The 55,591-nt window shown below is 62.2% G+C and carries 50 protein-coding genes, 1 tRNA gene and 2 pseudogenes; 31 read left to right on the forward strand and 22 right to left on the reverse strand.

The features are described from left to right. A pseudogene (locus tag BLT73_RS17695) lies at positions 1–126 on the forward strand (acyl-CoA dehydrogenase); the annotation flags it as partial. A 42-nt stretch (positions 127–168) separates the two neighbouring features. Here BLT73_RS17695 and BLT73_RS15740 read toward each other — a convergent pair. From BLT73_RS15740 to iscR, 3 genes are all read right to left on the reverse strand, one after another. After that, entirely contained in the window at positions 169–1,224 is a 1,056-nt protein-coding gene (locus BLT73_RS15740) for an acyltransferase family protein (protein WP_090525402.1), read from the reverse strand. A gap of 217 nt (positions 1,225–1,441) precedes the next feature. After that, positions 1,442–2,302 carry a ferredoxin--NADP reductase gene (locus BLT73_RS15745; protein ID WP_090525403.1) on the reverse strand — a complete coding sequence of 287 codons (861 nt, stop codon included), beginning with the start codon at positions 2,300–2,302 and terminating at the stop codon, positions 1,442–1,444. 227 nt (positions 2,303–2,529) lie between these two features. Beyond that, complete coding sequence (gene iscR, locus BLT73_RS15750; RefSeq protein WP_090525405.1) at positions 2,530–2,994, reverse strand: Fe-S cluster assembly transcriptional regulator IscR; 465 nt, start codon at positions 2,992–2,994, stop codon at positions 2,530–2,532. Positions 2,995–3,192: 198 nt separating this feature from the next. On the opposite strand from iscR, the gene BLT73_RS15755 reads away from it, so the two are divergent. From BLT73_RS15755 to BLT73_RS15765, 3 genes are all read left to right on the forward strand, one after another. Continuing rightward, a complete protein-coding gene (locus BLT73_RS15755; protein WP_090525407.1) occupies positions 3,193–3,852 on the forward strand; it encodes an alpha/beta hydrolase in 660 nt (219 codons plus the stop codon). Between the two features lie 189 nt (positions 3,853–4,041). Then, on the forward strand, positions 4,042–4,551 hold the full coding sequence (locus BLT73_RS15760; RefSeq protein ID WP_143025701.1) for a hypothetical protein: 510 nt from the start codon (positions 4,042–4,044) through the stop codon (positions 4,549–4,551). A 248-nt stretch (positions 4,552–4,799) separates the two neighbouring features. Beyond that, entirely contained in the window at positions 4,800–5,927 is a 1,128-nt protein-coding gene (locus BLT73_RS15765) for an HD domain-containing protein (RefSeq protein WP_090525411.1), read from the forward strand. Positions 5,928–5,978: 51 nt separating this feature from the next. Here the strand turns inward: BLT73_RS15765 and BLT73_RS15770 are convergent, their stop codons facing one another. After that, the gene (locus BLT73_RS15770) at positions 5,979–6,803 is read right to left on the reverse strand and encodes an SGNH/GDSL hydrolase family protein (protein WP_090525413.1); all 825 of its coding nucleotides are present in this window, start codon (positions 6,801–6,803) and stop codon (positions 5,979–5,981) included. 200 nt (positions 6,804–7,003) lie between these two features. Here BLT73_RS15770 and BLT73_RS15775 point away from each other — a divergent pair, with 200 nt between their 5' ends. Further along, complete coding sequence (locus BLT73_RS15775; protein ID WP_090525415.1) at positions 7,004–8,215, forward strand: NADP-dependent isocitrate dehydrogenase; 1,212 nt, start codon at positions 7,004–7,006, stop codon at positions 8,213–8,215. Positions 8,216–8,281: 66 nt separating this feature from the next. Here BLT73_RS15775 and BLT73_RS15780 read toward each other — a convergent pair whose 3' ends face one another. Then, positions 8,282–9,388: a hypothetical protein gene (locus BLT73_RS15780; RefSeq protein ID WP_090525417.1), complete on the reverse strand. Its 1,107-nt coding sequence runs from the start codon at positions 9,386–9,388 to the stop codon at positions 8,282–8,284. Positions 9,389–9,862: 474 nt separating this feature from the next. Between BLT73_RS15780 and purQ the strand changes: the two genes are divergently transcribed. The 5 genes from purQ to BLT73_RS15805 all read left to right on the forward strand — a co-directional run bounded on the left by purQ (position 9,863) and on the right by BLT73_RS15805 (position 17,804). Further along, the gene (purQ, locus tag BLT73_RS15785) at positions 9,863–10,531 is read left to right on the forward strand and encodes a phosphoribosylformylglycinamidine synthase subunit PurQ (protein WP_090525419.1); all 669 of its coding nucleotides are present in this window, start codon (positions 9,863–9,865) and stop codon (positions 10,529–10,531) included. Between the two features lie 149 nt (positions 10,532–10,680). Continuing rightward, positions 10,681–12,399 (forward strand): sensor histidine kinase, encoded by a 1,719-nt coding sequence (locus BLT73_RS15790; protein ID WP_090525481.1) that lies wholly within the window; start codon positions 10,681–10,683, stop codon positions 12,397–12,399. 16 nt (positions 12,400–12,415) lie between these two features. After that, on the forward strand, positions 12,416–13,744 hold the full coding sequence (locus BLT73_RS15795) for a sigma-54-dependent transcriptional regulator (RefSeq protein WP_090525422.1): 1,329 nt from the start codon (positions 12,416–12,418) through the stop codon (positions 13,742–13,744). Between the two features lie 466 nt (positions 13,745–14,210). Continuing rightward, the gene (locus BLT73_RS15800; protein WP_090525424.1) at positions 14,211–16,937 is read left to right on the forward strand and encodes an Rne/Rng family ribonuclease; all 2,727 of its coding nucleotides are present in this window, start codon (positions 14,211–14,213) and stop codon (positions 16,935–16,937) included. 123 nt (positions 16,938–17,060) lie between these two features. Further along, positions 17,061–17,804 carry a cytochrome c biogenesis CcdA family protein gene (locus tag BLT73_RS15805; protein WP_090525426.1) on the forward strand — a complete coding sequence of 248 codons (744 nt, stop codon included), beginning with the start codon at positions 17,061–17,063 and terminating at the stop codon, positions 17,802–17,804. Here the strand turns inward: BLT73_RS15805 and murJ are convergent. Genes murJ through BLT73_RS15820 form a run of 3 tightly spaced genes read right to left on the reverse strand, consistent with a single transcriptional unit; the run spans position 17,801 to position 23,316 of the window. Then, positions 17,801–19,327, reverse strand: coding sequence for a murein biosynthesis integral membrane protein MurJ (gene murJ / locus BLT73_RS15810; protein ID WP_090525428.1), 1,527 nt, complete (start codon positions 19,325–19,327; stop codon positions 17,801–17,803). The two genes, BLT73_RS15805 and murJ, sit on opposite strands and share 4 nt — an antisense overlap. A 4-nt stretch (positions 19,328–19,331) precedes the next feature. Continuing rightward, positions 19,332–22,109, reverse strand: coding sequence for a [protein-PII] uridylyltransferase (locus tag BLT73_RS15815; protein WP_176805172.1), 2,778 nt, complete (start codon positions 22,107–22,109; stop codon positions 19,332–19,334). Between the two features lie 19 nt (positions 22,110–22,128). After that, positions 22,129–23,316 carry a penicillin-binding protein activator gene (locus BLT73_RS15820; protein ID WP_090525432.1) on the reverse strand — a complete coding sequence of 396 codons (1,188 nt, stop codon included), beginning with the start codon at positions 23,314–23,316 and terminating at the stop codon, positions 22,129–22,131. 99 nt (positions 23,317–23,415) lie between these two features. Between BLT73_RS15820 and rsmI the strand changes: the two genes are divergently transcribed. The 3 genes from rsmI (at position 23,416) to gshB (ending at position 25,828) form a co-directional block, all read left to right on the forward strand. Next, the gene (rsmI, locus tag BLT73_RS15825) at positions 23,416–24,327 is read left to right on the forward strand and encodes a 16S rRNA (cytidine(1402)-2'-O)-methyltransferase (protein WP_090525483.1); all 912 of its coding nucleotides are present in this window, start codon (positions 23,416–23,418) and stop codon (positions 24,325–24,327) included. After that, on the forward strand, positions 24,324–24,788 hold the full coding sequence (locus tag BLT73_RS15830) for a YraN family protein (RefSeq protein WP_342705181.1): 465 nt from the start codon (positions 24,324–24,326) through the stop codon (positions 24,786–24,788). The genes rsmI and BLT73_RS15830 overlap by 4 nt, the downstream gene beginning before the upstream one ends. A gap of 92 nt (positions 24,789–24,880) precedes the next feature. After that, complete coding sequence (gshB, locus tag BLT73_RS15835; RefSeq protein WP_090525435.1) at positions 24,881–25,828, forward strand: glutathione synthase; 948 nt, start codon at positions 24,881–24,883, stop codon at positions 25,826–25,828. A gap of 93 nt (positions 25,829–25,921) precedes the next feature. Here the strand turns inward: gshB and BLT73_RS15840 are convergent, their stop codons facing one another. After that, positions 25,922–27,439 carry a YifB family Mg chelatase-like AAA ATPase gene (locus tag BLT73_RS15840; protein ID WP_090525437.1) on the reverse strand — a complete coding sequence of 506 codons (1,518 nt, stop codon included), beginning with the start codon at positions 27,437–27,439 and terminating at the stop codon, positions 25,922–25,924. 153 nt (positions 27,440–27,592) lie between these two features. Between BLT73_RS15840 and coaBC the strand changes: the two genes are divergently transcribed. The 9 genes from coaBC to BLT73_RS15885 all read left to right on the forward strand — a co-directional run bounded on the left by coaBC (position 27,593) and on the right by BLT73_RS15885 (position 36,009). Next, positions 27,593–28,822 (forward strand): bifunctional phosphopantothenoylcysteine decarboxylase/phosphopantothenate--cysteine ligase CoaBC, encoded by a 1,230-nt coding sequence (gene coaBC / locus BLT73_RS15845; RefSeq protein WP_090525439.1) that lies wholly within the window; start codon positions 27,593–27,595, stop codon positions 28,820–28,822. After that, positions 28,822–29,868, forward strand: a complete 1,047-nt coding sequence (locus BLT73_RS15850) for a cysteine desulfurase family protein (RefSeq protein ID WP_176805174.1) — start codon at positions 28,822–28,824, stop codon at positions 29,866–29,868. The genes coaBC and BLT73_RS15850 overlap by 1 nt, the downstream gene beginning before the upstream one ends. A gap of 26 nt (positions 29,869–29,894) precedes the next feature. Beyond that, on the forward strand, positions 29,895–31,415 hold the full coding sequence (sufB, locus tag BLT73_RS15855) for a Fe-S cluster assembly protein SufB (RefSeq protein WP_090525487.1): 1,521 nt from the start codon (positions 29,895–29,897) through the stop codon (positions 31,413–31,415). A 79-nt stretch (positions 31,416–31,494) separates the two neighbouring features. Continuing rightward, positions 31,495–32,250: a Fe-S cluster assembly ATPase SufC gene (gene sufC, locus BLT73_RS15860; RefSeq protein ID WP_090525442.1), complete on the forward strand. Its 756-nt coding sequence runs from the start codon at positions 31,495–31,497 to the stop codon at positions 32,248–32,250. Continuing rightward, positions 32,250–33,584, forward strand: a complete 1,335-nt coding sequence (locus BLT73_RS15865) for a SufB/SufD family protein (RefSeq protein WP_090525444.1) — start codon at positions 32,250–32,252, stop codon at positions 33,582–33,584. The genes sufC and BLT73_RS15865 overlap by 1 nt, the downstream gene beginning before the upstream one ends. After that, positions 33,563–34,066: a hypothetical protein gene (locus BLT73_RS15870; RefSeq protein WP_090525445.1), complete on the forward strand. Its 504-nt coding sequence runs from the start codon at positions 33,563–33,565 to the stop codon at positions 34,064–34,066. Before BLT73_RS15865 ends, BLT73_RS15870 begins: the two co-directional genes overlap by 22 nt. Next, the gene (locus BLT73_RS15875) at positions 34,063–34,662 is read left to right on the forward strand and encodes a YIP1 family protein (protein WP_090525446.1); all 600 of its coding nucleotides are present in this window, start codon (positions 34,063–34,065) and stop codon (positions 34,660–34,662) included. The genes BLT73_RS15870 and BLT73_RS15875 overlap by 4 nt, the downstream gene beginning before the upstream one ends. Further along, positions 34,659–35,870: a cysteine desulfurase gene (locus BLT73_RS15880; protein WP_090525448.1), complete on the forward strand. Its 1,212-nt coding sequence runs from the start codon at positions 34,659–34,661 to the stop codon at positions 35,868–35,870. Before BLT73_RS15875 ends, BLT73_RS15880 begins: the two co-directional genes overlap by 4 nt. 62 nt (positions 35,871–35,932) lie before the next feature. After that, positions 35,933–36,009, forward strand: a tRNA-Arg gene (locus BLT73_RS15885). A gap of 493 nt (positions 36,010–36,502) precedes the next feature. Here the strand turns inward: BLT73_RS15885 and BLT73_RS15890 are convergent. From BLT73_RS15890 to BLT73_RS17115, 4 genes and pseudogenes are all read right to left on the reverse strand, one after another. Continuing rightward, positions 36,503–37,546: pseudogene (locus BLT73_RS15890) on the reverse strand (recombinase family protein); the annotation flags it as partial. Next, positions 37,543–37,869 (reverse strand): hypothetical protein, encoded by a 327-nt coding sequence (locus BLT73_RS15895; protein WP_143025702.1) that lies wholly within the window; start codon positions 37,867–37,869, stop codon positions 37,543–37,545. The gene BLT73_RS15895 and the pseudogene BLT73_RS15890, both read right to left, overlap by 4 nt. A gap of 109 nt (positions 37,870–37,978) precedes the next feature. Further along, complete coding sequence (locus BLT73_RS17110; protein ID WP_143025703.1) at positions 37,979–38,338, reverse strand: hypothetical protein; 360 nt, start codon at positions 38,336–38,338, stop codon at positions 37,979–37,981. Positions 38,339–38,502: 164 nt separating this feature from the next. Then, positions 38,503–38,922: a hypothetical protein gene (locus BLT73_RS17115; protein ID WP_143025704.1), complete on the reverse strand. Its 420-nt coding sequence runs from the start codon at positions 38,920–38,922 to the stop codon at positions 38,503–38,505. A gap of 82 nt (positions 38,923–39,004) precedes the next feature. On the opposite strand from BLT73_RS17115, the gene BLT73_RS15905 reads away from it, so the two are divergent. Continuing rightward, complete coding sequence (locus BLT73_RS15905) at positions 39,005–39,298, forward strand: hypothetical protein (RefSeq protein WP_090525453.1); 294 nt, start codon at positions 39,005–39,007, stop codon at positions 39,296–39,298. 11 nt (positions 39,299–39,309) lie between these two features. Here BLT73_RS15905 and BLT73_RS15910 read toward each other — a convergent pair whose 3' ends face one another. The 5 genes from BLT73_RS15910 to BLT73_RS15925 are packed head-to-tail and all read right to left on the reverse strand — an operon-like array spanning position 39,310 to position 43,297. Continuing rightward, a complete protein-coding gene (locus BLT73_RS15910) occupies positions 39,310–40,932 on the reverse strand; it encodes a type IV secretory system conjugative DNA transfer family protein (protein ID WP_090525455.1) in 1,623 nt (540 codons plus the stop codon). Positions 40,933–40,936: 4 nt separating this feature from the next. Continuing rightward, the gene (locus BLT73_RS15915; RefSeq protein ID WP_090525457.1) at positions 40,937–41,230 is read right to left on the reverse strand and encodes a hypothetical protein; all 294 of its coding nucleotides are present in this window, start codon (positions 41,228–41,230) and stop codon (positions 40,937–40,939) included. Beyond that, positions 41,227–41,595: a hypothetical protein gene (locus tag BLT73_RS15920; protein WP_143025705.1), complete on the reverse strand. Its 369-nt coding sequence runs from the start codon at positions 41,593–41,595 to the stop codon at positions 41,227–41,229. Before BLT73_RS15920 ends, BLT73_RS15915 begins: the two co-directional genes overlap by 4 nt. Next, complete coding sequence (locus BLT73_RS17120) at positions 41,592–42,113, reverse strand: hypothetical protein (RefSeq protein WP_143025706.1); 522 nt, start codon at positions 42,111–42,113, stop codon at positions 41,592–41,594. The genes BLT73_RS15920 and BLT73_RS17120 overlap by 4 nt, the downstream gene beginning before the upstream one ends. Further along, positions 42,113–43,297, reverse strand: coding sequence for a hypothetical protein (locus BLT73_RS15925; protein WP_090525461.1), 1,185 nt, complete (start codon positions 43,295–43,297; stop codon positions 42,113–42,115). The genes BLT73_RS17120 and BLT73_RS15925 overlap by 1 nt, the downstream gene beginning before the upstream one ends. 74 nt (positions 43,298–43,371) lie before the next feature. Between BLT73_RS15925 and BLT73_RS15930 the strand changes: the two genes are divergently transcribed. Further along, entirely contained in the window at positions 43,372–44,403 is a 1,032-nt protein-coding gene (locus tag BLT73_RS15930; protein ID WP_143025707.1) for a hypothetical protein, read from the forward strand. Next, positions 44,403–44,804, forward strand: coding sequence for a hypothetical protein (locus tag BLT73_RS17125; protein WP_143025708.1), 402 nt, complete (start codon positions 44,403–44,405; stop codon positions 44,802–44,804). The genes BLT73_RS15930 and BLT73_RS17125 overlap by 1 nt, the downstream gene beginning before the upstream one ends. 162 nt (positions 44,805–44,966) lie before the next feature. Here the strand turns inward: BLT73_RS17125 and BLT73_RS15935 are convergent, their stop codons facing one another. The 4 genes from BLT73_RS15935 to BLT73_RS15950 are packed head-to-tail and all read right to left on the reverse strand — an operon-like array spanning position 44,967 to position 46,005. Continuing rightward, a complete protein-coding gene (locus BLT73_RS15935; protein WP_090525465.1) occupies positions 44,967–45,218 on the reverse strand; it encodes a hypothetical protein in 252 nt (83 codons plus the stop codon). Between the two features lie 3 nt (positions 45,219–45,221). Continuing rightward, positions 45,222–45,407, reverse strand: coding sequence for a hypothetical protein (locus tag BLT73_RS15940; protein ID WP_090525467.1), 186 nt, complete (start codon positions 45,405–45,407; stop codon positions 45,222–45,224). Then, the gene (locus tag BLT73_RS17130; RefSeq protein WP_143025709.1) at positions 45,404–45,769 is read right to left on the reverse strand and encodes a hypothetical protein; all 366 of its coding nucleotides are present in this window, start codon (positions 45,767–45,769) and stop codon (positions 45,404–45,406) included. The genes BLT73_RS15940 and BLT73_RS17130 overlap by 4 nt, the downstream gene beginning before the upstream one ends. Further along, positions 45,766–46,005 carry a hypothetical protein gene (locus BLT73_RS15950; protein ID WP_090525471.1) on the reverse strand — a complete coding sequence of 80 codons (240 nt, stop codon included), beginning with the start codon at positions 46,003–46,005 and terminating at the stop codon, positions 45,766–45,768. The genes BLT73_RS17130 and BLT73_RS15950 overlap by 4 nt, the downstream gene beginning before the upstream one ends. Before the next feature lie 665 nt (positions 46,006–46,670). Here BLT73_RS15950 and BLT73_RS15955 point away from each other — a divergent pair. From BLT73_RS15955 to BLT73_RS17510, 6 genes are read left to right on the forward strand one after another with little or no spacing between them, the layout of a single operon-like run. Next, positions 46,671–46,805, forward strand: a complete 135-nt coding sequence (locus tag BLT73_RS15955; RefSeq protein WP_245727376.1) for a type II toxin-antitoxin system prevent-host-death family antitoxin — start codon at positions 46,671–46,673, stop codon at positions 46,803–46,805. Beyond that, positions 46,750–48,831, forward strand: a complete 2,082-nt coding sequence (locus BLT73_RS15960; protein ID WP_245727374.1) for a type I restriction-modification system subunit M — start codon at positions 46,750–46,752, stop codon at positions 48,829–48,831. Before BLT73_RS15955 ends, BLT73_RS15960 begins: the two co-directional genes overlap by 56 nt. Further along, entirely contained in the window at positions 48,828–50,162 is a 1,335-nt protein-coding gene (locus BLT73_RS15965; protein WP_143025710.1) for a restriction endonuclease subunit S, read from the forward strand. The genes BLT73_RS15960 and BLT73_RS15965 overlap by 4 nt, the downstream gene beginning before the upstream one ends. Next, complete coding sequence (locus BLT73_RS15970; RefSeq protein ID WP_090525479.1) at positions 50,159–52,381, forward strand: GmrSD restriction endonuclease domain-containing protein; 2,223 nt, start codon at positions 50,159–50,161, stop codon at positions 52,379–52,381. Before BLT73_RS15965 ends, BLT73_RS15970 begins: the two co-directional genes overlap by 4 nt. Continuing rightward, complete coding sequence (locus BLT73_RS15975; RefSeq protein ID WP_218132559.1) at positions 52,378–55,155, forward strand: type I restriction endonuclease subunit R; 2,778 nt, start codon at positions 52,378–52,380, stop codon at positions 55,153–55,155. Before BLT73_RS15970 ends, BLT73_RS15975 begins: the two co-directional genes overlap by 4 nt. Beyond that, positions 55,152–55,397, forward strand: coding sequence for a hypothetical protein (locus tag BLT73_RS17510; RefSeq protein ID WP_218132560.1), 246 nt, complete (start codon positions 55,152–55,154; stop codon positions 55,395–55,397). The genes BLT73_RS15975 and BLT73_RS17510 overlap by 4 nt, the downstream gene beginning before the upstream one ends. Positions 55,398–55,591: the final 194 nt, after the last annotated feature.

Consider the following 55,591-nt stretch of genomic DNA (forward strand, 5'->3'; position numbering starts at 1 on the left):
TCGGAAGAGTTCCAGGTGATGCGGCACATGAACAACCTGGAAACGGTGAACACCTATGAAGGCACGCACGACGTCCACGCGCTGATCCTCGGCCGCGCCATCACCGGGTTGCAGGCGTTTTTCTGATCCGGGCGGGGCTCCGGGCGTCCCGGAGCCCTGCGACTGGACTCATGCGGCCTGCGGTGCTGCATTGCGCGGCTTTTTCCACAGCCGCATCAGCGGGCGCTCGATCACCAGATAAAGCACATATCCCGCCAGCACGCAGGCGATCGTCGCCGCCCAGACATAAAGCCACGGGCTGCTGCTGCCCGCATCCAGCCTTAGCCAGACGATCTTCACGATGGCGAGCGTGAACGGGTGCGACAGATACAGCGTGTAGGAACTGTCGCCGCCGAGCTTCGCGACGCCGCTGAGCGCGCCGCTCAGCTTCGCGGGCAGAAAGAAGATGAAGGCCGAGGCAAAGATCAGGCTGGGGAGGCCGAGCGCCAGGACACGGCTTGTCAGGGGGGACAACAGCGCATAGGCGGCAAAGGCTGCCGCAACACACAAGCCGAACAGCAGCAGGCTGGGGCGGTTGCCCCAGGCCAGGAAGGCACGCGCCAGCAACACACCGGCCAGGAACTCCAGAATGATCGGTCGGCCCCAGAACAGCACCGGCCCGCCCGAGACGGTCGTCCACACTACCACGAAGCCGAGGATCAGTGCCGCCAGCGCGGCGAAACCCAGCCTGCGCGGCAGGATCAGCGAGACGGCGAACAGCGCGTAAAAGAACATCTCGTAATTCAGCGTCCAGCCGAGAGCGAGGACCGGCGTGTACTCCCCGATCGCGTTCGGGAAGGGATAGAACAGGAAAGAGGCCAGCACCATCTCCGGGCTGGCATCGGGATTGTTCAGCTTCTCCGGCAGCAGCAGGATCGCGGCCAGCATCCCCAGCGTATACACCCAGTAGAGCGGCACGACCCGCTGAAACCGCTTCTTCAGGAACAGCGCCGGGCCACCCGGACGGCCATAGAGATGCGCGCTCGACAGCCACATCACGAAGCCGCTGATGATGAAGAAAATATCGACGCCGATGCCGAAATCGAAGCCGATGCGCGCAAAACCATCCACGCTTTGCCCCGCCTCGGCCATGGCGTGTTCGAACACCACCGCGCTCGCCGCGATGGCACGCAACAACTGCACACTGACCAGATGCGGCGTCGCACCCTGAGAACTGCCGGCCATGGCTCACCTTTACTCGTCACATTTCCGGGCCGGCCGCATGCGGAGGCGATGCGAGGACCGGCCGGGTCACCACTGAACTCGATGTCGCGGGCTTCTAGCAGCCGGGACCGGAATTGTTAAGCGCCGCGCAAGCCCTGCGCGGCGCGTCTCGGCCAGGCTCCGCCGAGGCGGGGCTGCGCCAGATCAGCTATTCGGTAACGGCAAAAGCCGCCTTACTTCAGATCCCGTCGCCCACGAAGGCTTTCTCGACCACGAATTCCTTGGGTTCGGAGTTCGCGCCCTCGCGCAGGCCGAACCCTTCCAGCACCGCCTTCACATCGACGTTGAAGGCCAGGCTGCCGCAGATCATCGCGCGGTCGTCTTCGGCGGTGATCTTCGGCAGACCGAGATCCGCGAAGACCTTGCCGGAGGTCAGGTTGTCGGTGATACGGCCCATGCGCGGCGAGTCCTCGCGCGTGGTGGTGGGGTAATACAGCAGCCGCTCGTGGAAATCCTCGCCATACATCTCGGCCAGCAGCGGATCCTCGCGCAGCTTCTCGACCAGTTCGCGGCCGTAATTCAGCTCGTCCGCGGTGCGGCAGGTATGCATCATGATGACCTGCTCGAACCGCTCATAGCTGTCGGGATCCCGCATCAGCGAGGCGAAGGGCGCAAGCCCTGTGCCGGTGGCGAGGAACCACAGCCGCTTGCCGGGCAGCAGCGCGTCGAGCACCAGCGTGCCGACGGGCTTCGGGCGCAGGATGATCTGATCGCCCTCCTTGATGTGCTGCAGCTTCGAGGTCAGCGGCCCGTCCGGCACCTTGATCGAGTAGAACTCCAGCTCGTCGTCCCAGTTCGGCGAGGCGATGGAGTAGGCGCGCAGGATCGGCTTGCCGTTATCGCCGGGCAGGCCGATCATCACGAATTCGCCCGAGCGGAAGCGCAGCGAGGCCGGGCGCGTCACGCGAAAGGAAAACAGCCGGTCGTTCCAGTGCTTCACCGCGGTCACGGTCTGTGCATCCGGCATGGTCGGCTTGTCGCGCTTGGGCGACGGGGTCTGCGTTGCGGGGGCGTCGGTCACGGGAATATCCAAACTCATCTGCAATCCTGCGCGTCTCTAGGCCATCGCGGCGGTTCATTGAAGTCCGGCGGCGTATCGACAAGGTCGCCGTCGGATCGATTCATCCCGTGATGTAGAACATTATTCGCGAATTTGGCAGGGGCGCGGCCGGGATAAGGAAAAACTCGCTGCGATGCGCCAGAAAGATGAAGTCTGTTCCAAACTCCCCCGATTGGCGGATCAGCCGGCCCACGCTGCGACGGGGATCAGGACTTATCGTCCACCACCGACAGGATGTCCGGGACGGCCGGGCAGGGCAGAAGCTGATTGAGCGCCACATCCGCCAAGGTTGCGTTGTGCAAAAACACGTAGACATGGGCAGACAGGCTTTGCCACAGCCGGTTGGTGAGCGTCTGCGCGCGCGACCCCGACACCCCGCCGGACGCCCCGGCCCCGACATGCAGCGCGCTGACGGTTTCATCCACGGCCGCCAGCACCTCCGACACCCTGATCTCGGCGGCAGGCCGCGCCAGCATATAGCCGCCGCCCGGTCCGCGCGCGGATTCGACAAGCCCGGCGCGGCGCAGCCGCACGAAGAGCTGTTCGAGATAGGGCAGCGAGATGTCCTGGCGCTCGGCTATATCCGCCAGCGAGGTCATCGCGCCCGGCTGTTGCAGCGCCAGATCGACAAGGGCGGTCATGCCGTAGCGGCCCTTGGTGGAAAGTTTCATTCTGCCGCTCCCTTCGCCATGCCCTGCCCGTCGCGCCGGGGCAAGCTGCCACTAAACATTGACGAGCGCGCGGAGCTTGGGCTAACTGCGCCCGTCCTGGCCGCCCTTGCGCAGGCCGGTCCCGGCCCACAACTTCGGGGTTCGGAAATAGATGCCGCCCCTGCCTGCGTCAAGAAACAGGTTTCGCAAAGGATCCCGATGCCCGAACTGATTTTTGCCGGACCCGATGGCCGCCTTGAGGGCCGCTATCACCCGCAGCCGATCCCGGACGCGCCGATTGCCATCATCCTGCATCCGCATCCGCAATTCGGCGGCACGATGAACAATCGCGTCGTCTACAATCTGCATTACGCCTTTCACAAGATCGGCTTCACGGTGATGCGGTTCAATTTCCGCGGGGTCGGGCGGTCGCAGGGCGAGTTCGATCAGGGTGTGGGCGAGCTGTCGGATGCCGCCGCGGCGCTCGACTACCTTCAGGCGATGAACCCGAACTCCAAGCATTGCTGGGTGGCGGGGTTCAGCTTCGGCGCCTGGATCGGGATGCAACTGCTGATGCGCCGGCCCGAGATCACCGGGTTCATCTCGGTCTCGCCGCCGGCGAACATGTATGACTTCAGCTTTCTGGCACCCTGTCCGGCCTCGGGTCTCATCATCAACGGCAGCGCCGACCGGGTCGCGCCGCCAAAGGACACCGAAACGCTGGTCGGCAAGCTGCGCGAGCAGAAGGGCATCACCATCAGCCACGAGGTCGTGGAGGGGGCGGATCACTTCTTCCGCGACGACGAGGAGCACATGGCCCCGATGATCGGATCGGTGCAGTCCTATGTCCGCCGCAGGCTGACAGAGAGCAGCCGCTGATCGCGCCATCCGGGACGGGCCGCCTGATCCGGCGCCGGTCCCACGCCGTCCTCACGCTCGGTTTCACGCCCATGTGTGCAGAGATTTTCGGAGCGCATTGAACCAGAGCGGCTTTCGCGCGTTTGCCTCGCGTGCCTGTCCGGTCGGGCCACATGCCTGCGACCGGCAATTTGAGGAAAGATGAGTACCATGCGTAACAAGATCACCCCCCTCGCGGCAGCGTTTGCTTTCATGGCTGTGCCCGCCTTCGCGCAGATCACGACCGACCAGGTCAACGAGTCGCTCGCCGGTCAGGGTTACACCGATGTCGTCATCACCGCCGAAGACGAAACCAGCATCTCGGCCTCGGCCGTCAGCGGTGAAGGCCAGTCGGTCAACATCGTTTATGACCGCATGAGCGGTGCCGTCCAGTCGGCCACCGCCGCGGACGGGTCGTCCAGCACCGGTGCCGAGGAAGGCGATACGGTGACGGGCAGCGAGGTCGCGACCGATGCCAACCCGGCCACCTCCGTGACCAACGAGGAAGCGGCGGCATCGCCGTCCGGCGCGGGCGCGGAAGCCGGATCCACCATCGCGGCCAGCGAAGAAGCGTCGGACAACGCCACGGCGACCTCGGTCTCCCCCGATGAGAGCGTGGCCACCAGTACGGGTGCCGAAGAAGGTGAAACCATCGTGGGCAGCGAAGAAGCCACCAACTGATCGCCACGATCATATACTGATTGCGAAGGAGGGCCATTGTGCCCTCCTTTTTCATGTGCGCCCGCATGGCTGGGTAGCGGGCCCGCACGCGCCCCCGCGGTTTACGCGGCGGAGATCGTGGCGTATCCATGATCGGAGAAGATCTGATCCCGGATTGCCATGATGTCGCTCGGAATTTTCCCGCTGGTTGTCTCTCTGCGGTCCGTGTCTGTGACCGCAATGCCAATGGTCCTTCCGGGAACTGACCGATGAGTCCCGAGGATCTTGCCGCGCGGATCGATTTCCTGGCCGAGGCGGACCGGCTGAAGTCGATAGAGCGCGCGAATGTGCTCATGGATCTCTCTCGCCGGGAAAACACAGCCGAGCATAGCTGGCATGTCGCGCTGTTCGCGATTGTCTTTGGTGCCTCCGACCGGGTGCTGGAGATGATCCTGCTGCACGATCTGGTGGAGATCGACGCGGGCGACCAGCCGATCTATCTCGATCACGATGCCGCATCGCTGGCCGCGGCGGAAACGGCGGCGGCGGACCGGATCTTCGGCCTGCTGCCCGATGGCGGAGCGGCGGCGGCGCTGTGGCGCGAGTTTGAAAGCGGCATCACCGCGGATGCGGCGTTTGCCAAGCGCATGGATCATGTCCAGCCCCTGTTCCAGGTGCTGATGGCGCCGGAGCCTTTGCGCGAGCATATCGGGATCGCCCGGCACATGATGCAGTCGGGCCGGGTCGCGCGGATGTCGCAGGAATGGCCCGAGGCGATGGCGGCGGCGCATGGCTGCCTGGACGGGCATAAGCCCGGGGGCGATCTCGGGCGTCGCCTGGCCTTCCTCGCCGAGGCTGACCGGCTGAAATCGGTGACACGCGCCAACACGCTGATCGACGGCAGCCGCCGCGAGAACAGCGCCGAGCACAGCTGGCATGTCGCGCTCTATGCCTGGGCGCTGTCGGCGCAGGCGGCGCCGGGCGTGGATGCCGGCCGGGCGATGCGGATGCTGATCCTGCATGATCTGGTCGAGATCGACGTGGGCGACGTGCCGCTGCACGCCGCGGGCGGGCAAGCGCATGGATCGCCGGAAATCGTCGCCGCCGAGGCCGCGGCGGCCCGGCGCATCTTCGGCCTTCTGCCAGAGGCGCAGGGCAAGGAATTCCTCGCGCTCTGGCAGGAATTCGAGGCGGCCGAGACTCCCGACGCGATCTATGCCAAGTCGCTCGACCGCACCCAGCCGCTCGTGCAGAACATCCGCAGCGGCGGGGCGGGCTGGCGGGAATATGACGTGAGTTTCGCCGATCTCGAGGCGCGGGTGGGCCGCAAGGTCACGCGCGGCCTGCCACGGGTCTGGGAGTTTCTGGCCCCGCAGGCGCGCCGCTTCTTCGCGTGATCCGGCATCCACCCGCCCGCACCGGGTCATGGTGCGGACGGGGGTTACCGTTCAACGCGACTGATAGGCGGTGACGGTCTCCTGTGCGATCTGCCGCAGAAATGCCGCGTCCTCGGACGGGATGCGGCCGAAGTAATCGTATTCGAGTGCTTCCGGCGTCTCGCCATACACCGTCGCGAAGACCACAGCCGAGGCCAGATAGGTGCCGGCAAGCGTCGGATGGCTGTTGTCGAAATCCTGCTGCAGCGCAAGGTCCGGGCGCTGACGCCTGGCTTCGGCAAAGGCCAGGCCGACCGGGATGACCTCCGCTCCGATCTCCGCGCCCATCTCGGTATAGAGCTGGTCGAGCCGGTCCGTGCCGTCCTCGCTGTATCGCTCATGCCCCTCGGCGTAGGCATGGGTCATGTAGAGCATCGTCTCCGCCCCGCTGTCGCGGATTTCCGCGTCCATCTCCCGCACGGCTGCGCGGAATCGCTCGGACCGGGTGTCGCTTTCGGCCGCAGCACTGTTGCCCTGCAGCACGACAATGTCGAACGCATCGTCATAGCCGATGGCACCGGGCGTCAGGTAATGCGCGATCGGATGCATGTCCAACGATCCGCCTGAAATGGTGACGGAGCGGTAGTCCAGATCGTCTTCGGGGATCTGCGTTCCCTCGATGGCCATGCGCCGCGTGTGATTGTGCAGGCTGTCATTGTAGTAGAAATAGCTGTTGCCGATGAACAGGATCTGTTGCGGTGCGGATGGCTGCGTCTCCTGCTGGCTCGCGGCGGTCTTGTCCGTTTCGGCGGGGGCGCTCTGCTGTGCCGCCGCTGGCAGGGCGAGCGCGATGATGGTGGCTGTGGCAAAGGCAATGTTCTGGCAATCACGTCCCATGATCCAACTCCTCCTCGGTGATCGGGATCGCCGCGCCCCGGCAATGTCGGAGGGGCGGGCAGGCGGGAACTATGGGCCGTGTGTCCGTCCCTGCGCAAGCCCGCCTTTAAGAGCTCTGCATACGACGGCATACCGCCTTTCTTTCCGTTGCGAGAGCCGCTATACCGCGCGCAACGCGAAATCCAATCGAGGGGATGCCCATGTCGAAGATCAAGGTAGAAAACCCTGTTGTCGAGCTCGACGGCGACGAGATGACCCGGATCATCTGGGACTTCATCAAGAAAAAGCTGATCCTGCCCTATCTCGACATCGACCTGAAATATTACGACCTGGGCATCGAGGAGCGCGACCGCACCGACGACCAGATCACGGTGGACGCGGCCAACGCGATCAAGGAATACGGCGTCGGCGTGAAATGCGCCACCATCACCCCCGACGAGGCCCGCGTCGAGGAATTCGGGCTGAAGAAGATGTGGCGCTCGCCCAACGGGACGATCCGCAACATCCTCGGCGGGGTGATCTTCCGCGAGCCGATCATCTGCAAGAACGTGCCGCGCCTGGTGCCGCACTGGACCAAGCCCATCGTGGTCGGGCGCCACGCCTTTGGCGACCAGTACCGTGCCACCGATTTCAAATTCCCCGGCAAGGGCAAGCTGACCATCAAGTTCGTCGGAGATGACGGCGAGACCATCGAGCATGAGGTGTTCCAGGCCCCCGGCTCTGGGGTCACCATGGCGATGTATAACCTGGACGACTCGATCCGCGATTTCGCCCGCGCCTCGATGAACTACGCGCTGCAGCGGAAATATCCGCTCTACCTGTCCACCAAGAACACGATCATGAAAGCCTATGACGGCCGCTTCAAGGATCTGTTCCAGGAAACCTTCGACGCCGAATTTGCCGAGGACTTTAAAAAGGCCGGTATTACCTATGAGCACCGTCTGATCGACGACATGGTGGCGTCTTCGCTGAAATGGAATGGTGGCTATGTCTGGGCCTGCAAGAACTATGACGGGGACGTGCAGTCCGACACCGTCGCGCAGGGTTTCGGCTCGCTCGGGCTGATGACCTCGGTCCTGATGACGCCGGATGGCAAGACGGTTGAGGCCGAGGCCGCGCATGGCACGGTGACGCGCCATTACCGCGAGCATCAGAAGGGCAACGAGACCTCGACCAACTCCATCGCCTCGATCTATGCGTGGAGCGGCGGGCTGAAGCACCGCGCGAAGCTCGATCAGAACGACGCGCTGCTGAATTTCGCCGAGACGCTGGAGCGTGTCACGGTGCGCGCGGTCGAGGACGGGTTCATGACCAAGGATCTGGCGCTGCTGGTGGGGCCGGATCAGAAATGGCTCTCGACCATGGGCTATCTCGAAAAGGTCGATGAGTATCTGAACAAGGCGCTGAGCTGAACCGCGCCTGAGAGACCGAAAGGCCGCGCAGTGCTGCGCGGCCTTTTTTCATTTCCGCAGCCCGTCTCAGGGCAGCGTTGCAAGCGCGTCGATCAATCTGCCGGCGTGATCCTGTGCCCACGCAATGGCCTGATCGGCGCCGTCATCCGCGTCGTTGGGTATGCGCGAGGGCGCCTGGACCTCGGCAATTCCGGCATCAAGGCTTGCCGTGCAGATGCTGTGCGCAATGCCGATGGCCGTCTCGGGGTGAAAGCACTGAACCGGGATGCCTCGCGGGCTCGTCACCTCGACATCGCGCAATTCGCCGATCACGCCCTCCAAAGCCTGCTTCTGGAGTGCACGGAGTTCCGCCGGATCGTCGCCGTGATCCGCGTATAGCGTGACCATCGTTTGCATGGCGAGGTCATCCTCATAGGTCGCGATGAAGGTTTCACGCGGACCCCTGGCGGTGATCTCCTTCAGCGTCCGCCCGTCGATGCTCTCTGGCAGAGCCTTTGCGAAGGGCGTGTCCTGCGGTGCCATCTCCTCCGGGCCATCTGCCGAAACCGGCGCGCCGGGCGGATCGGCCTGCGGCGCGGCGGGTGCGCTGAGCGCGGGCAAGGGATCATCGGCACCGCCGCCCTGCCGGTCGGGCGCGGCGTTGACGGAATCCGCGAGCATGCCTGCCAGCTCGCTGTCGCGTTCACGGATCTCGTCCGGCAGCGCATCGGCATCGGCATCCACCACCGCGCCGAGTTCCACAGTCAGGAAGCGTCCCCTGACCTCGGTGTAGCAGCTGATATAGCCCTGATCGCTTCGGCGATGCGTGAAACAGTCGAGCGCGAGACCGTCCGGGCTGGCATGATCGAATTCCATCACCGGCATGTCGCTGACATCTTCATAGGCGTTCCTGAGACCGGCGAAGCGCGGGGCAATGCCGCCCGCCGGCATCGGCGCCAACTCGACGCGGGCGTAGCGGGTATCCTCATCATTGCCGTAGATGGACTTGATGGTGCCCTCCGCCGGGTTGGTCTGGATCTGCTTTTGTGCCAGATCCTCGATCGTTGTCGGAAACCCCTTGGCGAAGGCGTTGGTCACAATCCCCTCGACTTCATTCGGGGCGCCATCCTGCGCGATGGCCGGGCAGGAATATGCGAAAATCACGACAGCCGCGGCGGTGGTGTATCTGAACATGCTCGCTCCACTCATAAACAGTCTTGAGATAATGCGGGGGTAACGGGGATGTTCCGGCAGTTCCTCGCCGGGCCAGGTGCGGGCGCGGAAAGTCGCCCGGCGCGACACGCATCGGTGCGCGTGCAATAAGGCAATTCGATAGATGCCGTTTCCATTGCCGATATTTATTTATCGATAACTCGCCGAAAAAGGGAGTTAATGCAATTAATGCGATTTAAGTTGACGTCGCGTTAACCTGACTAAACTGTTAATTTTGAGTTATCGCTTTTTCGCAATAATTTTCGTATCGTTTTGAAATGGACCATGGCGCCGGTCCAGAAATCAGGGCGCCCCGGTGGTCCTGGGGATCCAGGGAATCTGTCGGGGCGCCCGCCTTTTCACTCCGCAGCTCATCACCGTCGCGCGTGGCGCTTTCCAAGCGGCCGGAAATTCGCTATCGGCATCGCGAAGCCAGAGCGTTACGGAGTCCGCGCCATGAAAGCCGCCGTCATCACCTTTCCGGGTTCGAATTGCGACCGTGACCTGCGCGTGGCCTTCGAGCGGGCCGGGGCGGAGGTCGTCAAGCTGTGGCACAAGGACGAGGCGCTGCCCGATGGCACGGATCTTGTCGCCGTGCCGGGCGGGTTCTCCTATGGCGACTACCTGCGCTGCGGTGCGATTGCCGCGCAATCGCCGGTGGCGCATGCCATCCGGGCCCATGCGGCGCGCGGCGGCTATGTGCTGGGGATCTGCAATGGATTTCAGGTGCTGACCGAGCTGGGCCTTCTGCCCGGCGCGCTGATGCGCAATGCGGGGCTGACCTTCCTGTGCCGCCCGGCCAAGCTGGAGGTGGCGACGGCTGACAGCATCTTCACCGCGGGTTACGCGACAGGTCAGACGCTGAGCGTGCCGGTGGCCCATCACGACGGCAATTACCAGATCGATCCGGACGGTCTGCGCCGGCTCCAGGACGAGGACCGCGTGGCCTTCACCTATGCGCCGGCGATCAACGGATCGGTCTCCGACATCGCGGGCGTGCTGTCCGGGAACCGCCGCGTCCTCGGCATGATGCCGCACCCGGAACGTGCGGTCGATCCCGATCACGGCGGCACGGACGGGCAGGCGATGTTCGCGTCGCTGGCGGGCGCGTTGATCGGGGCCTGACGGCGCCGCTTGGCACGGGCTTCCGTCAGGAATAGATTGTCCGGAACGGCAATCGCAGCGGATAGCGGAATTTGGTCCTGACCCCGCAGGAAGACGACCGACCTTTGGGCTCGGATGAAGACGCGGCCACCAACCCCTGGGTGCTGCGCATGTCGCTGTTGTTGCTGCTGGCGTGCGCCGGGCTGCTGATCTGGGCGACGAATGACTGGCTGACGGAGCGGTTCTCGGAAAACGCGCGCAACCGGGCGGAATTGCGCGGGGCGCTCTATAGCGGGCAATTGCTGTCGGAACTGCAGCGCAACTCGGTCGTGCCGATGATGCTGGCGCGCGACCCGGCGATGATCTCGGCGCTCGCCTCGGATGACTTCGCGATCACATCGGCCCGGCTGATCTCGGCGCAGAAGGAGCTGGGTGTGGCCTCGATCCGGCTGCTGGATGCCTCGGGGCGCACGGTGGCCGCGACCGACCGGCAATTGCTGGGGACGAATTTCGTGTCCGCGCCCTATTTCGTGGATGCGATGCGGGCGCGTGACACGGTGTTCACCGTCGCCCCGAGCGAGGGCGGGCGTTTTGAGTTCGTCTATTCCCGCGCCATAGCGGACAGTTCCGGCACGCTCGGCGTCATCGTTGTCAGCAGCGATCTGACGCAGCTTGAACAGCGTTGGGCCGGGATCACCGATGCCGTGGCGGTGACGGATTCGACCGGGCTGGTCATCATGTCGACCGAAACCAAATGGCGGGGCCTGCCGCTGGAGGAGGCGCTGTCGCTGCGCCCGGTGCCCAACGCGATCGAGCGGGCATTCCAGGTCTCGGCCGACTGGACCAATATCGGCGGCGATGCCTATGTCGAGGGCAGGGCGGTCATGCAGACCGTCACCCGCGTGGAGTTCCGCGGCTGGCGGATGCACAACTTCACCACCTACGAGTCGATCCGCGAGCGGGTGAACGCGGTGCTCGCGCTGGAGGCGATGGTGTTCGCGGTGCTCGCCGCCGTCGTGTTCTACGTGCTGTCGCGCCAGGCGCAGCGCCGTTCGGTCGCCTATATGCGGGAATCCGCCGATTTGCGGGCCTTGAACGCCCGGCTGACACGAGAGATCGCGGCGCGCGAACGGGTGCAGCGCGAATTGCGCGTGGCCGAGCAGACCGTGCAGCAATCCTCCAAGCTGGCGGCCCTGGGTGAGATGTCGGCCGGGGTCAGCCACGAGCTGAACCAGCCGCTGGCGGCGATGAAGACCTATATCGCCGGTGCGCGGCTGCTTCTGGACCGGGGGCGCTCGGACGAGGCGCTCAGCTCCTTCCAGCGCATCGACGATCTGGTGGATCGCATGGGTGCGATCACCCGGCAACTGAAATCCTTTGCACGCAAGGGCGGCGAGGCCTTCGAGAAGGTGGATCTGCGCAGCGCCCTGTCCAACGCGCTGACCATGATGGAGCCGCAGTTGCGGACCCGGCCGGTGCGGATCGTGCGCAACCTGCCGCGGCGGCCGGTCATGGTCTATTGCGACCGCATCCGGCTGGAGCAGGTGCTCATCAATCTTCTGCGCAACGCTCTTGACGCGACGCGCGGGGTTCGCGATGCGCGCGTGGAGATCGGCATCGAAAGCGCGGCTCAAGCGGTTGTGACCGTGCGTGACAACGGGCCGGGGGTCAGCGATCTGGACAAGCTGTTCGAACCGTTCTTCACAACCAAGAAGCCCGGTGAGGGCACCGGGCTGGGGCTGGCGATCTCGTCGGGGATCGTGGCCGATTTCGGCGGCAGGCTGACGGCGCATAATTCCGAGGACGGTCCGGGGGCCGTCTTCGAGCTGTCCTTGCCGCTCTACGACCCCGATGGCGGGCAGGCGGAAAAGCCGCTTGCTGCAGAATAACCAGGAAAGGCGAATCATGAGTAAGACGCTGCGCATCGCCATCGTTGACGATGAACCCGACATGCGGGAATCTATCAGCCAGTGGCTGGTCCTGTCGGGGTTCAACACGGTGACCTACCCCTCGGCCGAGGACGCGCTGAAGGAAATCGGCGCGGACTGGCCCGGCGTGGTCATCACCGACATCCGCATGCCGGGCATGGACGGGATGGCGTTTCTGAAACGGCTGATGAGCCTCGATTCCGCGCTGCCGGTCATCATGATCACCGGCCATGGCGACGTGCCGATGGCCGTCGAGGCGATGCGGATGGGGGCCATGGATTTCATGGAGAAGCCGTTCAAGCCCGACCGGATGACGGAACTGGCCAAGAAGGCGACCCAGATGCGGCGCATGACGCTGGACAACCGCGCGCTGCGCCGCGACCTGTCAGAGGGTCAGCAGGTGATGTCGAAACTGGTCGGCCATTCCGCAGCGATGGAGCGGCTGCGCGAGGATATCCTCGATCTCGGCCAGGCTGACGGCCATGTGTTGATCGACGGCGAGACCGGCACCGGCAAGACGCTGGTGGCCCATGCGCTCCATGCGGTCGGCCCGCGCGCCTCGAAGAAATTCGTGCCCATCGCCTGTGCGGCCTTCGATCCCGAGAACCTGTCGCAGAAGCTGTTCGGCCCGCAGGAGGAAGGCATCCCCGCCATCGAGGAGGCCCGCGGCGGCACGCTGTGCCTGGAGGATATCGAGGCGCTGCCAGACGGGTTGCAGGCGCGCCTGCTGGGCTTCATCGCCGACCAGGGCAGCCCGGCCGAGACGCGGATCATCGCCATCTCAAATGCGCGCGGCGACGGCAAGAAACCCGAGGATCTGCTGCGCCCGGACCTGTTCTATCGCCTCTCCGCCCTGCAGATCACCGTGCCGCCGCTGCGTTCGCGCGGCGAGGATATCCTGGCGCTGTTCACCCGCATGACCGAGCAATTCGCTGATGAATATGGCTGCGAGCCGCCGCAGGTGAACGCGCAGGAGGCCGCGCAGCTTCTGCAGGCGCCCTGGCCGGGCAATGTCCGCCAGCTCATCAATGTGGCGGAACGCGCCGTCTTGCAGAACCGCCGCGGCTCGGGCTCGATCACCTCGCTTCTGATGACCGAGGGCGACGAGGATCAGGCCCAGGCGACCACCACAGAGGGCAAGCCGCTCAAGGAATATGTCGAAAGCTTCGAGAAGATGCTGATCGACAACACCATGCGGCGGCACAAGGGCTCCATCGCCGCGGTGATGGACGAGCTGTGCCTGCCGCGCCGGACATTGAACGAGAAAATGGCGAAATACGGGCTGCAGCGCGGCGATTACCTGTAGCGCGGGGTGGCCTTCGCGGGTGAATGTGGCGGCGGCGCGGCGCGGGTGTCAGCCCGCGCCGCACGCCGCTGGTAGTGAGATGGCGCGCAATTCCCCATTGAACTTCCTTGCCTCCCGACCTTATGTTCGGAACATGCGCGAACTCTCAACCTTCAGTTGAGAAGTCGCGCCAACAGTTTCGCAGCGGATGCTGGCCGAACGACGAACGGCCCATTTCGCCGAGAAAACCGCCTTGCCGCGCTGATGCGCAGAGGCTGACGATCATTGCTCCGTGACACTGTCCGGAGCCAAGAGGTAACAGACGCGATGCATCGCGCGCGAGATATTCGAGACATGCCGCTGCACAGCCAAGGCTGCGCAGGGCGAAGCGATATCCGCGCCGCCGCCGTGTCCCCATCATATCGCAGACCGCACCCGATCATGGCCGCGCGCCGGTCGGGATTCGTGCTGCGCGAAAGTTATATACATGGCAAAGAAAATGCTGATCGACGCGACGCATGCGGAAGAGACCCGCGTCGTCGTGGTGGACGGGACCAAGGTCGAGGAATTTGATTTCGAGACCGTCAACAAGCGGCAGCTTGCTGGCAATATCTATCTGGCGAAGGTGACGCGGGTCGAGCCCTCGCTTCAGGCTGCCTTCGTGGATTACGGCGGGAACCGGCATGGGTTCCTGGCCTTCGCGGAAATCCATCCCGATTATTACCAGATCCCCGCGGCCGACCGTCAGGCGCTGCTGGAGGAGGAGCGCGCCCATGCCGAGGCCGCCGCGGCCGAGGAGGCCGGCGAGAAGGACAAGCCCGCCAAGGGGCGCGGCAAGGGGTCCCGCCGCCGCTCTGCCAAGTCGAGCCGCGCCGCGAAGGCGGAGACCGGCGACGAGACCGTGGTGTCGGACGACATCCCCGGCATGGAACTGGTCGATCACAGCGATGATGACGAGGCGGATGCGGATGACCGCAACGCGGAGGGCCATGCGGGCGCTGACGATCGCGGCGACGACGCCGAGGACGCAACGGGCGAGGACAGGAGCGCACAGGACGCCGCCGACAAGGATGACAGCATCGAATCGGTCGCAGACGACGACGTGACCGAGGAGATCCGCGTCCCGAAAAAGCCGCGCCCGCGCCGCTACAAGATCCAGGAAGTCATCAAGGTCCGCCAGATCCTTCTGGTGCAGGTCGTCAAGGAAGAGCGCGGCAACAAGGGTGCGGCGCTGACCACCTATCTGTCGCTGGCCGGGCGCTATTGCGTGCTGATGCCCAACACCGCACGTGGCGGCGGGATCAGCCGCAAGATCACCAACGCCGCGGACCGCAAGAAGCTGAAGGACATCGCATCGGATCTTAAGGTGCCGCAGGGGGCCGGGCTCATCATCCGCACCGCGGGCAGCCAGCGGACCCGGACCGAGATCAAGCGGGATTACGAATATCTCATGCGCCTCTGGGAGCAGATCCGCGAGCTGACCTTCGCCTCGACCGCGCCCGCGCCGATCTATGAGGAAGGCGATCTGATCAAGCGCACGATCCGCGATCTCTACAGCCGCGAGATCGACGAGGTTCTGGTCGAGGGTGAGCGGGGCTATCGCACGGCCAAGGACTTCATGAAGATGATCATGCCGTCCCACGCCAAGAACGTGAAACATTACCACGACCCGATGCCGCTCTACGCGCGCTATCAGGTGGAAAGCTATCTCGGCGGGATGTTCAACCCGACCGTGCAGCTGAAATCCGGCGGCTATATCGTCATCGGCGTGACCGAGGCGCTTGTCGCCATCGACGTGAACTCGGGCCGGGCCACGAAAGAGGGCTCGATCGAGGATACGGCGACCAAGACCAACCTTGAAGCCGCCGACGAGATTGCCCGTCAGCTTCGCCTCCGCGACTTGGCCGGTCTGATCGTAATCGACTTCATCGACATGGATGAGCGCAAGAACAACACGGCCGTTGAAAAGCGGCTGAAGGACCGGCTGAAGACCGACCGCGCCCGGATCCAGGTCGGCAAGATCTCGGGCTTCGGCCTGATGGAGATGAGTCGTCAGCGCCTGCGGCCGGGGATGCTGGAATCGACCACCCAGCCCTGTGCGCATTGCCACGGCACCGGGCTGATCCGCTCGGATGACAGCCTGGCGCTGACCATCCTGCGCGCCATCGAGGAGGAGGGCACCCGCAAGCGCTCGCGCGAGGTGCTGGTGAAGGCACCCATTGCGGTGGCCAATTTCCTGATGAACGCCAAGCGCGAACATATCGCTCTGATCGAGGCGCGCTATGGCATGTCGGTCCGGGTGGAGGCCGATCCGTCGCTGATCTCGCCCGATTTCGCCATCGAGAAGTTCAAGAGCGCCACCCGCGCCCTGCCGGATGCGGCATCCGCCGTGGTCTCGGTGAATGCGCAGCTCATGGCGCAGATCGACGAGGACGAGCAGGAGGACGAGGCCGAGGAGCGCGACGAGGACAGCACATCCGACGCCGAGGCCGCTTCCGATCGCGGCGATGACCGGCCCGAGGATGACGGCGGCAACCGTTCCAAGCGCCGCAGGCGGCGTCGGCGGCGTGGCGGCAAGGATCGTGGCGACGGCAATGATGATGCGGCGGGCAGGGACGATCAGAACCAAGCGCCGGATGCGGTGGCAGCGTCGGAAGATGCCGCGTCTGCCGAGACGGCGGGCGAGGACGCGGTGGCGTCACCCTCGGATGATGCGCCAGCTGCGGAGGCCGAGCGCCCGAAATCCCGCAGCCGCTCGCGCAGCCGGTCGCGGCGCAAGCCGGAGGCCGAGGTGCAAGCGGCAGATGCGGGCGATGCGGGCGAGTCGGCCACGCCGGCCGCCGCGGCAAGCGTCGCGGCGAATGTCGTGGACCTGCGCGACCTGCCGGCGAAAGAGGTCGAGAGCGAGGCCGCTTCTCAAGACGCCGAGACGGATCAGGCGGCGCAGGAGGCAGACGACGCGCCCGGCTCCTCCCGCTCCCCTGCGTCGGAGCCAGCAGAGCAAGTCTCCGGGGATGCGGCGGCCGTCACGGCGGAAGACGCCGGAAACGCGCAGGTCGCGCCATCTGGCGATGATGCCGTCGCGGCGGATGAGGAGCAAACCGACGCGGCACAAGATGAGCCAGATGCGAAGGCCGCGCCCTCTGCCGTCCCCGAGGCGCAGCGCGAGACCCCGCCCCGGCCGAAGCGCCGCGGCTGGTGGAGCATCGGCTGACAGTGACAGGGCCCGCCGCATCGGCGGGCCCGTTCTCTTCCCGGCGCCGGTAAGCCGCTGTTCTTACGACACTGTGACAACCCGTCCACTGGCGCGACGCTGCAAATCGGTTACTGTCTGCGCATGTTCGGAATCGACATCATCGACGCCGCCTTTCTGCCCGCCGCCAGCGTGGCGCTGTTTGCCGGTGTGCTGTCCTTTCTCTCTCCTTGCGTGCTGCCGGTGGTGCCGCCCTACCTGGCCTATATGACCGGGATCAGCGTGGGCGGTCTGAAGTCGGGCGAGCGCAGCGCGGCCCCGGCGGCGCTGATGTTCGTGCTGGGGCTGTCCACCGTCTTCCTGGTCATGGGCTTCGCCGCATCCGCCTTCGGGCGGCTGTTCCTGGAATACCAGCTCTGGCTGGCGCGGCTGGCCGGGGTGATGGTCGTCATCATGGGTCTGCATTTCCTGCATGTCTTCCGCATCCCGATGCTGGATCAGGAGGCCCGGCTGGAAGCGGGGGATCAGGGTGGTTCGGCCTTCGGGGCCTATGTGCTGGGGCTGGCCTTTGCCTTCGGGTGGACGCCGTGTATCGGCCCGCAACTCGGCATGATCCTGTCGCTGGCGGCGACCGATGCCGAGATCGGCCGGGGGACCGGGCTGCTTGCCGTCTATGCGCTCGGGCTGGGTATCCCGTTCCTGCTCTCGGCCATTTTCGTCAACCGCGCGATGGGGCTGATGAACCGCATCAAGCCCTATATGAAAACCGTCGAGCGGATCATGGGCGGGTTGCTGGTGGCGGTCGGGCTGATGCTGCTGAGCGGGCGGATGGCCGATCTGTCCTACTGGATGCTGGAGACGTTTCCGTTCCTCGCCACGCTGGGTTAGCGCCGGACGTTCCGGCGCAGGTCGGACAGGGTGACCGCCCCGGTCGCGAAGCTGAGCGCGAAATAGAGTGCGGCGCCGCCGGTGACCAGCAGGGCCAGTTCGGGGATACGCGCCATGCCGATGCTGTCGGTCCAGCGGAGCGTGAACCACAGCGCCGCCGCCATCAGCAGCGATGACAGCAGGATCCTCGGGGCCGTTCGCCTGACCCGCGCATCCCATCGCGTGGCCTGACCCATGCCGCACGTCCCCCACCAGAGCTGGCCGACCATCACCCAGGCCGCGGCCGATGTGCCGATGGCGGCGGCGAGGAAACCGATAAACGGCATCAGCCCGAAGGCCACGGCGGCATTCACCACCATGGAATGCAGCGCGAAGCGGAACGGGCTGCGGGTATCCTCGCGCGCGAAATAGAGCGGCTGCAGCACTTTCTGCAGCACGAAGGCCGGCAGGCCGAGCGCGTAGACCACGAGCGCCTTGGCCGTCTGCTGGGTGTCGAAGGCGGTGAACTGACCCCGCTCGAACAGGGTCGAGACCATCGGCACGGCGATTACGGAAATCGCGAAGGCGGCGGGCAGGGTCAGGAACAGCCCGAACTCCATCGCGCGGGAAAACGCGGCCTGACCTCCCGCCTCGTCGCCGCTGCGCAACCGCCGCGACAATTCGGGCAGCAGCACCACCGCCACCGCCGCGCCGACCACGCCAAGCGGCAATTGATAGAGCCGGTCCGAGGCCGAGAGCCAGGAAATCGCGCCCTCGAAGAAGGACGCGACCTGCCGGCCGACGAGCAGGTTGATCTGCACCACCCCGCCCGCGAAAATGGCGGGGAGGGCGATGGTCAGCAGCCGGCGCATATCGGGGGTCAGGCGCGGGCGGCGGGGCAGAAAGGTCCAGCCGGTGCGATGCGCGTCCCACCAGACCAGGCCAAGCTGGGCGATGCCGGTGATCGGCGTGGCCCAGGCCAGCGTCAGTCCCAGATCCCAGCCGGCGCTGCGCCCGATCAGCAATGCGACGATGAACAGGATGTTCAGCAGCACCGGCGCGGCGGCGGCGGCAGTAAAGCGCCCATTCGCGTTCAGTACCCCGCCGATCATCGAGGCGAGCGAGATCAGCAGGATATAGGGAAAGGTGATCCGGGAATAGGTGACGGCGAGATCATAACGCTCGTCCCCCCGGAACCCGGCCGCCATGGCCAGGACAAGCAGCGGCATGGCGATCATCGCCACCGCACAGAACAGGATCAGCACGCTGCCCAGCCCGGCAAAGGCATCGCGGGCAAACTGCTGCGGATCGTCGCCGCCTTCCAGTTTCTTGGAAAACAGCGGCACGAAGGCGGTGTTGAACGCGCCCTCGGCAAAGAAGCGACGGAACATGTTGGGCAGGGACAGCGCGACCTGGAACGCATCCATGACCGGCCCCGCCCCCAGCCAGGCGAACATCATCATGTCGCGGATGAAGCCCGACAGCCGCGACAGCGTCGTCCAGCTTCCCACGGTCAGGAAACCGCGCACCAATCCGCTTTTCATCCGATCACGCTCCTGCCTGCGCCGAGCCTGCCCGTTCGGCGCCTTCGCGTATGGCCTGCCGCAGCTTATTTTCCAAGGTCTCGCGGCGGGATTGCTGTTGCAGCTTCAGCCCGAACGCATCCTTGACATAGAAACTGTCCACGACCTGCGCGCCGTAGGTGGCGATCACGGCGGAAGCGATGCGGATATGGTTCGCCGCCAGGGTCCGGGTCAGGTCATGGAGCAGACCTGGACGATCGCGCGTATCCACCTCGATGATGGTGTAGATGTCGCTGCCCTCATTGTCGAAGGTGACATGGGTGGGAAAGCGGAATGCCCGGTCGCGCTTCTTCAGCTGATCCTTGTCGGCAAAGGCGTCGCGGGCGACGAGCTCTCCTTTCAGCGTGCGGTCAATCATCTTGCGCAGGCGCGGCAGGCGCTCGGCATCGTAAGGATGGCCGGTTGCATCCTGAAGCCAGAACACCGCCGTCGCGAACCCGTCCTTCGAAGTATAGGTGCGCGCATCGACCACATTCGCGCCGACAAGGGCGAGCGCCCCCGCAATGCGCGAGAAGATGCCGGGGTGGTCGGACAGCACGAAGGCCGCGCGAGTGGCGTCGCGGTCCGGGTCCGGATGCAGGTCGATGCGGATCTCGTCATCGCCCAGATCGCGCAGCAGCTCCGCAATCACCGCCTGCGTGTCGGTAGGGAGCCCTTGCCAGTAATTCGCGTAATGCCGTGTGGTCTCGCCCCGGATCTCCTTCGGCTCCCAGCCCTTCGCGGCAAGGTAATGGCGCAGGGCGCGCTTGGCCTCGTCGCGGCGCTGATCGCGGTTCAGCGCCTCCATCCCGTTTTCCAGAACACTCGCCGTCTGCTCGTAGAGCTGGCGCAGCAGCACCGCCTTCCAGTTGTTCCAGGTGTTCGGCCCGACGCCGCGAATGTCGCAGACCGTCAGCACCAGCAGCAGGTCCAGACGTTTCCGGGTCTTCACCGCCTTGGCGAAATCGCGGATCGTGCGCGGGTCCGAGATGTCGCGCTTCTGCGCCACATCCGACATCAGCAAATGGTTTCGGACCAGCCATTCGATGGTCTCGATCTCGTCGGTGGGCAGCCCGAACCGGGTGGAGACGCGGCGCGCAATCTGGGCGCCGATGATCGAATGATCCTCCGGCCGGCCCTTGCCGATATCGTGCAGCAGCAAGGCCAGATACAGCACCCGGCGGTTGATGCGGCCGCGCATGATCCGGCTGGCGATGGGCAGATCCTCGACCTCGTGGCCCTGTTCGATCTCGGACAGCGCCTTGATGCACTGGATCGTGTGCTCGTCCACCGTGTAGTGGTGATAGACGTTGAACTGCATCATTGCCACGACCGGCTCGAATTCCGGGATGAAGGCGCCCAGCACATCCAGCTCGTTCATCCGGCGCAGCGCGCGCTCGGGATTGCCGCGCTTCAGCAGCAGGTCGAGGAAGATCCGCACCGCTTCGGGGTTCTCGCGCATCTCCTCGTCGATCAACTCCAGATGCGAGGCAACGACGCGCATGGCCTCGGGGTGGATCAGGATGCCGGTCCGCAGCGCCTCCTCGAACAGGCGCAGGATGTTCAGTGGATCGTCGAGCGCGCTGTCGGGTTTCGCAAAGGTCAGCCGGCCGGCATCTTCCGCAAACCCCGCGCGCAGCTTCTTGCGGCGGCGGAAGATCCGTTTCAGCACCGGCTGGCGGAACACATGGCGGCTTTCCAGCGCAGTCAGGAAGACCCGCGTCAACTCGCCCACGCGGGTTGCGTGCAGGAAATACTCCTGCATGAACAGCTCGACCCCGCGACGTCCCGGCCGGTCGTGATAGCCCATCCGGCGCGCCACCTCGACCTGCATGTCGAAGGTCAGCACATCCACCGATCTGCCCGCGATCAGATGCAGGTGGCAGCGCGCGGCCCACAGGAAATCCTCGGCCTGCCAGAAGGCCAGATGCTCGTCACGGGTGAAGAATCCCAGATCGACGAGTTCGACCGCCCGGTCAACGCGGTGAATATATTTCGCGATCCAGTAGAGCGTCTGAAGATCGCGCAGCCCGCCCTTGCCCTCCTTCACATTCGGTTCCAGCACGTAACGCTGACCGCCCTGCCGGTCATGGCGCTGATCGCGTTCGGCCAGCTTGGCCTCGATGAATTCGGGGATGGATTTGTCGAACAACTCGGCCCACAGCCGCTCGCGCAGCATCTCGGCCAGGCTGAGCTGGCCTGCCACCGCCCGATGCTCGACCATGGATGTGCGGATCGTCATGTCCTGCGCGGCCAGCCGCAGGCAGTCATCGATGCTGCGCGTGGCGTGGCCGACCTTCAGTTTCAGATCCCACAGCATGTAGAGCATCGATTCCACGACGCTCTCGGCCCAGGCGGAGGTCTTGTAGGGGGTCAGGAACAGCAGATCGACATCGGATTGCGGCGCCATCTCGGCGCGGCCATAGCCGCCGACGGCCAGCACCGCAAGCTGTTCGGCCTCGGTAGGGCTTTGCCTTGGATGCAGATGCGTGACGGCGACATGATGCACGGTGGTGACGATCGCATCGGTCAGGCTGGCGATGGCGCGGACGGTCTCGCGCGCGGCGCGGGGATGGGATTCGAACCCGGCGATGATGTCGTCCATGGCCGCATCGCGCGCGGCGCGCAGCGCGGCGACGGTTTCGGCGCGGATGGCGCGGGCATCCGGGGCATCGGACAGGCGGGAATCGAGGGCCGGCAGGAAAGTTTCGGCGTCGAATACGGAATGCGCCCCGGGCAATGCCGGGGCGCTTTGGGGAAGCATGTCGGTCCCTGCGGCCAAATCAGAACCCGAAGCCGCGCCCGAAGCTGCGCGGGGCCGGGTCGATCACGACCACGCGGCCGTCATTGATCGTGGCCACGGCCATGCCGCGCTCGTTGGTGCCGTTGCGGCGCAGGCGGAACACCCCGTTCACCCCGGTGAACCCGGCCGGGCGGGTCAGGCCGATCGTGTTGACCGCGTTGCGGTTGCCCGATCCGGCAAGTGCGGCGATCGCCGCGACCCCGTCATAGCCGAGCGATCCCAGCTCATGCGGAGCCTCTCCATAGGCGGAGCGGTAGCGCTGCGTGAATTGCTGCTGCATCGAGCTGTCGGGCAGGGCGAACCAGCCCCCCTGGACGCCGGGCAGTTGCAGACGGGCGGCGGGGATGTCCCACCGGGTCAGCCCCATGAGCTGCGCCTCGCGCGAGGTCACGCCGGCCGCATTGAGCTGGCTGGTCAGATAGGGCAGCACCGCCTGCTGGTTGGCGGTCATGAAGATGGCGTCGATCTGGTCGCCCTTGGCAGCCTGCGTCACCGCCGGGATGATGGCGTCGATGCTTTCCTGCGACAGGGCGTGCTGCTGACGACCCGAGAGGGTGGCGCCGTTCTGGGCGATGGCCGACTGGATCGCCGCCGCGCCGATCTGGCCCGCGGCATCGTTTTCATAGACCATCAGGAAGCGGCGCAACCCCTGCTGTACGCCATATCCCACCAGCCGGTCCGCGACATTCTGGAAGGTGTTGCCGAGCACATAGACATTGCCGCCCGCGATTTCGGTGTTGTTCGAGAAGGACAGCACGTTGAGATTGTTGTCCTTCATCGCATTGCCGACCGCGTTGGCGGAATCGGCGAAGAGCGGCCCGAGGATGATCTTGGCCCCTTCCGCCGCCGCCCGCTCCGCGGCCTCGACGGCGGAACTCTCGGTCGGGCTGGTCGTGTAGACGCGCAGATCGATCTCCGCCCCGTTCGCGTCGGCGGCGGCCATCCGCGCCGAATTGGCCAGCGACCGGCCCAGCCAGTCGAGATCGTTGTTCCCGGTCTCGCCGGGCACGAGCAGCGCGACCTGCACCGGCGCGGACGGGTCGATCTGCGGGCCGATGGCCGGGCCGGAGCTTCCGAGGCTGGTCGGCTGGCAGGCGGATACGGCCATACCCGCTGCGAAAACGGCCAGCGCAGCCCGACGGGTGATTCGCTTGGCAATGGTGAACATCAGAATGATTCCCTATTGTCAGGTTATGTGGCTTTGGGCCGCAGCCTATTCACAACACCCTGCCTTGGCAACGCGGGGACCGCGCAGCGAGAGGTCGATGTGACAGAGCAGACAGACGAGCCGCAGCCGCGCCCCGCGCGCATCGAATCGGACCCGTTGGGTCCGGGCCTTTACCTGGTGGCCACCCCGATCGGGGCGGCGCGCGACATCACCCTGCGCGCACTCGACGTGCTGAACGCGGCCGATCATCTGGCGGCGGAAGACACGCGGACATTGCGCCACCTGATGGATATTCACGGAATCCCGCTGCGCGGGCGCCGCATCCTCGCCTGCCACGATCATAACGAGAACCGTCAAAGCGCGGCGGTGGCGGCGGCCGTCGCCGAGGGTCGTTCGGTGGCGTATTGCTCGGATGCCGGCACGCCGCTGGTGGCCGATCCCGGCTACCGGCTGGCGCGGGCGGTCATCGCCGAGGGCGGCAAGGTGATCGCGGTGCCCGGCGCGAGCGCCGTGCTGGCCGCGCTGAGCGTGTCGGGCCTGCCAAGCGACCGGTTTATTTTTGCCGGATTCGCGCCGCAACCGGCAGGCGCGCGTCGAAAATGGCTGAGCCATCTCAGCGCGCAGGACGCGACGGCGATCCTTTTCGAAAGCCCGCGACGCATTAAGCAAACATTGGGAATTCTGTGCGAGATTGCCCCAGACCGGCATATGGTGATGTGCCGGGAACTGACCAAGAAGTTCGAGGAAACGCTGCGTGGGACGGCGGCTGAGATTCTGGCGCAACTGCCCGAAGCCGGGCCGAAAGGGGAAATCGTGCTGATGCTGGACCGACCAGACATGACCGCGCCCGCCGATCCGGCCGAATTTGACTCGGAACTGCGGCGGCTTCTGGAAAACCTGTCGCTGCGCGATGCAGCAGCGGAAATTGCCCAGAGATACGGCATTGCGCGCCGCAAGGCCTATCAGATGGCGCTCGCCATCACGAATACCTCCAGCGACAGGAAAGAATGATGCAACTCAGCCTCGATTTCGACGCCGAACCGCGCGGCCTGCCCACTCCGGGTCGGTGCAGCCGGTCGCAGGAGATGCCGAAGAACATTCCCGCCGCGCGCAGGCGCCGCGGCGCGAAGGCGTTCCAATCGGGGCTGTTGGCCGAGGACAATGTGGCCCGGCATTACCAGGAGAGGGGCTACACCCTGCTGCAATCGCGGTGGCGCGGGCGCGCTGGCGAGGTGGATCTGATCCTGCGCAAGGATGCGCTGTATGTCTTTGTCGAGGTTAAGGCGGCAGCGGAATTCGCGCTTGCGGCGGCACGGATCGACCGGCGGCAGATGGACAGGATCTGCCTGGCCGCCTGCGAGTTCTGCGAACGCCTGCCGACGGGCCAGATGACCGAGATGCGGATGGATGCGGCGCTCGTGGACCGCTTCGGGCGGATCGAGATTGTCGAGAACGCGTTTGGCTGGCACTGATCGGCGCGGTGGTTCTGAAGCATCGGCGCGCTCGCTGCTTGAACTGGACGCCGGAACCGCTCAAAAGGCAGCAAAGCGGAAAGGATGCTGCCATGAGCCTTTATGTCGCGCTGCAAATGGATCCGATCGAGGCGGTCTCGGTGGACGCGGATAGCAGTTTTCGGATCGGGCTGGAGGCCGAGGCGCGGGGGCACAGGCTGTTCCAGTATACCGTCGATCAATTGAGCTATCGGAGCGGTCGGGTGGTTGCGCGGGGGCGGCCCGTCACCTTGCGTCGCGAGCAGGGCAACCATGTCGAATTCGGGGAATGGGATCAGGTAGATCTGGCCGAGTTCGATGTGATCTGGCTGCGGCAGGATCCGCCGTTCGATATGGGCTATATCACCTCGACCCATCTGCTCGACCGGGTGCGGGACAAGGCCTTCGTGGTCAATGATCCGTTCTGGGTTCGGAACTGCCCGGAAAAGCTGATGGTGCTGGATTTCCCGGATCTGACACCCGAGACGCTGATTACGCGCGATCTGGCCGAGATCCGGTCCTTTCGGGCGCAGCATGGCGAGATCATCGTGAAACCGCTTTACGGCAATGGCGGTGCCGGCGTTTTTCATCTGCGGCCAGAGGATCCCAACCTGTCGTCACTCGCCGAGATGTTCTTCGGCCTGAACCGTGAGCCGGTCATTGCGCAGCGTTTCCTGCCGGCGGTGACCCAGGGCGACAAGCGGATCATCCTGGTCGATGGCGACCCCATCGGTGCGATCAACCGGGTTCCGGCCAAGGGCGAGGCGCGGTCGAACATGCATGTCGGCGGGCGGCCGGAAAAAACCGGGCTGACGGCGCGGGAGGAGGAGATCTGCGCGCGGATCGGCCCGGTGCTGCGCGAGAAAGGGTTGATTTTCACCGGCATCGACGTGATCGATGGCTGGCTGACGGAGATCAACGTCACCTCTCCGACGGGGCTCCAGGAACTGGAGCGATTCGACGGGATCAACGGCGCCGGGCTGATATGGGACGCGATCGAGGCGAAGCTCACCGCCGCGTGACGCGGGCCGGACGGCAGGTGGAGGTATCGCTTCGGCGCGGCGCCGTGGGTGTCATGGCCATCAGCACCAAGACGCCCGGCACGACACGGTGCCTCACGGCATGAAGGGCAGGCGATAGCTGATCGCCTCGGCCAGATGCTGGCTGTGGACCTTCTCGCTCTCATCCAGATCGGCGATGCTGCGGGCGCTGCGCAGGACGCGGTGGTAGCCGCGGGCGGTCAGCCCCAGCTTCTCGGCGGCGCGCCGGATCAGCGCGCGCCCGTCCGCATCGGGGGCCGCGATCTGCTCGAGGATCGGCGGCGGGGCGTCCGCGTTGCAGCTGACGCCGCTGTCCGGTGCCAGGCGCGCGAAGCGGGCGCGCTGCACCGACCTGGCCGCGGCCACCCGTGCGGCGGTCTCTGCCGTGCTGTCGCCCGCAGATGGCAGGTCGAGATCGTCCAGCTTCACCGCCGGCACCTCCAGCCGCAGATCGAAGCGATCCATGAGCGGGCCAGAGATCCGCCCGAGATAATCCGGTCCGCATCCCGGCGCGCGATTGCAGCTTCGCGCGGGCTCGGCCAGATAGCCGCAGCGGCAGGGATTGGCCGCGGCGACCAGCAGGAAGCGGCAGGGATAGCGGATATGTGCATTCGCGCGCGCCACCACCACCTCGCCGGTCTCGATGGGCTGGCGCAGCGTGTCGAGCACCTGGCGCGAGAATTCCGGCAACTCGTCCATGAACAGCACGCCGTGATGGGCGAGGCTGATCTCTCCGGGCCGGGCCCCCCGCCCACCGCCCACGATGGCCGCCATCGAGGCGGTGTGATGGGGGTCGCGAAACGGCGCGTGACGGGGAATGCCGCCATCCTTCAGCAGCCCGGCGATGGAATGGATCGTCGAACTGCTCAGCGCCTCGGCCGGCTCAAGCGGGGGCAAAAGGCCCGGCAGGCGGGAGGCCAGCATGGATTTCCCGGCGCCGGGCGGTCCGACCATCAGCAGGTGGTGTCGTCCCGCCGCCGCGACCTCGAGGGCGCGCTTGGCGCGTTCCTGCCCTTTCACGTCGCGCAGATCGCCGGTCAGGGGTGATGCCACCGCCTCTCCCTGTGTTGACCGGGACAGCGGGGAGCGGTCGCAGAGATGATCGATCACCTGTTTCAGCCGCGCCGGGGCGAACACCGGAACGGAGGCGACCCAGGCCGCCTCGGCGCCGCATTCCGCCGGACAGATTAGGTCGCGCGCGTCGATTGCGGCGGTCATCGCCGCAGGCAGCGCGCCCGCCACCGGCACCAGCCTGCCGTCCAGCGACAGTTCGCCCAGCGACAACACCCGCGCCAGGGTCTCGGCAGGAACCATGTCGAGCGCCGACAGCACCGACAATGCGATGGGCAGATCGAAATGCGAGCCTTCCTTCGGCAGATCGGCGGGTGAGAGATTGACGGTGATCTTGCGCGAGGGCAGCGCGATGGACAGGGCATTGAATGCGGCCCGCACCCGCTCCCGCGCCTCCGACACCGCCTTGTCGGGCAGCCCCACGATGGCGAAGGACGGCAGCCCCGCCGCGACCGAGGCTTGCACCTCGACCAGCCGTCCTTCCACCCCCTGAAACGCCACCGTGTAGGCGATTGCGACCATGCGTTCCCCGCTGCCTGCGCGGCCCCCTGACTGCGCGGCGAGCCTAGCGAGGCGCTGCTTAACGAGCGGTTAATCACGACAGGGGGGCCGGGTTTCTTGCCGTGCGGCCCCATGTCGCCTATCTCCCTAGCAGCAGACATCCGGGAGGCGCCGATGCAGGGCAGCCGCATTCTTCTGATCATCGGCGGCGGAATCGCGGCCTACAAGACGCTCACGCTGATTCGCGATCTCAAGCGCGAGGGCGCCCGCGTCGTGCCGGTGCTGACCCGCGCGGCCGAGGAATTCGTCACGCCGCTTTCGGTCGCGGCACTGGCGGGCGAGGAGGTGCATCGTGACCTGTTCGACCTGACCCGCGAGGCCGAGATGGGTCATATCCAACTGTCGCGGGATGCCGATCTTCTGGTGGTCGCGCCCGCGACCGCAGATCTGATGGCGAAGATGGCCGGGGGGCATGCGGACGATCTGGCCTCGACCCTGCTGATGGCCACGGACAAGCCGGTGCTGATCGCGCCGGCGATGAATGTCCGGATGTGGACCCACAAGGCGACGCAGCGCAATCTGGCGACGCTGAGATCGGACGGAATCCTGATTGCCGGGCCGGATGAGGGCGACATGGCCTGCGGCGAGTTCGGTCCGGGCCGGATGGTCGAGCCTGACGCCCTGCTGGATGCGATCCGCTCAGGCCTCGGACCGGCCAGGCCGGCCCCGCTTCGTCTCGGGCCGGACGTGGCGGCCAAGCCGATGCAGGGGCGGCATGTGATCGTGACCTCCGGCCCCACGCGCGAACCGATCGATCCGGTGCGCTATATCTCGAACCATTCCTCGGGCGCGCAGGGCGCGGCCATTGCGGCGGCGCTGCGCGATCTGGGGGCGCGGGTCAGCTTCATCACCGGCCCCGCACAGGTTTCCCCGCCCGAGGGGGTGGAGGTGATCGCGGTTCAGACGGCCGAGGAGATGCGCGCCGCGGTCGAGGCGGCGCTGCCCGCCGATGCGGCGGTCATGGCGGCGGCCGTGGCCGACTGGAAGGTGGCTAATGCCGCGGATCGCAAGATGAAGAAGAATGGCAGCGGCATGCCGGTGCTGGAATTTGCCGAGAATCCCGACATTCTGGCCTGGGTCAGCGGGCTTGCGCAGGACCGCCCGGCGCTCGTCATCGGCTTCGCGGCGGAGACGCATGACGTGGTGGCCAACGCGACGGCCAAGCGCGCGCGCAAGGGCTGCGACTGGATCGTGGCGAATGATGTCTCGCCCGAGAGCGGCACGTTTGGCGGTGCGGAGAACACCGTCACGCTGATCTCCGCCGACGGTGCCGAGGACTGGCCGCGCATGGGCAAGGACGCCGTCGCCCGCCGGCTGGCGGCCCGGATCGCGGAGGCGCTGTGATGCGCGAATATCTCGACTGGAACGCCACGACCCCGCTGCGGCCCGAGGCCAAGGACGCGATCCGCGCGGCAATGGAGATTTCCGGCAACCCGTCCTCCGTCCATAGCGAGGGACGGGCGGCAAAGATGGCATTGGAGCGCGCGCGGGAGCAGGTCGCGGTCGCCCTCGGTGCGGAAGGCGCGGATGTGATTTTTACCTCCGGCGCGACCGAGGCAGCGGCGATGGTGCTGGCCGGGCAGGGCATGTCCTGCGCGCCGGTCGAACACAGCGCCGTCAAGGCGTGGTGCCGCGAGGATCTGGCGGTGGATGGCGACGGCATCGTGACCGTGCCCGATCCGGGCCGCGCGAGCCTGCAACTGGCGAATAACGAGACGGGGGTGATCCAGTCGCTGCCTGAAGGGCTCGCTTCCAGCGATCTGACCCAGGCATTCGGCAAGATCCCCTTCGCCTTCAACTGGCTGGGGCTGACCGCCGGATTTGTCAGCGCCCACAAGCTGGGTGGCCCCAAGGGGATCGGCGCGCTGATCCTGCGGAAAGGCACCGAGATCGAGGCCCGGATCCGCGGCGGCGGGCAGGAACAGGGGCGGCGCGGCGGCACCGAGAACCTGATCGGCATCATGGCCTTCGCGGCTGCGGCGACCGCGGCGCAGCGCGATCTGGAGGCCGGTCTGTGGGACGAGGTGGCGGCGCGGCGTGACGCGCTCGAGACGCGTCTGCTGGCAGCGGCGCCGGGGGCGGTGATCGCGGGAAAGAATGCCCGCCGCTTGCCGAACACCACCTGCATTCTTACATCGGGGTGGAAAGGTGAAACGCAGGTCATGCAGATGGATCTTGCGGGATTTGCCATTTCCGCGGGATCGGCCTGCTCCTCTGGCAAGGTCAGGGCCAGCGGGACGCTGCAGGCGATGGGATTTGACGACGCAGCCGCGCAATCGGCGATCAGGATCTCCATAAGCCCGGCTTTGGGCGACGATCAGATGAACCGATTTGCGGATGCATGGGAAACCGCGTATGGACGCTGGCGCGACAGGAATGGCCCGGCGTGACCGCCCAGCCGATGGAAGGACAAAGGATGAACGACATCACCGATCTTGAGGTGCGCGAAGGCGTGGATCGCGAAACGGTCGAAACCGTCGCGAATATGGGCAGCTACAAATATGGCTGGGATACCGAGATCGAGATGGAATACGCCCCCAAGGGGCTGTCCGAGGACATTGTCCGCCTGATTTCGGAGAAGAACGGCGAGCCGGAATGGATGACCGACTGGCGGCTGAAGGCCTATCGCCGCTGGGTCACGATGCAGGAACCCAGCTGGGCGATGCTGAACTATCCCGAGATCGATTTCCAGGACCAGTATTACTATGCCCGCCCCAAATCCATGGAGGCGAAGCCGAAATCGCTGGATGAGGTCGATCCGAAGCTGCTTGCCACCTATGAGAAGCTGGGCATCCCGCTCAAGGAACAGATGATCCTGGCCGGGGTCGAGGGCGCGGACGCCGCACCCGCAGATGGCCGCAAGGTCGCCGTGGACGCGGTGTTCGACAGCGTCAGCGTCGGCACCACCTTCAAGGACGAACTCGCCAAGGCCGGGGTGATCTTCTGCTCCATTTCCGAGGCGATCCGCGAGCATCCCGAGCTCGTGCAGAAATATCTGGGCAGCGTCGTGCCGCCGACGGATAATTTCTATGCCACGCTGAACAGCGCCGTCTTCTCTGACGGCAGCTTCGTCTACATCCCGCCGGGCGTGACCTGCCCGATGGAACTGTCGACCTATTTCCGCATCAATGCCGAGAATACCGGGCAGTTCGAGCGGACGCTGATCATTGCCGACAAGGGCTCCTACGTCAGCTATCTCGAAGGCTGCACCGCGCCCAAGCGCGACACGGCGCAGCTTCACGCGGCGGTGGTAGAGATCGTCGTGCTGGAAGATGCCGAGGTGAAATATTCCACCGTCCAGAACTGGTTCCCCGGCGACGAAGACGGAAATGGCGGCATCTACAATTTCGTCACCAAGCGGGCCGATTGCCGCGAGGCGCGGGCCAAGGTGATGTGGACACAGGTCGAAACCGGCTCTGCGATCACCTGGAAATACCCCTCCTGCGTGCTGCGCGGTGATGACAGCCAGGGCGAGTTCTACTCGATCGCGATCACCAACAACCATCAGCAGGCCGATACCGGCACCAAGATGATCCATCTTGGCAAGAACACCCGCTCACGCATTGTTTCCAAAGGGATTTCGGCCGGCAAGGCGCAGAACACCTATCGCGGGCTTGTTTCGATGCATCCGAAGGCCACGAACAGCCGGAACTACACGCAGTGCGACTCGCTCCTGATCGGCGACAAATGCGGCGCCCATACGGTGCCCTATATCGAGGTGAAGAACGCCTCCAGCCGGGTCGAGCACGAGGCGACGACGTCGAAGGTCGATGACGATCAGCTCTTCTACTGCCGCCAGCGCGGCATGGACGAGGAAGAGGCCGTCGCCGTCATCGTGAACGGCTTCGCCAAGGAGGTGCTGCAGGCCCTGCCGATGGAATTCGCGATGGAGGCGCAGTCGCTGGTGGCGATCTCGCTGGAAGGGTCGGTGGGGTGATCGGGTCGGAACAGGCCTCGCCGTCACATGAAATGTATAACGCGCTGCTTTCGCCAGCGGAAGTTGGATTGGGAATGACATGCTGAAAATCAACAACCTGCACGCCAAACTTGAAGACGAGGACAAACAGATCCTGAAAGGGGTCTCGCTGGAAGTTCCGGCTGGCGAGGTGCATGCGATCATGGGGCCGAACGGCTCGGGCAAGTCCACCACCTCCTATGTCCTTTCGGGACGCGACGGGTACGAGGTCACGGATGGCTCGGCCACGCTGTACGGCGAGGACCTGCTGGAGATGGAGCCGGAAGAGCGCGCTGCGGCCGGGCTGTTCCTGGCTTTCCAGTATCCGGTGGAAATCCCCGGCGTGGGCAACATGACCTTCCTGCGCACGGCACTTAACGCGCAGCGCAAGCGGCGTGGCGAGGAGGAGTTGTCGGCGGCCGAATTCCTCAAGCTGATCCGCGAGAAGGGCAAGGCGCTGAACATTGACGCCGATATGCTGAAGCGTCCGGTCAATGTCGGCTTCTCGGGCGGCGAGAAGAAGCGCAACGAAATTCTGCAGATGGCAGTGCTGGAACCGAAGATGTGCATCCTCGACGAGACCGATTCCGGGCTGGACGTCGACGCGATGCGGCTGGTGGCGGACGGGGTGAACGCGCTGCGCGCGCCCGACCGGGCCTTTCTGGTCATCACCCATTACCAGCGTCTGCTGGACCATATCCGCCCCGACGTGGTTCACATCATGTCTGACGGCAAGATCGTGAAGACCGGCGGCCCCGAACTGGCGCTCGAGGTCGAGCAGAACGGCTATGCCGACCTGCTGTCGGAGGTGGCTTGATGGCCGACACTGCGATCACGATGCGGCAGGTGACGCCTGATATCGCCGAGGGCGGCGATGCTGATCCGGCGCTGTCGGCGCGCCTCGATGTGCTGGATCTGCCCGCGGGCGGGTTCACTGCCGCGGCCCGCAAGGATGCGCTCGCCCGTCTGCGTGCCGTGGGCCTGCCCAAACCGCGCGACGAATATTGGCGCTACACCAACCCCGCGGCGTTCAACGCGCCGGTGCCGGACCCGATCCCGCTTGCGGAGCAGGGGCCGGACAGCCCGCTGTTTCTGGAACGCAAGCGGCTCACCCTGGTCTTCGTCGACGGCGCCTTCGACGCGGCGGCATCTGACGATCTGGCGCTTGAGGGCGTCGAGGTCGGGCTGTTGTCCACGGCCGACGCGGACGAAACGCATTGGTCGGGCGAGATCTATGGCCGGCTGGAGGCCGCGGCGCAGGAGCGCGTGGCGCGCCCGATGGCTGCGCTGAACACCGCCGCGGCGCGGGACGGCGTTCTGGTCCGTGTCACCGGACAGCCCAGCAAGCCGATCCACATCATTCACCGCCGCAAGGACGAGTCGGCGGATGTGTATTATCACCATGTCATCCGGCTCGAACCCGGTGCGGAACTGACCCTGCTGGAGACCGGCATGACCGGGGCACGGTCGAATTTCGTGGCCGAGGTGGATCTGGCCGAGGGCGCGCGGTTCCACCACATCACGGCGAAGCGCGCCGGGCATGAGAAGCTGGGCTGGGGCGGCGTGTTCGCGCGGGTCGCGGCCGAGGCGGTGTTCAAATCCTTCACCCTCTCGGTCAACGGCACGATGATGCGGCACGAGGCGATCATCGATATTGTCGGCGACGACGCCGTGGCCCATGTCGCCGCCGCGGTTCTGGGCGACGCCAATCGCGGCCCGTTCCACCATGACGACACGGTGTTCATCACCCATTCGGCCGAGCGCTGTGAATCGCGCCAGGTCTTCAAGAAGGTGCTGAAAAACGGCGCGAAGGGCATTTTCCAGGGCAAGATCCTGGTCGAGCCCGGCGCGCAGAAAACCGATGGCTACCAGATCAGCCAGGCATTGCTGCTCGACGAGGACAGCCAGTTCCTGGGCAAGCCGGAGCTGGAAATCTATGCCGATGACGTGCAGTGCAGCCACGGCTCGACCACCGGCGCGATTGATGAGACCGCGCTGTTCTATCTGCGTTCGCGCGGGGTGCCGCGGGACCGGGCCATCGTGCTGATGGTGCTGTCTTTCCTGGCCGATGCACTCGAAGAGGTTGAAGATGAGAGCCTGCGCGAGGAGATCAGCGACCGTCTGGATGCATGGCTGACACGGCACGCCTGAACGCGGGTCTCGTCCCGCGCATCCTCGCCAGTTGGTGGCGGCCCGGCGAAGTGGTGCGCGGGCTTCACCCGCTGCGTGAGGGGGCGATGCTGGCTGTGCTGATGGCGGCCATGCTGGTGTTCCTGATCGCGCAGGCGCCGGGTCACGCCCGCGCGGCCGAGTTGGATCACGGCGTGCCGCTTGGCGGACGCATGGCGGGTGCGGCGATGGCGGTTCTGTTCGTCATGCCGCTTCTGGCCTATGCGACGGCCTGGGTGGTGCAGATCCTGTCGCGGCTGACCCCTTGGGCGATCTCGGGCCCGGCCGCGCGGCTGGCGCTGTTCTGGGCGCTGCTGGCGATTGCCCCGGCGATGCTGCTGTCCGGGCTGGTCGAGGGCTTGATGGGTCCGGGCGCGGCATTGTCGGTGACGCGGCTGATCTGCGGCATCGGGTTCCTGCTGATCTGGGGCGCGGGGCTGCGCGCAGTGGCGAGGACGCCATGACGCTCGACGATTTCCTGACGCTGACCCGCAACTCGCTGCGCCAGCCCGATCTGGCGCTGCGGCAGTTGCAGTCGCTCGACCTGCCGATGCAGACCCGCTGGATGGCGCTTGTGCTGGTGGTGGCGCTGTCATCGCTGTTGGCCGGCATGGCGGCGCGGATGTTCCCCGTCCCGGTGGAGACCGGACTGAGCCTTCTGACCCGACAGCCCCTCATCATGGCCGGCGCCCAGCTGTTCGGCATGGCCCTGACCGCCTGGCTGATCGCCAATGTCGGCCGCGCATTCGGCGGGCGGGGCGATTTCGCCGATGCCCTTCTGGTCGTCGCCTGGATCGAGTTCCTGCTGGTGGTGGTGCAGCTTGCCCAGGTGGTGCTGATGGGCGTCTCTCCGCTGTTCGCCAGTGCGATGGGGATGGCGATCATCTTCATGCTGGTCTGGCTGACCGTGAACATGGTCAAGGCGCTGCACGGCTTTGAAAGCGCGATCCTGGTCTTTCTGGGCGTCCTGGGCACGGCGCTGCTGACCACCATTTTCCTGTCGGTGCTCGCAGGCGCGCTTGGCCTGCTCCCCGAAATTCCCGCCGAGGTCCAGCCATGAGCTTTGACGTGCACGCCGTCCGCGCCGATTTTCCGATCCTGTCGCGGAAGGTGAATGACCGCCCGCTGGTGTATCTGGACAATGGGGCGTCTGCGCAGAAACCCCGGCAGGTGATCGAGGCGGTATCGCAGGCCTATGCGGATGAATACGCCAATGTGCATCGCGGCCTGCATTACCTGTCGAACCTTGCCACCGACAAATACGAGGCCGTACGCGGCACCATCGCGCGCTTTCTCAATGCAAGTGACGCGGAGGAGGTGATCTTCACCTCCGGCTCGACCGAGGCGATCAACCTTGTCTCCTATGGCTGGGCGGCGCCGCGCCTGACGGCGGGCGACGAGATCGTCCTGTCCGTTCTGGAACACCACGCCAATATCGTGCCCTGGCATTTCCTGCGCGAGCGGCAGGGCGTGGTGCTGAAATGGGTGGAGCCGGAGCCTGATGGCTCGCTGCCGCCCGAAAAGATGCTGGCCGCCGTCGGGCCGCGAACCCGGCTGATCGCCGTCACCCATATGTCGAATGTCACCGGCACGGTGGTCGATGTCGGCGCCATTGCACGCGGCACCGATGTCCCGGTGCTGGTCGATGGCAGCCAGGCGGCGGTGCATATGCCGGTGGATGTCCCGGCGCTCGGCGTCGATTTCTACTGCATCACCGGCCACAAGCTTTACGGCCCGTCCGGCTCCGGGGCGATCTGGATCAGCCGCGAACGGCAGCATGAGATGCGGCCCTTCCTCGGCGGCGGCGACATGATCCGCACGGTAACGCGCGACGGGGTGGATTACGCCGAGCCGCCGTTGAAATTCGAGGCCGGGACGCCCGGCATCGTCAACCAGATCGGCCTTGGCGTGGCGCTCGAATATCTGATGGATCTTGGGATGGAGAACATCGCCGCGCATGAGCGGGTGCTGCGCGATCACGCCCGCGACCGGCTGCGGGCGCTGAACTGGCTGAATATCCAGGGCGATGCGGCCGACAAGGGGGCGATCTTTTCGCTGACCATGGAAGGCGCGCATGCCCATGACATCTCCACCATCCTCGACAAGCGCGGCATCGCGGTGCGCGCCGGCACGCATTGCGCCATGCCGCTGATGGATTTCTACGGCGTCTCCGCCTCGGCGCGGGCCAGCTTCGCGATGTACAACACCGTGGAAGAGGTCGATGCGCTGATCGACGGGCTGCAATTCTGCCGCGAGCTTTTCGCCTGATCGAGAGTTTTGCACCGCCCCCCATTGCGGCGCGCCGAGATTGCCGCTAATCACGCGGTCAGGCACCCGTAGCTCAGCTGGATAGAGCGCTGCCCTCCGAAGGCAGAGGCCAGAGGTTCGAATCCTCTCGGGTGCGCCATCTCACATTTCTCCCTTCCGAACACACCTAACAGCTTGAATGGACTAGATATTTCCGGGGTTCGAAACCCTTGATTCCGGACGTATGAGAGACGGTCAGCGAAGGCCAGTTTCAGCACCGTGCGACGCAGCTCGATCCGACCAGAATCCCAAAGATTACAGGTGTTTACAAGGAATCTCATCGAGAGTTCGAACAGTTCCTCAAAGGTGGCCTTCGGCGCGCCTGCATTTTCAGCCTTTTCCAGCAGAAGCAGCTTCTCCTGCTCCAGCTTCGCGATCCGCTTCTCATAGGCCGCGATCACGGATGGATTCTCAGCTTCGACCAGGCGATCCAGGAACTGCTCGCTCTGTGCCTCCAGCTTCTTCACCTCGCGCTCAGCCGTCTTTGCGGCCTCTGTGGCGCGCACCAGGCGCTCATCCCACAGCGTGCGCAACATCGAGCGCGCAACACCGAACAGGCTGCGGGAGGGCGTCAGAGCCTGCAGGAGATCGGTGAATTCCCCTTCAAGGCGGTCGCGGGGGATCGACTTCCGGTAGGAGTCGCAGGCCTTGTTGAAGCACATATAATAGGGGTGCTTCTTGCCGGTCTTGCTCTTCGACCAGCAGGACGTCATCGGATGGTCGCATTCTCCGCAAGCAACATAGCCGCGAAGTGGGAAGTCCTCGGCGATATCTGAGCGCGCGACGGCTTTGCGTCCGTCTGTCAGGCTGTCCTGAATCTTGCGGTAGGTCTCGAACGAGATCAGGGCGTCATGATGGCCCTTGCGGAGCGAGACGTTCCACTTCGGCACCTCAATGTACCCGGCATAGAGTGGGCGGGTCAGATACTCATAGACGCGCTGATTGCGGATTTCGCCGTTGGGGAGATCGTGCGGGAAGTCCGGCTGGGCTTCGAGGAAGCGCTTGACCTCGACCTGAGAGCCGAACCGACCGCGGGCAAAGCCTTCCAGCGCTTCGGTCAGGATCGAGGCATGCGGCTCATGGCGCACAAGCAGGTTGCCGTGGCCCGGCGTGCGTTCATAGCGGTAGCCGACCGGCGCCTGAAAGCACAAGTAACCGTTCAGGGTGCGGGCGCGCATGCGGTTGATGGTCTGCTCACCGTTCTTCTGGCGCTGATGCTGTGAGACCGAGGCGAGGAGGTTTTCGACGAGGATCGAGTCGGAGTCTTCGCCGAACTCGATGGACGGGCTCTCCAGGCGTCCGCCAGCGGCGTTCAGGTCAGCGCGCAGCGCAAGGTGAGCTTCCAGTCCGCTCGCCAGGCGGGAGATGTCATCAATGATGACTACAGGGGCATGGCGACGGTTCTGGCGCAGATAGGCAAGCATCGACATCATGCCGGGACGGGCGGTCAGGCTGCCCGACATATCGTCGCCAAACACCTGGGCGACAGCATAGCCCTTATACTTGGCATATTCGCGGCAACGGGTTTCCTGGGAGGAGAGGCCGTCGCCGCGCGTCGTCTGCTTGGCGGAAGACACACGACAGTAGATGACGGCCTGTTGGGCTTCGGAACTGTTTAATTGGTTTTGTGTGCTCATCGTGGCTCCTTCTTTTTGGGGTTTTCGGAGGATGCCACTGTTTCAGGCGCTGTAGCTTCAGGGATGAGGTAGTGTAGCACATCGTCGAAGCCGATGTCGCTATTTTTACTCAGCTTTTCCCCGGCTCTCACGCTAAATCCGATATCAACGAACGCGACCATGATGTGCCATATCGCGTTCAGGAACTCTTTCGCCTGTTCCTCACTCAGATTTTCATCTTCCAACTGATCGCCGTAGCGCTCCAGTAATTGCTGCGCCGATGGCTGGGTTTGTGCTGCGTCGTGCTGCAAAGCTCGTCCCTGTTGTCTTTCTCTATTTTCCATACCGTTGTCCTTTCCTTGTTTTGATGGTTACGTTCTCGTCCCCTCGTCTCTTTTGTCCTGCCAAGGGCACGGGGCGGCCACACCAAGCCTGGCACCCGTGCCCTTTGCGTTATCTGTCCAGTGATGGTCCCTCGCGCCCGGCGAAGCGATCAGGTGCAGGGCGTCGGGGGCGGTGCGGACGTTCCTCCCGCTTTGGCGCCTCGCGTTCGGTAGTCCGCTCCAGATTATGCTCGCGGCGGAGATCGCGGATCAGGCCATGAGCCTCGCGCGCCAGCTCTGCGACGCGCAGAAGCTCTCCGGCAGAGAACGAACTTGTTTCCTGGAGATGTCCGTCTTTGTCTTCATAGACCTCGGCGAGCGTGACGGTGTGATAGGGACCGTTCTCACCCTGGTTCTCCCACAGCGTTGCCTTGAGGCGACCGTCTCGGAGGGTTTCTATCGGTTGATTAGATGCAGGTGTTCTGTCCATGGAATTTACTCCTTTCCTTGGTTGGGATTTCAGTTTTCAGGATTTGTTTTCTGTTCTTTTTTTTGCGCTCTCGCGGAATAGAACAAAGAGAGAACATATTACATTCAGAGCCTCCATTTCAATGTAAAAATGTTGCAATACAGCATATTAGCGTTGTCTGATACTCAATCCCTTCGAACAGCTTTTTCGAAGCCGCGGCTTATTGCGGGTGTATTTCTGCGCTGTTTAGCGAAAGCCTCCTTGGAAAGGCGGGTGCCTTTCTGGCGCGCTACGATGTCGCGAACAGATTCATGGAGGACCATCCAGCCTTCACGACTGCGGCTTTCGGAGCGGTGCTTTAGTAGTTCTGTCTCTGGCCTCGCTTGATAGACCGTCCCCAGCCGTCGCACTTCATCATTGTAAGAGTTGCCACTGCCGGGTGGCGCGAGTTCTAATTGAGGGAAGTGTTTTAGGTTATCGGTGATGTAGCGCGCTTCTGATCGCTCCAGGACCGCCGCTAATAGCTGGTCCCGACGCTCACAACGGCGATAATCGCGCTCTAAATCCGTGCGGACGTTAGAGTCTGCCACAACCTCAATTCTCATTCGCAAGTCGTCTTTCCACGAAATTTGCAGCGCAGAATCGAACTCAGGTACTATTGATGATTGATCAGAGACAGGAGATTTAATGACCACTTCACATCCCCCCGATGAATTTGACTATGACAGCCTGAGTGGGCAGGTTCGAAAACTCGCCGATCAGGCCATTGCAGACGGCGCTGATCCGGAAACGGTCGCCGCGATGATCTACCAGGACAGCTTCGACGTGGCCTTCGCTCAGGGGCCGGTCCAAACACTGCGACACATCTGCTTTGCGATGGACAGATCGGAGCAGGACATGCGGACGTTTCACGCGAAGTTCGGCGATCAGCTTGATCTTGCGGAACTTGTCCAGGGAAATGTTGTCCCCAAGACCGCCTGAGCTTTGCCATCTCATGATCTGAAGCCCTCGATATAAGACCAGGACCCATCCCGGTATTGCGGCAGATGGGCATAGCGCTCGGGCACGCCTTCTATGGTGACCTTGCGCGAGACCTGACCGCCGCGCCGCGTCGTGATCGACACGCAGTCGAGCGGCGGATGGTAGGGGTTCGGATGATAGCGACCGGCCATCCACGCGCGTTCCCAGTAAGGCGCGCGGTGCCCGTAGAGCGGTGCAGGCAGACCGTCCGCAAAGATCAGCAGCCGGTCGCCGGGCATGGCCATCACTTCCTCAGGCGTTCTCAGCTTGCGCTGCTGTTTGGTGAGGTGGCGGCTCTCATAGCGCTTTTGCGCGGCCTCGAAAGCCACGTGGAAAGGATTGCGCCCTCCGAATATCCCTTGGATCAGCTTGCGCACATCGAGCGCGGCCCGTCCCTGATGAACGGGGTCATCATAGGACAGCGTCTCAATGCCAAGCATGTCGGAGCACCGCCGCGCGGTATCGATGTCGCGCACCCCGAAATAAAGCTGCAGCCCGGCACTGGAGGAGATGATGTGCTCCGCGTCCGGACTCAGCGCCCGCATCTGGCGGATGTCCTGAAAGACCGCCACGGGTCGGATGCCGCTACCCGCACTATAGGTGAAGAGCTGCACCACCTGATCAAACCCCGTCAGCCGCGCCGCTTCATCGATTATCCAGGTTTGTTTCGGGGCCTGCGGGGCGCGGGACTTGAGGGTCATCGACGCGGAAAAAATGGCCTTGATGATCGGGGCATAGGCCTCGATCAGTTCCGGCGGCACCATCATGTAGAACTGGCAGGGCTCTTCCGCGTTGCACAGATCAGCGGGCGTGAAATCGAACGGACCTGATAGCGACTCGCGGAGAACCGGATCGGACAGGCAGGCGAGCGCTTGTAGCAGTTCGCCGATGATGCCCTTCCAGCCACCACTGGAATCCTCTCTAGCGGCATGAATTTCCGCCTCAACGCTGTGACAGAGCGCGATGTCGGAGCGGTACATCTCGTATGCGAAGTCGGTCCAGCGCTCTCCGCCCTCCTGCAGAAGCAGAACGGCATCATAAAGATCGGGAAGCGTGAGGACGCCGCGCGTTTTGATCAGCGTGAGCGCAATCGCCTCGCCGATGCGCCGTGCGTTCAACTCAAAATAGCGGGACTGCGCCGCGCCGGACTTTGGCAATAGTCCTTCGAGAAGCAGTTTGGTATCGGAGAAGAGCGTCGGGCTCGACCAGCGCAGATGCGCGCTCGGATTCACCTTGTGCTGCGGCAGACCGTGTAGCGCGTGCGGATTCCAGTAGAGGCATGGCTTGTCGTCCGGTGTCTGGTTGCGCGAGATCGCTGCCAGCTCTCCCCGTACATCGAGGATCAGCAGCGTCACTTCAAACAGGACGCCAGAGCAGATGTTATAGGCGAGGATGTCGCGCAGTTTGCCGGAGCGCGCGCCTGCGACCATCAGCACGCCGCCGTCTCCGTCATAACAGAGAGGCCGCCCGTCCAGTTCGCCGCAATAAAAGCTGTTGCGACCCTGGCGGAACATACCGGCGGCAGCGCCCTCCTTCTCCGTTGCGAAACGGGCTGAGCCGAAGCGGAAGCGATCATTTCCGAAGGGATGATTCATGGTCTCAGTCCCTCCCGCGCCGCGCGAGAAGCGCGAAGGCCAGCACGAAGCCGAGCAGTGAAACCGCGAAGTAGAGCGCGGCGCGGATGAGCGCGTAGATCGAAAGCACGAGCACGCAGTGCCAGAATGTCGGGGCCCACGCCCGGACGTCCGGTCCGTAGTACTGCAGGACTTGGGAAGAGAGCCAGGGCCAGGTCCGTCCGAACGCCTCCGGCAGGAACACGAATGCACCGGCCACGCCCAGCACGAAACCGACAAGACGCAGCGCGCCGGTAAAGCCGCCTTCAGGAGCGTTCATGTCGCACCCCCTTCATACTGAAGGACTCGCACGATTTCGCGGCGGAGCCGGTTGAGATGACGGTAGCTGCCCCATACCATGCCGGAGAGTTCACTGCCCCGCAGATCACGGCTAAGAAGCTGGATTTGCCCGACGACCAGCCCGGTCAGCAGCGCCAGACAGATGCCACCCGCGAGGAACGCGATTTCATGCAGGTAGAGCAGATCAGAGAAAGCCAAGGCGAAGGCGATCCCCCCGCCAGAGAAAATCAGTGCCGTTGGCAGGAAAGGACGCCGCACAGACACGACCGAGAGATGCGCCAGAAGGTAACTGTCCCGGTGTGTCTGGACGGCGCGCGGCGTGACGATGACGGAGCCCATAATCATGACGCACCGCCACTGCAGTACGGACCACTAAGGTTACGGCGCAGTTCGCCTTCCATGCCGCTCACAGGCGCGAGTGAAACCAGACGTGCCGAGCCCGCATAGAGCCCGAGCGCGATTAGGCGTTCCTGGAGGTAGACATCCTTTGCGCATTGGCAGCGACCGCGAGCCCCGGCAGCAGCTCTTGACAACCGCCGGTTCTCCAGTTCACGCGCATGCTGTTCGGCCCGCCGCGCTGCCCCGGCCAGATCGGGATTACCGACCTGTTGGCAGAGCCGCGCTAGATCGGGATGCCAGCGACCGATCACCGATGAGCACCGGGCATCAGGGCGCGCGGAACGGGATGCCAGTTGATCCGCCAACTCGGCGCGTAGTCCGGCGTCGCACGCTTCGACCCAGCCGCTGCGTTCGATCTCTCGCTGTCCGACAAGTTGTCCCGCCCAAAGGCTGGCACCGGCATAAAGGGCAAGGGCAAGAAGACCGCCCCCGCTGATTGGGAGGGATGAGGTATCGAGCGGCATTAGCGGCGTCCTCCCCGGTTGCGGTGAGAGGAAGCCCGCGACTTTTCATGATTCTGGTCGGGCTGCTTTGAGGGCTGAACGGGCGCTAGCTCATTCTGGACGAGCTGCGCGCGCAGGCCGAAGAAGGTGTAGAGCCACAGCGTAATGGGGAAGACGAGTTCGATCACAAAGATGATCAGCGCGAGCGGCAGAAAGTGCCCGACATGAACGAGGGTATCGCTGACCCCACTGCGCGCAGGGAAAGTCGGAGCCTCAACGTCCGTCTCGTCCAACGAGGCAATGACCACTTCTAGGGCCGTGCCGTGTCGCCCGCGAAGGTCGTTTACCTGGTTCGAGATTGCGCTTTGGCCGGGAATCATGATCGGGGCCTGCAAATCCGCCGCATAGGCGGCGACAAGTGAGACCGGCAGCGCGGTGTTCAGGCTTGAGGCCACTCTCGTGATCTCACTGCCAAGTGCCTGAGCTTGAGTGCGGCGCTTCTGGACAGAGAGGCCCTCATCAGCGTTCACCGCGCGGTAGCGAGCCGAGACTTCTCTTAGGCGAGTGCCGACACGGCCTGCCTCAGCTGCGCCTTCCTCCCATTGCCTGGCAATACCGGCTGCTCTTGCCGCTTCGCCTTCCAGAACCCGGAAGACCGGACCTTCACCCCCTGTTCCCCGCCCGCTGAGACAACTTGACCGCGCCTCGCACTCTGCGCGCCCGGCCAGATCACTCGCGACACTGCGAAGAGCCGCTCCCACCCGCGCGCCTTGTCCGGCGCTCTTGCTTATCTGTTCGGCGAACACCGCCTGGTCCCGTCCGAAGGCTTCTAGGCGCAGCCGCTCGCTGCCGTCCAGGGCAAAGCCCCCATACGTTCCGGCGAACATGCCGAAGCCAACCATCAGGATAGAGCTCGCACTAACAACGCCCGCACCGGGGTTGCCAATCGCCGCGTGCAGCGCGCCTTTGTCGACGGCGAGTCGGTTGACCGCGTAGGCAGTGATTCCGGCACTGAGAGCCGCGAGAACGCACTTGATCCAGTCGAGCCAGCCATCCGCCCCGACCAGTGAGGGCAGAGCAAGCCCGAGTAAGAGCGCCGAGAGGCAGGCCAGGAGGGGAATTGCCAGCGAAGCCAGCGACGGTAGGGGTTTTCTGGGCAGGCGTTGCAGCGGTTTTGCAAACTGGCCCGGTGTCATCTCACTCATTCGTCGCATCTCCTTCGTTCATGCGCCCTTCGAACTGTCCGGACGAAGACGGACGTGGTACTGGTAGGCGCGATATGAGTGACGGAAACACAATCAGCTTCGCCGCGTACGCAAAAGCTTTTGGCGTTCGGAATGCTGCACGGGATAAAGAAAAGCGTCACAGGGTGACATATCCGAATGCGTGGCAGGACCTCTGTCGCGAAATAATGATCGCTCATAAAGAAGAGACACGTATTCAACTTGAATATAAACGCTTGGGCTGGCAGGCAATTCGTGACCTAGTTATGCAGGACTACGATCAGCCAAACGAACGAGCCGAAGTCGGGCGAGACAAGAGACTAAACCGTCAGGACCTCGAAGCTTGGGCTAACGGCACCTATCTGAACGATGACAAGTTCGGGTTCATTGATCGCTATATAAATGGTTTGCGGCTCGACGAAGAACCACACAACGAACTCATCAACGCCAAGCAGAAATATACAATAGCTCAGGCTGCGATGATCTCACGCATGTACCAACGTCGCCGACTAAAAAGTGGAATGATAGACTACCTGCAGGAAGTTACTGGCGAGTTCCTTTATACTGACGAAATCGACGGATCACCCTATAAGCACATCGTACTACGCTTCGAAATTGCCTCGTGCAACGTAATCAAGATTTCCGCTGCATACTGCAGATTTGATATCACCAAGCAGAATCCGGGTGAGATGGCAAACGCTGTCTTCTACGAGGGCTTCCTCATACCTGTTCCTGCAGATAATTCGGAAAGCGCTAAGGAGCCGGGCTTGTGGGGCATTCGGTCGGACTCATGGTTCTGTTGGCTAAAGCTCTATCGCCCGGAGTTCCAGGGCAGTATGATCGATGGCTGCGCGGACGGACGTTTGGAGTACTTATTTATCCAACCACCTGAAAGCGATTTCGTTCATATTACTATTAATGCCAAACTTCCAAATTCTATTTTTTCGCCAGCAGGCGAACACTCGCTCGGAAATCAAAGCCTGCGCCAAGCCGAGGAAAATAAGTCAATAATATTCCAACACGATCAGAAGAACCGTGATTTTCTTGCGCGAATTTTTAACGAATGTTATAAAGGATATCTATTTTAATGAGTATTAACCAAAGTAAATACATGAATACCGATGCCAGCCCACCAAATACATTCAGAGCCGCTGAAAATAATGATGTAGAAGAGCTTCTAGCCGCTTTAAAAGACTGGCAGTCCCTTTCAGATCGGGATGCGCGTTTTCTCAATCGAACGCCAGTTCACATCGCCGCCGCAAAAAGCAGCAACGACTTTCTGGCATCTGCATCGCAGCAGGAGAGTTTCGATCCGCATCTAAGAGATGACAACCTCAGAACCGCATTTGATCACGCTGACGCCTACTGCAATGAGCGTGGAAAGAAGATACTGTTCGATAGCATGTATGATGATCTTCGTGCGCCAGATGATCGCTATATCGATTACTCGGACAATGAGCCTAGTCCATTTTTCCCAAGCCGGGGATAAGAATGTTGCAGCATCAGGAAATCCAGATTCTCTAGGAAAAAATATTCATTTAAAGACGAATCCTTTTTTTGGATCTATCACAAGCACAACTTGCAAATAATTAACCGAAACGCGTTGAAAGAAATTGATCTAATCGGATAAAGCGAGCTGAAACTGTTCATCTCAATCCGGCGGAACGTAGTCGCCATAGGTCGGCAAGAGCCGCCTAAGTTCCGCGTCCATTTCCTCGGCCACGTCCAGCGGCGGCAACGTCTGCTCAAGGTGTTCGCGAACATACCACGCAAGGCGCTCTTTCCGTCCCTCGAACCGCCGCACCTGTTCGGCAATGCTCAAGGGCGGCTGCAAGATAAACCACTCATGGGAATAAAGCTTCGGCTCGGCTTGGCCGTAGGGCGGGGGACGCTTGCCAGCCATGCCTTACCCTGCCGCCTTCTTCGCCCGCCACGAAAGCCGCAGCTTTCGGCGGTGAACATTCAAGGCAATATCAAGCTCCTGCGCCCTGCGGGCTGGGCGCGTGTGCCTGATGGTTTCAAGATCGCGGAACGCTCTGGCGGCAAGGTTGGCCAGCTTTGCAAGGTCGGCGGTGATCTCGTGCGCGTTCATCGGTTCTCATGCCATTTCTGCCGGAAGCGATTGGCGCTGTCGGCCAAAGCTGCGGCCAGTTCCGCGCCTTCATGCGTGACCGCCAGCCTTTTCGCTTCCTCGGCCAAGTCCTCAAGGCAGCGCCATTGCGACCCCGTAACCTGCGCTGTGCCATAGGTCGGCAAGAGCCGCGCAAGATCGCGGTCTATCTGCTCGGCCACGTCCAGCGGCATCATGTGGCCGTGTTTCTCGATGATACGCCTCTGTGCTGGTTTAATTCCCTTGGCCTTACGCTCGAACCGCCGCGCAATCCGCGCCAGCCGTTCAGGCGGGCGCTGCATGTGCCATGCGGCTGTGAACGGGGGCGGGGTTTTCTCGCTCATGGCTGTGCCCGCCTCCGCTTCTCTGCCAGACGCTCGGCCAGCCAAGCGCGTCCCCAGACGCGGGGCAGTAGGGTCTTGCCAGCGTCCAGCTCGTCACGAAGTTGAAACGCCACCTCCAGAAACAAGGTGCCGGAGCTGAACGGCGCATCCTTCTGCGCTCTCGCCAGACGGGCGGCATAGTGCTGTTTCATGGCCGGATCGGCCATGCGGCGGGCGTAGCTCAGTGGAATGTGCATCCCTGTCACCTCCTGAAGAAGCTCTAGTGTGATTGCTGCAGGCTAACAGATTCTGCGCGTCGCATACAGGTACCTCAGCAGAGGTCACGTAGGATCACTGCCCCGTTCTGCCACTACGATGGCCTTGCAACTGTGCTCGGACGCAGCGCCTGATTTTCAGTTTAGCGACGAACGCAAGATGTGCGGTGTAGTACACCGCATCTTGGCAAGGGGACCCGCTGCGCGTCCCCGTTGCATCCCTCCGGCCTTTGGCTGGTCTCAGGGTACCAAACCCGTCATCCAGCCAGAGAACGTATCACCGTTCAATCACTCGCGGGAGACTTCGCTCTCCCTGCACCCATCGATCAAAGGGGCTATCGCGCCCCTTGAAACCCACTCGCAGGACTTGGAGACGTCCCTCTCCACCTGCACCGAACCATGGACAACCTGCCGTCAGGTTGATCAACGATCAGGGGAGCGTTCCTGCTACCCCCGATACCCCCACGACCACTTCATGGAGACGACTTCGTCGAGGCCACCCTCGCGCGGTGCCTCGCCGAAAAATTTCGAAACCTTCTTCTTGAGGTGCGCATCAGTTTTGTGCACTATGTCTAAAATGGCTCTTTTGGGGATGTCATGTGAAGACACTTTCAGCACGTGATGCCAAGAATGGTTTCGGACACTTAATGGATACCGCTCGCCAAGAGCCAGTATTAATTGAAAAACATGGGAGGCCCGTGGTGGTTGTCCTTGCTATAGAAGAATATGAACGAATTACATCTGTTAAAAGACAGCCAACCCAGCACAAAAACGAGCAGTGAAATGAACGAAAAAAGTCCTCAGATTCAAAATCTGAGCAGCTTCGTTTGGTCTATCGCAGAAATATTGCGTGGGGACTTCAAGCAATCTGAGTATGGAAAGGTAATCTTGCCTTTCGTGGTGCTCAGACGCCTAGATTGTATTCTTGAGGCAAGTAAGGATGACATTCTTGCAGCCGCGCAGTCTCTACCAGAGGGTGTTGATGATGCTACTCGCGACATGATCCTCTTCGGAGCCGTTGGCGGGAACACAAAAGTCTATAATCGCTCTCGGTCTACCTTCGAAAAATTGCGCGGCCAAGACCCACGTCAGCTTCACGACAACTTAGTTGATTATGTCACCAACTTCTCTGATAATGTCCGAGACATTTTCCTCGATAAATTCCTGTTCACCGACCAGCTCAAACGCCTAAAGGATGGTGGTATTCTTTGGAACGTGTTCGAGCGTTTCTGCGAGATTGATCTTCATTCTGACACTATCTCCAACCTTGAAATGGGCTACCTCTTCGAGGAACTGATCCGCCGCTTCTCAGAAATCTCAAACGAGACGGCAGGGGAGCACTTCACCCCCCGCGAGGTGATCCGCCTCATCGTCGATCTTCTCATTGCCAATGACGATGAGAAACTCACCGGGCGGGGCATCATCCGGCAAGTCTACGACCCCGCGTGCGGGACGGGCGGTATGCTCGCACTGACCGAAGAGGCGTTGAAAGACTTCAACGACGCGATCCGCGTCGAGCTCTTCGGGCAGGAGCTCAACGGCGAGTCTTTCGGCATCTGTAAATCCGACATGCTCGTGACAGGCCACGACCCTGAGCAGATCGCTTTTGGCAACACGCTCACGCAAGACGCCCATGCGGACAAGCGTTTCCACTACATGCTCTCCAATCCCCCTTACGGCGTGGACTGGAAAAAATACCAAGACCCCATCAAATCCGAGGCTGAGAGTCTTGGGATGGAAGGGCGCTTCGGGGCAGGGACGCCCCGTATATCAGACGGGCAACTCCTTTTCCTTCAGCACATGATCTCCAAAATGCGCGATGACGAGATCGGTTCGCGCATCGGCATCGTCATGAACGGCTCCCCGCTCTTCACAGGCGGCGCAGGATCGGGCGAGAGTGAAATCCGTCGTTGGATGCTAGAGAACGATTGGGTTGAGGCTATCGTCTCCCTCCCCACCGACCTTTTCTACAACACCGGAATCCAAACCTATGTCTGGCTCCTGACCAACCGCAAAACCGTCAACCGGCGTGGGAAAGTGCAGCTCATCGACGCGAGCGGCGAACGCTTTTGGAAATTCATGCGCAAGGCCCTGGGCAGCAAGCGCCGAGAAATTCCTGAAGAGGCGCGCGCCGAGATCGTGCGCATCTATGCAGGCTTCCTCAACGGCGAGAGCGGGGAGGGCGAGGTTTCCCGCATCTTCGATACCGCAGACTTCGGCTACCGTGAAGTCCGTGTCGAACGCCCACTGAAACTGAATTTCTTGCTCGATGCGGAGCGGCTTGACCGCCTGTCTGACCAAAAAGGCTTCGCTAAGCTGGAAGAGGACGAGCAGGCGGAAATCCGGTTCGCGCTGAATGCTATCGGCGACAAGCTCTTCACCAACCGTGCCGAGTTCGACAAGGCGCTGACTGGCGCGTTGAAGAAAGCCCAGATCAAGATCGGGACACCTCTCAAGAAGGCGATCATGGCGGCGCTGTCCGAACGGGATGACGAGGCCGACATCTGCCTGGACAAGGACGGCAAGCCCGAGGCCGACACCGATCTGCGCGACCACGAGCTTGTGCCCCTGTCCGAGGATTGGCGCGACTACATGGAGCGCGAGGTGCTGCCCTTCGCGCCAGACGCTTGGGTTGATCAGAGCCACACGGACGCGCGCGACAGGCAGGTGGGGCGCGTGGGCTATGAGATCAATTTTAATCGCTACTTCTACAAGTATGTGCCACCCCGCCCGCTCGAAGAGATCGACGCAGAGCTGAAAGCGCTAGAAGCTGAAATCGCGGGACTCCTGAAGGAGGTAGCAGCGTGAGGCTAGATGTAATCGACAACCACCGCTCACGTTTCGTTCCGGTGATATCAGGTTGGCACCAACGAAAGATGCGTTTTGCGGTGAGATCCTACCAGACAAAAAAGAACACGGACGAGAATCCTACAGTCTTGTCGCTCACAAAAACAGGGCTCAGGGTAAAGACCGATTTGTCGTTTGGAAAATCAACCGAGAACTATATTGGGCATCAGATCGTTGAGCATGGACAATTCGTGTTTACCCCACGAGACTTTGATGCAACCCCAATCCTCTGTGGCGTTGCCGATACTCCAGGGTGTATCAGCAATCTTTATATCGTATTCGACGTATCTCCGCATGTCGACGCGAAATTCTTAGAATACTATTTCTGGGGTCTCAAATATGGTTTTGAGTTCTTTGAAAAATTGTCGTTTGGGATGCGCTACTCCTTCAATCGAACTCAATTCGAGAATATTCCACTCCTGCACCCTGACCTCGCGGCGCAACGCAAAATCGCCGACTTTCTTGACCGCGAGACCGCCCGTATAGATCAACTGATCGAGAGGAAACAGCGGCAGGTCGAGCTATTGCGTGAACAACAAAAGTCTTTTGCGACAGTCGAAGTCACGGGTTCAAATTACTCTGAAAAATCGGGCACTGGGTTGGGCCAACTGCCATTTGCGCCATCACATTGGCGAGTTCATCGCGTCGCGACAGTATTCCGCGAGTCTTTCGAGATGGGCGGTGAAGAGCTCCCCGTGCTTTCGGTCTCAATCAACTGGGGCATTTCTGATCGTGAATTAGACGATGAGGACCGCCATCGAATTGTGACGCATATCAAAGACCGAAACGCTTACAAGCGTGTCCGAGTAGGCGATCTTGTCTACAACATGATGCGCGCTTGGCAGGGTGGCTTCGGTGTTGCAAGAGTTGATGGGCTGGTTAGTCCAGCCTATGTCGTTGCTCGGCCATCCGAAGAAATCCACGCTCCATTCTTCGAGCACCTACTAAGAACCCCAATGTGGATCGAAGAGTTTAGGCGGTCCTCAAAGGGAATCGCTGACTTTAGGCAGCGACTCTATTGGGAACATTTTCGCCAAGTCGGATTAGTGCTTCCGCCGCTTGAAGAGCAAGTCGAAATTGCAAATCGGATCGCCGCAAATGATGCAGAAGTCGAAGCGGTCCTGACTCCAATACGAGCATCAATCGAGCGCCTAGCTGAATTTCGTTCAGCCCTGATAACCTCCGCTGTCACGGGCCAGATCGATGTTATGACTTGGGGTCAGTCTAAGCATACCGACCACCGCCTCGATCAGATCGAAGAGGACATAGCTCTTCGGGAGGCGCGCGCATGAAGGATGCACAGAAGCCAGATCATGTGAGCCTGAATACGCTCATCAGTCGGATGCGCGAAGGGCGCTTCGTCATTCCCGACTTTCAACGAGAGTTCGAGTGGGCTCCGTGGGACATCCGAGACCTAATGCGCTCGATCTTCTCTGACTACTACATAGGCAGCCTGCTGCTCTGGAAGGCCAAAGACCAGAACATCAAGCTTCTCGCTTGTGAGGGGCTCTATGGCTACCACGGCGCCGGATCGCCCGAGTACATAGTGTTGGACGGGCAGCAACGTCTCACGGCAATGCACTACGCTTTTCTTGCACCTGACATCCCGCTGCCGAACCGTGCTAAGCGTGCGATCTATTTCATACATGTCGATAGGTTCATGGCGGGCGAAACGGACGAAGCCTTTGGCTACGAATGGCTCTCAAAAAAGAGCCGCGCTCTGATCGACAGCCAAGCCATCCAATTTGAGCGCCATGTTTTCCCGCTCCCAGTGATCGGAAAAGGCGGTTTCGAACTTTACAAATGGGTGGAGGCCTACGGGAATTTCTGGAAAGAGAAAGCTGACGCAGCCGACACCGATGAGGAACGGGCAATCGCCGAGACTCACGCGACAAACGCGACCGCTTTCGGTGAGGAGATGCGCGAAACCATCGAACAGTACCAAATCTCTCATATCGAGCTGGATCGGGAGCTTGGGGTTGAGAAGGTTTGTGACATCTTCACCCAGATCAACAGCAAGGGTGTTCAGTTGGACGTGTTCGATCTTTTGAACGCGCTGATGAAGCCCAATGACATCCAGCTCAAGCACATGTACCGCGAGGCGCGCGACCGCCTGAGCTTCATCGATACGCCGAAGATGAACGTCTACATCCTTCAGGTGATGTCGATCCTGCGCCAGAGCTATTGTTCACCTAAGTACCTCTACTTCCTTCAGCCAGGTGTCGAGAAACCTGTTCGACTTCCAGACGGCACGCGTCGGCAAGACGTGCTTATGAGGAGCACTGAAGAGTTTGTCGCGCTCTGGGATCAGGCGGTGAACGCACTTGAGCGCGTCATCGAGTTGCTTAGGCATCCGCAGGAATACGGTGTCGTCGGTCAGGCCTACATCCCTTACGCTTCAATTGTGCCTGCGTTCGCAGCGATCAACACGCTTGTCGCCGCTCAGCCTTCGAAAAAGCAGCTCTCAGCTCGCCGTAAGGTCCGTCTTTGGTATTGGGCATCCGTATTCCTTACCCGCTATTCAAGCTCGGTGGAATCCACGGCAGCGCGTGATTTCACGGCCATGCGGGAATGGCTCGGCAATGACGAGGCAAAGCCCGTCCTCATCGACGAGTTCGCGCATTCGTATCGAAACCTTGATCTGCGCAGTGAGGTGAAGCGAGGCTCTTCGATCTACTCGGCGATCTTCAATCTCTTCGTGCTTGCTGGCGCACGCGACTGGATGACCGGAGATGTGCCGCGCTACGGCGACCTAGATGATCACCACATTGTTCCTTCTTGGTGGGGACGAGAGAACAATCTCGGCACAGCGATCAATTCGATCCTCAATCGATCCCCGCTCACTAGCGACACGAACAGAAATGTTATTCGCGAGAAGTTGCCCAACGAATATCTGCCTGAACTGATCGCGGAGAACGGCGAGACGACAGTGCTTGCCATTCTTGAATCGCACTTCATCAGCAAAGCGGCTCTGAAGATTCTGCTTCGCGACCCCTTTACCCCAGACGATTACGAAGACTTCCTTGCCGAACGACACCGCACTTTGCTCGACGGTATCGAAAACCTGCTCATCAAAGAGCGCTTGGATTTGCCGCCCAATCTGCGCAAGCTGGATGCAGAGATCGAGGGCATCGAACTTGGGTTGAGGAAAGTCATCGTCTCAGCGGTAGAGAACAATCCAGGTCATCTCCCGCCCCATCTACTCGACAATGCACAGCAGCGCATCCAACGAGCACTTAGAAAAAACGCGTCGCTTGACGCTGAGCGGTATGACCACGCCGAAGGCGTTTTAGAGCATTTTGATCTGCGCGAAGTTCAGGACACGATCCTGTCCAAAGCTCTCTGGGAACGCTTCGCCGATCGTTTCAAGAACAAAGAAACGCTTGCGCAGAAGTTTTCGCAGCTCGCAGAGCTTCGCAACAGTATCCGCCATAGCCGAACCGTAGACGATATCACCCGAAAGGAGGGCGAAGCCGCTCTTGCGTGGTTCGAGAAAGTGCTCGCCAAATGACCTCACACACAGCTTCCAATCTTCACAAGGAGGATGTGCTTCAAGAGCATCTGATCGAAAACCTAGTTTCGTCCCAAGGCTATCTTCGTCGCGTTGGTTCCGAAAAGAGCCGTGGCTACGCAGGTGAAATCCACTTCGACAAGCCGTTGGCGATGGACCGTGAACTTGTCATTCGGTTTCTGAAAGAGACGCAGAAGGAGTCTTGGGAGAAGCTCGAACAGCATTATTCGGGTTCAGCCGAAGATGTTTTGTTCAAGCAGCTCGACAAGGCTCTCAAGAATCGCGGCCTGTTGGATGTGCTCAGACAGGGCCTAAAGATCGTCCCAGGCATTCCGTTCGTGTTCTGCTATTTCCGCCCAGCAAGTGGCTTAGAGCCCAAACGCATCGCCGAGTATGAAGCGAACATTCTCAGCTTGATGGATGAGGTCGTCTACAGCCAGAAGCACGGCAACCGTATTGATGTCGTCCTCTTTCTGAACGGGCTGCCAATCGCAGCGATAGAAGCAAAGAATCTTCTGACAGGCACGACGTTCAGACATGCAGAAAAGCAGTATCGCACTGATCGCTCGCCTGCGAATGAGCCGCTACTGACCTTCAAACGTGGCGCGCTTGTTCACTTCGCCATCGATGAAGACAATGTGTCAATGACCACGCGCCTTCAGAATGGGAAGACGCGGTTTCTTCCGTTCAATCGCGGGCGCGATGGCGGCGCGGGCAATCCCGATGTCAAGGGTGAGCACCGTATCGCCTATCTCTACGCTGACGGTGATTGGGGCTCGGCCATCTTCTCTCGCTCGGTCCTGATCGACATCATCGGCCAGTTCATGACGTTAGAGGTGACTGGCAAGAATGAAGTAATGATCTTCCCGCGCTTCCAGCAGCTCGATGCGGTGAGGAAAATCATGACGCACGCCCGCATGAACGGCGCAGGGCAAAACTATCTTGTTCAGCACTCGGCGGGTTCGGGCAAGTCCAACACGATTGGCTGGCTCTCTCACCATGCAATCAATGTGCACGATGCAGATGACGCTCAGGTCTTCCACACCGCGATAATCGTTACAGACCGCATCGTTCTCGACCGCCAGCTTCAGAGCACGGTCTCGCAGTTCGAACAGACGCAGGGCGTCGTGAAGAAGATCGACGGTACGTCCCGACAGCTCAAGGACGCAATCGCGAAAGGTGCGCGGATCATCGTCACGACGATTCAGAAGTTCTCGACCGACCACCTCAAGGCGCTCTCGGGCCAAAGCAAGCGAAATTTTGCCGTGATCATCGACGAAGCCCACTCAAGTCAGTCCGGCAAAGCTGCGCAGTCAATGACAGATGCGCTTACGCGTGAAGCTTCGTCGAGTGACGATATCGAGGACCTGATTGCGGAATATCAGAAGGCTCGCGGGCCACAGTCCAACATCAGCTTCTTCGCTTTCACGGCTACCCCTCGCAACGTCACGCTTGAGCGGTTCGGGGTGCAAGGCCCTGACGGTCTACCTCATCCATTTCATCTGTATTCGATGCGACAGGCCATCGAAGAGGGCTTCATTCTGGACGTGCTCCAGAACTATATGACCTACAAGGCTTACTATCAGCTCGAAAAGACCATCGAAGATGATCCCGAGCTAAGCGGGCGGCGCGGCCAGCGGAAAGTCGCGCGATACGCAAACCTTCATGCGACAGCAATCGGCCAGAAGGTCGAGATTATTGTCGAACATTTCCGTCGCCACGTCATGGGGATGCTGGGCGGTCAGGCCAAAGCCATGATTGTCACCCAAAGCCGCGAGCATGCACTGCGCTATTATTTCGGGGTGAAGAAATACATCCGCGAGCAAGGCTATGGAGACCTGAAAGCGCTCGTTGCATTCTCTGGCGATCTTGAACTGGACGGCGAGACCTATTCAGAAGCTGATCTGAACGACTTCTCGGAAACCGAGCTTCCTGGCCGCTTCGACGGGTTCAAGCCAGATGGCACGCCGTACCCGGAGACGTATCAAATCCTGATCGTCGCCGAGAAGTACCAGACGGGATTCGATCAACCCAAGCTTTGCGCCATGTATGTAGATCGCAAACTCGCAGGTCTTCAGGCAGTGCAGACACTCTCGCGCTTGAACCGCACCCGAGCAGGCAAGGATCAGACATTCATTCTCGATTTTCAGAACACGATTGAAGACATTCAGACCGCATTCAAACCCTTCTTCGAAGCGACAACCGTCGAAGCTATGTCCGATCCGAACATGGTCTACGACCTGGAAGGGCGGCTCTATCGCTTCGGCTATATCGATAGGGAAGAGATTGAGCGTTTCGCGCAAACCTACTTCAAAGGACCGCTAAGCGGTGCTGATCGCGCCCAGCTTGAAGGCCTCGTCAAACATGCTGTCGCGCGCTTCGAAGCAGATGACGATGAGGGGCGGCAAGAAGAGTTCCGTCAACTCTTGAAGAGCTTCGGACGCTTCTACAGCTTCATTGCGCAGATCATGCGTTTGGAAGACACAAGTCTTGAGAAGCTTGCGACCTACGGCAACTGGCTCTCAAGACTTCTGCCGAACCGTGAAGTTCCACCCGAGATCGAGATCACCGACGACATGCTCCGACTACAGGCCTTCAAAGTAGTTGAGAAAGAGGCCGGCAGTGCATCACTCGGCGCTGGCGATACTGAGGCTTTGAAGGCCATAGTGAGTTCGGTGCCAAGCCGTATACAGAGGACGAGAAGAAGGAATTATCCGAGATTGTTCAGGCGTTCAACGAGCGCCACGGTACAGACTTTTCGGAAGCCGATATGATCCGCTTCGAACAAGTCAACCGCGATATCATGGACGAGGACATGACCGAGATGCTGCGGAACAATCCGCCCGATGTCGTGTACGCGGCCTTCCGTGATGCATTCTTCCAGGGTGCGATCCGCATGTTCCAACGCGACAACGAGATGAAAAACATTGTCCTGACCGATGCAGAGGCGCGAGACAAGGCTACGCGGCACTTCTTCAACCGTGCGCTGAGGGACGCTAGGGGAGACCACATTTAGAAAGGCGTCTATGACTTATGGCTGAGAAAGATGAAGAATTACAAAGGTTAATGGCCTCAAAGCTATTTGACGTCGAACATGCCCTTGGGCTCTACGGGGGGTAATCCTCCCCATGGTTAAGGGGATGCGGAAGTAGAATTTTCTCGGCAGACTCGATGAGGAGATTCTGATGAAGAAGACGAGATTTACCGAGG

It is taken from the genome of Paracoccus isoporae, from assembly GCF_900101865.1.
Classification (GTDB): Bacteria; Pseudomonadota; Alphaproteobacteria; order Rhodobacterales; family Rhodobacteraceae; genus Paracoccus; species Paracoccus isoporae.

Coding starts and splice junctions, on each gene's coding strand:
- BLT73_RS17130 (WP_143025709.1), bottom strand. CDS start 45,769: ATGAGCGAGAAAACCCCGCCCCCGTTCACAGCCGCATGGCACATGCAG.
- BLT73_RS15805 (WP_090525426.1), top strand. CDS start 17,061: ATGTTCGGAATCGACATCATCGACGCCGCCTTTCTGCCCGCCGCCAGC.
- coaBC (WP_090525439.1), top strand. CDS start 27,593: ATGCAGGGCAGCCGCATTCTTCTGATCATCGGCGGCGGAATCGCGGCC.
- BLT73_RS17510 (WP_218132560.1), top strand. CDS start 55,152: ATGATCCGCTTCGAACAAGTCAACCGCGATATCATGGACGAGGACATG.
- BLT73_RS15830 (WP_342705181.1), top strand. CDS start 24,324: ATGATGCAACTCAGCCTCGATTTCGACGCCGAACCGCGCGGCCTGCCC.
- BLT73_RS15910 (WP_090525455.1), bottom strand. CDS start 40,932: ATGAATCATCCCTTCGGAAATGATCGCTTCCGCTTCGGCTCAGCCCGT.
- BLT73_RS15970 (WP_090525479.1), top strand. CDS start 50,159: ATGAAGGATGCACAGAAGCCAGATCATGTGAGCCTGAATACGCTCATC.
- BLT73_RS15950 (WP_090525471.1), bottom strand. CDS start 46,005: ATGCACATTCCACTGAGCTACGCCCGCCGCATGGCCGATCCGGCCATG.
- BLT73_RS15775 (WP_090525415.1), top strand. CDS start 7,004: ATGTCGAAGATCAAGGTAGAAAACCCTGTTGTCGAGCTCGACGGCGAC.
- BLT73_RS15975 (WP_218132559.1), top strand. CDS start 52,378: ATGACCTCACACACAGCTTCCAATCTTCACAAGGAGGATGTGCTTCAA.
- BLT73_RS15955 (WP_245727376.1), top strand. CDS start 46,671: ATGGATACCGCTCGCCAAGAGCCAGTATTAATTGAAAAACATGGGAGG.
- BLT73_RS15795 (WP_090525422.1), top strand. CDS start 12,416: ATGAGTAAGACGCTGCGCATCGCCATCGTTGACGATGAACCCGACATG.
- BLT73_RS15815 (WP_176805172.1), bottom strand. CDS start 22,109: ATGCTTCCCCAAAGCGCCCCGGCATTGCCCGGGGCGCATTCCGTATTC.
- BLT73_RS15780 (WP_090525417.1), bottom strand. CDS start 9,388: ATGTTCAGATACACCACCGCCGCGGCTGTCGTGATTTTCGCATATTCC.
- BLT73_RS15740 (WP_090525402.1), bottom strand. CDS start 1,224: ATGGCCGGCAGTTCTCAGGGTGCGACGCCGCATCTGGTCAGTGTGCAG.
- BLT73_RS15765 (WP_090525411.1), top strand. CDS start 4,800: ATGAGTCCCGAGGATCTTGCCGCGCGGATCGATTTCCTGGCCGAGGCG.
- BLT73_RS15790 (WP_090525481.1), top strand. CDS start 10,681: ATGTCGCTGTTGTTGCTGCTGGCGTGCGCCGGGCTGCTGATCTGGGCG.
- BLT73_RS15895 (WP_143025702.1), bottom strand. CDS start 37,869: ATGGAAAATAGAGAAAGACAACAGGGACGAGCTTTGCAGCACGACGCA.
- BLT73_RS15905 (WP_090525453.1), top strand. CDS start 39,005: ATGACCACTTCACATCCCCCCGATGAATTTGACTATGACAGCCTGAGT.
- BLT73_RS15875 (WP_090525446.1), top strand. CDS start 34,063: ATGACGCTCGACGATTTCCTGACGCTGACCCGCAACTCGCTGCGCCAG.
- BLT73_RS15870 (WP_090525445.1), top strand. CDS start 33,563: ATGGCTGACACGGCACGCCTGAACGCGGGTCTCGTCCCGCGCATCCTC.
- BLT73_RS15755 (WP_090525407.1), top strand. CDS start 3,193: ATGCCCGAACTGATTTTTGCCGGACCCGATGGCCGCCTTGAGGGCCGC.
- BLT73_RS17125 (WP_143025708.1), top strand. CDS start 44,403: ATGAGTATTAACCAAAGTAAATACATGAATACCGATGCCAGCCCACCA.
- BLT73_RS15935 (WP_090525465.1), bottom strand. CDS start 45,218: ATGGCTGGCAAGCGTCCCCCGCCCTACGGCCAAGCCGAGCCGAAGCTT.
- gshB (WP_090525435.1), top strand. CDS start 24,881: ATGAGCCTTTATGTCGCGCTGCAAATGGATCCGATCGAGGCGGTCTCG.
- sufC (WP_090525442.1), top strand. CDS start 31,495: ATGCTGAAAATCAACAACCTGCACGCCAAACTTGAAGACGAGGACAAA.
- BLT73_RS15920 (WP_143025705.1), bottom strand. CDS start 41,595: ATGATTATGGGCTCCGTCATCGTCACGCCGCGCGCCGTCCAGACACAC.
- BLT73_RS15930 (WP_143025707.1), top strand. CDS start 43,372: ATGAGTGACGGAAACACAATCAGCTTCGCCGCGTACGCAAAAGCTTTT.
- BLT73_RS15760 (WP_143025701.1), top strand. CDS start 4,042: ATGCGTAACAAGATCACCCCCCTCGCGGCAGCGTTTGCTTTCATGGCT.
- BLT73_RS15850 (WP_176805174.1), top strand. CDS start 28,822: ATGCGCGAATATCTCGACTGGAACGCCACGACCCCGCTGCGGCCCGAG.
- iscR (WP_090525405.1), bottom strand. CDS start 2,994: ATGAAACTTTCCACCAAGGGCCGCTACGGCATGACCGCCCTTGTCGAT.
- BLT73_RS15915 (WP_090525457.1), bottom strand. CDS start 41,230: ATGAACGCTCCTGAAGGCGGCTTTACCGGCGCGCTGCGTCTTGTCGGT.
- BLT73_RS15840 (WP_090525437.1), bottom strand. CDS start 27,439: ATGGTCGCAATCGCCTACACGGTGGCGTTTCAGGGGGTGGAAGGACGG.
- BLT73_RS15865 (WP_090525444.1), top strand. CDS start 32,250: ATGGCCGACACTGCGATCACGATGCGGCAGGTGACGCCTGATATCGCC.
- BLT73_RS15745 (WP_090525403.1), bottom strand. CDS start 2,302: ATGAGTTTGGATATTCCCGTGACCGACGCCCCCGCAACGCAGACCCCG.
- murJ (WP_090525428.1), bottom strand. CDS start 19,327: ATGAAAAGCGGATTGGTGCGCGGTTTCCTGACCGTGGGAAGCTGGACG.
- BLT73_RS17120 (WP_143025706.1), bottom strand. CDS start 42,113: ATGCCGCTCGATACCTCATCCCTCCCAATCAGCGGGGGCGGTCTTCTT.
- BLT73_RS15770 (WP_090525413.1), bottom strand. CDS start 6,803: ATGGGACGTGATTGCCAGAACATTGCCTTTGCCACAGCCACCATCATC.
- BLT73_RS17115 (WP_143025704.1), bottom strand. CDS start 38,922: ATGAGAATTGAGGTTGTGGCAGACTCTAACGTCCGCACGGATTTAGAG.
- BLT73_RS15925 (WP_090525461.1), bottom strand. CDS start 43,297: ATGAGTGAGATGACACCGGGCCAGTTTGCAAAACCGCTGCAACGCCTG.
- BLT73_RS17110 (WP_143025703.1), bottom strand. CDS start 38,338: ATGGACAGAACACCTGCATCTAATCAACCGATAGAAACCCTCCGAGAC.
- BLT73_RS15880 (WP_090525448.1), top strand. CDS start 34,659: ATGAGCTTTGACGTGCACGCCGTCCGCGCCGATTTTCCGATCCTGTCG.
- BLT73_RS15940 (WP_090525467.1), bottom strand. CDS start 45,407: ATGAACGCGCACGAGATCACCGCCGACCTTGCAAAGCTGGCCAACCTT.
- sufB (WP_090525487.1), top strand. CDS start 29,895: ATGAACGACATCACCGATCTTGAGGTGCGCGAAGGCGTGGATCGCGAA.
- BLT73_RS15800 (WP_090525424.1), top strand. CDS start 14,211: ATGGCAAAGAAAATGCTGATCGACGCGACGCATGCGGAAGAGACCCGC.
- BLT73_RS15820 (WP_090525432.1), bottom strand. CDS start 23,316: ATGTTCACCATTGCCAAGCGAATCACCCGTCGGGCTGCGCTGGCCGTT.
- BLT73_RS15960 (WP_245727374.1), top strand. CDS start 46,750: ATGAACGAATTACATCTGTTAAAAGACAGCCAACCCAGCACAAAAACG.
- purQ (WP_090525419.1), top strand. CDS start 9,863: ATGAAAGCCGCCGTCATCACCTTTCCGGGTTCGAATTGCGACCGTGAC.